Here is a 57,671-nt window from a genome sequence, read left to right as displayed (position 1 = left end):
GAAAGCGGAGGCTGAACGCATCGCCGCTTCCCTCGGCCCGCTTGCGGCGGGACTATTCCACGATGCAACGATGCATACGCCGGTCGATGTGACCGAGCGCGCAATGGCGGCATACAACGCAGCCGGCGCCGATTGCGTCGTCGCGATCGGCGGCGGATCGACGATCGGTCTCGGCAAGGCGATCGCCTATCGCAACGACGCGCCACAAATCGTGGTGGCGACGACCTATGCGGGGTCGGAGGTTACACCGATCCTCGGCCAGACAGAAAACGGGCAGAAGACGACGGTCCGCGGACCCGAAATCCTGCCCGAAGTGGTGATCTACGACCCGGAATTGACATTGGGATTGCCGGTCAACATCAGCGTCAGCAGCGGGCTCAATGCAATGGCGCACGCGGTCGAAGGTCTCTATGCGCAGGATCGCAACCCCATTTCGTCAATGATGGCGGTCGAGGGCCTGCGTGCGCTGAAGCAGGCTTTACCCGAAATCGTCAATTCACCTGGGGACATCGAGCCGCGAAGCGAAGCGCTTTACGGTTCCTGGTTGTGCGGCACGGTGCTCGGAGCCGTTGGCATGGCCCTGCATCACAAGCTTTGCCATACGCTGGGCGGTAGCTTCGATCTGCCGCATGCGGAAACCCATGCGGTCATTCTTCCCCATTCTGCCGCCTACAACGCCGCAGCCGCAGCGGATACGCTAAAGCCCGCTGCCGATCTTTTCGGCGGCTCGCTGGGCAACGGTCTTTATGATTTTGCCGCTTCGATCGGCGCCCCCCTGGCGCTGCGCAATCTGGGTATGAAGGAATCCGATCTGGACCATGCGGCGGAACTCGCCGCCCGGAACCCCTACTGGAACCCGCGCCCGATCGAACGGAAAGCGATCCGGGCTTTGTTGCAAAGCGCCTGGGAGGGCGCGCGGCCGCGTTAATGCCTTAGGAGGATGGCCACGTGCCTGAATATTTCACCGAAGAGAGATCCGTGGAAGCCGTCAACTCGCGGATGGGGCAGGACATTAATCCGCGTCTTACCGAAGTCATGGCGTCGCTTGTCAAGCACCTACATGCCTTTGCCAAGGATATCAGCCTCACCCAGGCGGAATGGGAGCTGGCCATCGGCTTCCTGACCCGTACCGGCCATCTCTGTCATGACGAGCGACAGGAGTTCATCCTGCTCAGCGATACGCTTGGCTTGTCGATGCTGGTGGACGCAATCAACAACCGGCGTCCGCCGGGCGCCACGGAAAATACCGTGTTTGGACCTTTCCATGTCGAAGGCGCGCCCATACGGCAGATGGGTGAAAACATCTCTCTCGACGGCAAGGGCGAGAGCTGCCTCTTCATCGGGCGGGTGCTTGATCTTAATGGCAATCCGATCGAGGGTGCCCGGATCGACGTATGGTCGGATAATTCCGATGGCTTCTACGACGTCCAGCAGCCGGATATCCAGCCGAAGTGGAACAACCGGGGCATCTTCGTGACCGGCGCAGATGGCGCCTATAGCTTCGTCGGCATAAAGCCGGTTTCCTACCCGATCCCGGATGACGGCCCGGTCGGCCAGATGTTGGCGTCCCTCGGCCGCCATCCCTACCGTCCTGCCCATACTCATTACCTGATCACGGCTTCAGGTTATCAGAAGCTCGTCACCCACACATTTGTCGGCGACGATCCCTATCTGGAATCCGATACGGTATTTGGGGTGAAAAACAGCCTTGTCGCGCCTTTCGACCGGGTCGATCGTCGGACAATCTGGCGTTCCGATTTCGATTTCGTGCTGACGCCGGTGGAGAATACACAATGATCGTCGCCCGCTACGCGGTATCCGCCCCCGGCAAGGCTGCCGAACGCTCCCGATTGCTCGATGAGCACAGGGCCTATCTGCATGGCGCGGCGATCCGCATCCTTCTTTCGGGACCTTCCGCACCGCCGGCGGCAGGCAAGGGTTCCACCGCAATCGTGATCGCGCAAGTCGAAACGCTCGCCGAGTTCGAGGCGTTCAGCGCAGGAGATCCCTTCGTGCGCTCCGGTGTTTACGGGAGCGTCGATATATTCGAATGGCGGCCCAGTTCTGGGCTTCTTCTGGAGAATCTCTGATCAGCATTTTGACCTGCTGAGAGTGATGAAGTCTATAGCATGATGCCGAAAACGGTGAGCGGCTTTCGGATCTAACTATTTAATTGAGAACAGGATTCAGACTTTAGGTCATATCGAAGACAGCGGCGTTGTCCTGAACCTCGCGCAGCCCCTTGTACGAGGCATGGCGGAGATTGCCGTCATCCGTCCAGCCGCGAAACTCGATCTCGGCAATTAGCGTCGGTTGCACGAGGACGAGGCGCTTGCCCTTCAGGGGAACGACCGGCCGGCTCGTCTTCAATCGGTCGAGCGTCTTTTTCAGGTATTCAGCATCACTGGCACCGAAACCGGTTCCGACGGAGCCAACATAAATCCAGTCGAGGCCTCGTCTGCCGGCCAACAGCAGCCTGCCGATGCCGCCGCGGGCGGATGCCGACGGCTCATAACCAACGATCATGAAGCTCTCGCTCTGGACGCATTTGATCTTCAGCCAATCGCCCGTGCGGCCACTTCCGTAGGGCCGGTCGCGATGCTTGGCGATGATGCCTTCCAGATGACGATGGCAGGCGTGCTCGAGAAGATCTTCAGCCGGCAGGTCTATTTCTTCGGAAATTCGGATCGCCTGATCATCGCCGTCCGGTATCAGATCTTCAAGCAGGTGCCGGCGCACGTCAAGCTCGGTGCCGGCCAGATCGTGTCCATCGAGATAGAGAAGGTCGAAGGCGACGAGGATCGACTCGGTCGATACTCGCTTGCCGCCCCGCCCGCCGAGCGAGCGCTGCAGGGCGCCAAAATCCGATCGGCCATGATCATCAAGTACGACCGCCTCGCCATCGAGAATGGCGGTCGTCACTCCAAGCTTTTTCGCTGCGGCGGCGATGGTGGGGAAGCGGTGGGTCCAGTCATGGCCGCCGCGGGTGATGACCCGCACGCCCTTCGGCTCAACGTGGATTGCCAATCGATAGCCATCCAGCTTCACCTCATAGAGCCAATCCGGCCCCGCAGGCACAGTCGGCTTCAGCAGCGCAAGGCAGGGCTCGACGCGCGACGGCATTGGATCGAAGGGCAGGCTGGGCTGGTCGGGATCGCGCTTGCGGATCGGACGAGACTGCAGCGTTGAGTGAGATTCGTCGAGCAGGGGCAGTGGGCGGCGCGGACGCTTCATGATTAAGTCTGACGCCTCCCCGGGTTGTTTTCCGCGTCGACCGAGTTGCGCAGAACACTCATGATTCTGATGACATTGCTCGGTGCCGACCCTTGCTTTTCCCTGGTCTTGGGCTTTGCCCTGTACGGCCTTTTCATCTGCTTCTTCTTCGCTTCGATGGCAACAACGCGACTCAACCGAATCATTCGGCCGATTGTTCCGAGTCGAAACGAATCTCAATTCAAGGACGTGTCGATGCCTCCGGCCCGAAATCGCTGCCGGATCTGGATCGGCCGAGCAGTCGTCCCGGTGCGGCCTCAGTGACATCGAACACACTCCGGCCCGGCCCCGGCATCAGCAATCTTCAACGGGCGCTGTACTTCGCGTCAAGATCATCCATGGCCTTGACGTTACCGGCAGAGCGGCCGTTCTCGTCGAAGGTCTGGGCAAGAAAGGCGTCAGCGATCGACTTTGCAAGCTCCGTTCCGATGACGCGGGCTCCCATAGTGATGATTTGCGCATTGTTGGAAAGTGCTGCACGCTCGGCCGAATAGGTGTCATGCGTCAGGGCGGCACGGATGCCGGGAACCTTGTTGGCCGAGATGCAGACGCCGATGCCGGTGCCGCAAACGAGGATTGCCTTGTCGTAGGTGCCGTCGATGACGCCTGAGGCGACGCGGTCCGAGAGGTTGGCGTAGAAAGGATCGGCACCGGCGCTCGTGCGCGAGACTTCGTACACGTCGAAGCGGTCCTTCAGATGGTCGGCCAGAACCTTGGCGAGGCCTTCGCCGGCGCTGTCTCCTGCAATGGCAAGCTTCATTGTCTTTCTCCTCAGAGTTTGGCGGCGCATTTGGCCAGGATGTCGAGGTAGCCTTCGACATTCCAGGCCGAACGGCCGATGAAAAGCCCGTCGATATGCGGGCTCGAAATCAGTTCTTCGCAGTTCTGCGGGTTGACCGACCCACCGTAGAGGCAGGGGATCTTCCGGCCCAGCACAGTTTCGGCAACGGCGATGATTTCAGACTGGCGGGCATCCGCATAATCCGCAGTCGCCGGGATGCCCTTCTCGCCGATCGCCCAGACCGGCTCGTAGGCCAGCAGGATCTCGGCAGCCTTTTGGGCGCCCGAAAGTTTCGAAAGTGCGCCGCGCACCTGGGTCGCGAGGATGTCGGCGGCCTTTCCGCTTTCGCGGTCGGAAAGCGTCTCGCCAATGCAGATCAGCGGGATGAGACCGTGGCGAACGGCCGCTTCGGTCTTCAGACCCACAGTCGCGTCGTTCTCTCCAAAATGTTCGCGCCGCTCGGAATGGCCGAGCTCGACGAGATCGAGATTGCAGTCCTTCAGCATCACCGGCGAGACTTCGCCGGTCCAGGCGCCCTGGTCGGCCCAATGCATGTTCTGAGCGCCGACCTTCACCGAGGTCTTGGCAAGCATCGCCTTGACCTCGCGCACCGCCGTGAAAGACGGAATCACGAAGCGCTGGATACGTGGGTCGCGCGCGGCATCGGCAGCTTCTAGACCGCGGGCGAAATGCTCGGCTTCAGCAAGCGTCTTGTTCATCTTCCAGCTGGTGCCAATCCAGAAGCGCGGCTTTTCGGTCATGTCGGATCCTGCGTTGATGCAATGGTGAGCGTAATGCCCGCCTGTTCGAATTCCTCCAGGACAGCAGCATCCGGTGCGCTGTCGGTGATAATCGCGTCGAAGTCGGCCAGATCCGCCATGACATGCAGGGCGGTGTGGCCGATGCGCTGATGGTTGACCAGAAGGCAGGTCCTGGTCGACGAGGCGATCATCGCCCGCTTGGCACGCACGACGTTATCGTCCATGTGATAGGCGCGCCCGCCGCTGACGGCCGGCGTCGAGATGAAGGCGATGTCGGCCCTCAGTCGCGACAGTGCCTCCTCGGTGACAACGCCGAGATAGGCGTTGAATTTGGCCGAGTAGATGCCGCCGAGCGCGATCAGCGTGATGCCTGTTTCGCCTTTCAGCCGCTCCATGATCGCCGCGTTGTTGGTGATCAAGGTCAGCGGCCGCTTCTGCAGCAGCATTTCGCCGAGCACGGCCGCCATCGAGCCGTCGTTTACCATCACCGTCATTCCCGGCTCGACCAGTTCCAGCGCGGTCTCAGCCATTGCCAGCTTTGCCTCGCTGCCTTGGCGCTCGCGAATGCGGAAGTCGCTTTCGAACTGCGTTCCGGCGTCAATGGTCGCGCCGCCGCGAACCTTGCGCAGGATGCCGGCCTGCTCGAGATCGTCGAGATCACGATGGATCGTCATCTTTGACACGGTGAAGCGATCGGCAAGGTCGTCGAGATCGACGGTCTTGTTTTCGACGAGCAGGTTGACGATCAACTGCTGCCGCTCTTCCCGCCTCATCCCGCTCTCCACCCTCGTTTGATGTGAAGATAACGGAGTATGCGTGATAATCAACATTTATTATGTTATTTTGCGATCAAATATTGTTGTCTTTCCATCGCTACTTCAGCAGTGCCTGCGCGGTTCGCTCGTCGGTGATCAGCCCGAAAAGGCGGCGGCTATTCAGAATTGCCCGGATGGCCGACACTTTCGACTGTCCGCCCGCCAGCGCCACGAGCCGCTCTTTCTTGGTCTTGGGAAAAGACGCGGAGAGCGTGCGCGCCGTCAGCGCGGTGTCGAGGATATGGCCGTCGGCGTCGAAAAAATGTCCGAGGATTTCGCCGACGCCGCCTGCGGCTGCGATGTCGTCGATTTCACCGGGTTCGACCATGCCGGACAAGACGAGCTGCGCCTCGGCATCGACAGTGCCAAGGCCGACGAGCTTCAGATCGGCATTGTTGGCAAGATCGAAGACCTCCTTGACGGCACGCTGCGCCTTCAGCACTTCGCGATCCTCGCCGGTATTGGCGAAAAAGGGAACCGGCATGACATAGGCATGGGCGGCGGTCTTCTCGGCGATGCGATGCATCACATCATAGGGATTGGCGCCGTAGTTTCGTGTCAGCCCGCCAAGCAACGAGACGAAACGCAGGTTCTTCGCGCTGACCCTCGGCATATATTGGACGGCGGCGGAAAGCGTCCGGCCATGACCAAGGCCGATCACCGTATTGTCGCCGCGCTCGATCTCGCGCTTGAGATAGCCGGCGCCGGCATGGCCGAGTGCGCGCAGCGGCAAGCCTTCCTCGCCGAGATCAGGTGCGACCTCGCAATATTGAAGCCCGAACCGTTCCGAAAGCCGCATCTCCAGCTCGACGCATTCGACGATATCCCCGTCGATGGTGACTTTGACGACACCATCGGCGACCGCTCTGGCGATCAGGCGATGGGCCTTTACCGACGGCACGCCGAGGCGGCGCGCAACGTCGGACTGCGTCAGGCCACCGGCATAGTGAAGCCAGGCAGCACGCACGGCAAGCGTATCATCGGCGTCCGTCATCACGGCTCCTTTACGAAGGTCATGCGGCGATTCCGCCGTATCGCAGTGCTGCCTTTTAAAGATCTCCGCCTCAGATGTTCAAGTCGGCGACGCCGGTGTCGATATGCGGCGCCCAGAAGGCGACACTTTCGGCGATCTGCGGGATGACCTGGCGATCGTTCGGCTCGCGTTCCTTGAAGGAGAGTTCCAGGCAGATTTCATTGTCCTTTGCCCCACCGTCGGCCAGCGCCTGGAGAAGAGGCGCCGGCTGTATGCGGCCTTTGGCGTTGAATTCGGCGGTAAAGGGCCGGTGCCCGCCCTTGTCCATCAAGCTCTGTTTGATGTGGATGATCGGCGATACCGGCGGGACGGCGCGTGCCCAGGCATAGGGGTCGTAGTCATCGGGATCGGCGGAGGTGATGTCGCCATGATCGATATCCGCCATCATCCACATCGGGATGGCCATTCCGGCGGATGTCAGCCGCCCCTGCAGCGACAGGCAGGCGGCGATCGTCTCGCCGAACTCGCGGCCGATGCTCATCGGCTCCCAGAACATGTAGGAGAGGCCTGCAGCGCGCGCATGCTCGGCGACATCGGCCCAACATTCGATGGCGATCTTGATCTGTTCCTCGCGTCTGGCCGGATCGTCGAAGTCCTTATAGGTGAAGATCGCAAATTGCGTGCCGACCGAATGGCCGCCGAGATCGGCGGTGATGTCGGCAAAGGTCTTGAACCAGTCGACGTAGTAGCGGCGCACATCGGCATCCGGATGTCCGAAATGGTTGAGGCGCCCATAGGGGCCTGTCATGCCCGAGGTGACCCGTACGCCGGTGCGCTTCAGCGCAGCGCTCATCGTGCGCGTCAGCCGGCGGATCACCGGCGCCTGCCAGCTCGGATTGATGAATTCGTGGGTCAGTTGGAGGTCGCGGATCCGCAAATCATGCGCCACCGTGTCGATGAGGTCGTCTGGGTCCGCGAAGCGGTTGACCAGCGGATTGGTATTGAGCGAAAGGGTCAGCGGCATGGCAGCATCCTTCAGGCGGCGGCAAGGCGGGTTGAAGCAAACCACTCGCCAAAGGCCGCGCGCTCCGCTTCGTTCAGATGGAGGTAGTGTTTGGTGCGGCGATAGAGGATGTCCTCGGCCGTTTCGGCCCATTCCGTGGCGACGAGATAGCGGGCCTCGGCCTCATAGAGCTGTCCGCCGAAATGCCGCCCGAGCCCTTCCATGCCTGTCGCGCCGGCAACCACGTTCCTGGCGCGGGCGCCATAGAGACGGCCGTAGTGATGCACGAGCTTGCGCGGCATCCAGGGATAGATATCGCGCAGGCTGTTGGCGAAGCTCTCGTAGTCGGCATTCGGAATTTCGCCGCCCGGCAGCGGCGCTTTCTCAGTCCAGTCGCCTCCCATGTTCGGGAAGATGTGCTTCAGACGCTGCATGCCGCGTTCGGCGAGCTCGCGGAATGTGGTGATCTTGCCGCCGAAGACGTTGAGCAGCGGGGCGCCGCCTGTCTCGTCGAGATCAAAGACATAGTCGCGGGTAACGGCCGACGGGTTACCCTTGCCATCGTCAAACAGCGGACGCACGCCAGAGAAGCTGTGCAGCACATCGTGGCGACGCAGCTTTTCCTTGAAATAGCGATTGACCGCCTTGAGCAGATACTCGATCTCCGTCTCGTCGGCGCCAACATCCTCGGCCCGGCCTTCGTACGCGATATCGGTCGTCCCGATCAGCGCCTTGTCGCCCTCATAGGGATTGATGAAAATGACGCGTTTGTCGTGGTTCTGCACCAGATAGGCATTGGCGCCCGCCCAGAACTTCGGCACGATGATGTGGCTGCCCTTGACGAGGCGGACATTGCGGCCGGAGTTCGAACCGGCGACGCGATTGATGATGTCCATCACCCAGGGGCCGGCGCAGTTTACCAGACATTTGGCACGGAAGGTTCGCGTCTCTCCCGTGGAGTTGTTTTTCGTGACCACGGTCCAACCGCCATTCTCGCGACGGGCCGACACGGCCGGTGAGCGGGTCAGCACCAGAGCGCCGTTTTCCGCTGCGCTCAACGCATTCAAGGTCACGAGGCGGGCATCGTCGACCCAACAATCGGAATATTCAAAGCCGCGCGTGTATTGATCGAGGATCGGCGTGCCTTCCGGGTCGCGGAGCAGGTTGAGCGTTCGGGTCCCGGGCAGCTTCTTGCGGCCGCCGAGATGATCATAGAGGAAGAGGCCGAGCCGCACGAGCCATGCGGGGCGATCCTCAGGGCTGTGCGGCAGGACGAACCGCATCGGCCAGATGATATGCGGCGCGGCATTGAGCAGCACTTCACGCTCGATCAGTGCTTCACGCACCAGGCGGAATTCGTAATATTCGAGGTAACGCAGACCGCCATGCACCAGCTTGCCTGAGCGCGAAGAGGTTCCCTGTGCCAGATCGTCCTTTTCGCACAGCACGACCTTCAGGCCGCGGCCCGCAGCATCGCGTGCTATCCCCGCGCCGTTGATGCCTCCGCCGATAACGAAGAGATCCAGGAGTTCGGGTTCGGTCATGTCATGCTCCTTCGATGCCCGCTGCATCAGAATTACGCGCCGACCGGCGACGTCGTTGCGGCTTCGGCAAGCTTGTCCCAGGCGGGCGCCATTGCCTGGCGCACATCGGTATAGGCGGAAAAGAGCCGGTCGAACCGGTGGGCCTCGCTGGCGTCCGGTGTCTCCGGATCGCCGAGCAGCGGCGTCACCCAGTCGGCTATGCAATCGTCCATGCTGGAATAGACGCCGACAGCCACCGCCGCCATCATCGCCACGCCGGCCGCCCCCGTCTCCTCGCGGCGCGACTGGCGGATCGGCGCGTTAACGGCGGCCGAGAGTGAACGGCGAAGGGCGACGGAGCGTGTGGCCCCGCCCGTGACCCGCAGCTCTTCGGGCATCGCGCCCATCGCCACGTAGCAGTCGCGGGTGGCAAGCCCCAACCCTTCGACCACGCTGCGCAGCAGGTCGGGGAAGCGGTGACGCGTCGAAAGACCGGTGAAGCCCGCGCGCGCATTGGCGTTGACGAAAGGCCCACGTTCGCCTGCTTCGGAAATATAGGGATGGTAGAGCACCGCCCCCGGTCGGCTTTCTGCAAACCAGCCGTCGATGCGCGCAATGAGGTCTGCATGCGAAGCAGGCTTGCCCGCCTCGGCCATGAGATAGGCGGCGACATCAATGATCCAGTCGATGTTGATCGTGGCGCCCATATTCGTCTGGACCTGAGTGACGATGCCGGGGATGGGCAGGGCGATTACATAGCCGGTGCCCTCACGATTGAGCTGAACGTCGTCAACGGACTTGGCGCGTAGGTGCACGCCGGTCGAGCCGATCGTCGAGCAGGCGGCGTTGCGAGCGCCGCTGCGCACGCCTGCGCCAAGCGCCGTCATCACCATGTCGACATAACCGAGGCAGACCGGCGTTCCGGCAACAAGCCCGCAGGCCTTCGCCGCCTCCGACGTCAGCGGGTGGGTGGTCTCGCTGCCGTCGATGATTTCGGGCAGGAGCCCGCGTCTGTGGTCAAGACCCAGCGCCTCGATCACCACTGCATCATACTGGCGCGTTCTGAAATTGCCGAAGGTGAAACTTGCCTCCGATGGATCGGTTGCCCGCAAGCCTGTGAGGTTGAGATAGAGCCAGTCCTTGCAGTGCAGCGCCGCCTCCGCCTGATCGAGAAGGTCCGGCGTGAAGCGGTCCATATGGGCAAGTTGCGCACCCTGCTGGCAGGTGTTGAGGCCGGTGCCCGTCGCCTCGAAGCGGGCACGGTTCTGCGCTCCGCCGGCCAGCGCCGTAACCGTCGGCGCGGCGCGCGCGTCGAGCCACAGCCAGGCATCGGCGACCGGCATATTGCCGCGGCCGACGAGCCAGGTGCCGTCGCCCTGTCCGGTGACGGCGATGGCTGCCGTACGTGATGCAAGGTCGGGTACCTTTTCTCCGAGACCACGCAACGCGCTGGCGCAATCGAGCCAGGTCTGATCCAGCGACTGCGTTGCCGAGCCATCGTCTCCGGTGGTGTATCTGTTGCGAACGGAGGCCGTGGCGATCTGGCGCCCGGACAGATCGAAGGCGACGGCCTTGATGACCGAGGTGCCGGCATCTATGCCAATTATGATCTTTTCGGTCGATGTCATTGCAGGCCTATCTCGCCACCATCGCAAGCGCCGCGGCGGGCAATACGCGCATCAAATTCATCTGAAGTCCTCCCGATCGGCCAAACTCTCTGGGATGATCCATCCAACTGCCAAATTCAGCGCCCCATGGTCAACGGCAAGTGGGTCAAGCCCAGATCGAGCGCGCAGCCGAAACCTCCCTGATTTCCCTCAAAAATATAACACAAAGATATCATAATACCAGTAAGATTTTTCTAGCGATGTAATTTTTTTCATCTAAAATGGAAGACCAGGGAAGTTATGCCTGTGCCGCCGAACTCTTGGAGTGCGACACCGAAAACGGTAGCGCCCGCAATGCTCAGCATGCACAATGTTGATTTAAAAACAGCTAGATACCGCCATCAAGTGGTCGAATGACATGCGTGAAGACGTCAGCATCTGCTGCCCTTTTTGCTGCAGCGCAGCGTGATAAACAAGATGTGAGGTCGTGCATTTCAGTCGAGTTGCCGCGAAAGTGCCGTTGACAGCTTGTAAAATATATAACATCATTTACGGCATAAATAACATAGTTCTATCACGGAAGTGCGCTTCCTGATGGAGAATTTGCAGGCCCAGGTGGTTGGAGGAGACAGCCGCCGGTCTTGTTGAGGAGGCTTCCAATGCGAATTTTCGTCCAGAGTTGCACTCTTGCAGATAGCCCGCCGGTTTCTGTTCCGGTGCGACGCAATGCTTCAGCGCGCTTGCGATCATCATCTCGCTAGCCCTCCCCATCTTGCCATTCCAAGCCAAAGGCCGTCCGGACATGAGTACCTCGCCCGATCATGCAGCATCAAAGCCGAGCAGCGGCAATCGCACGCTCCTTGTCAGCGCGGCGTTGGCGGTCATCGTCGTTGCAGCGATCGCTTTCGATACGACGGTCGTCAGGATCGGCTCCGAAAACGATGTCCGGCAGCAGGCATTCTCTCCGGAAACCTTCGGTGCCGAGCAGTTTCCGAAGATCAAGGCGAATGTCGAGGAGCGGGCCGTTGCAGCCGCCGATCTCGCCGCCGCCATTGCCGCCGACAAGAAGGCCGCGGCCGAGAAATACGGCACCGCAACGAGCACCGGACCAGTCATTCCCGTCACGCTGACCGGCGTTTTCGGCGCCCGCAAGTCGAACACCAACGACATGAAGATCGATGGGCTGCCTCCCGAGACGGTGGTCCGTGTCCAGACCGGCCCTGCGGTCAACGGCACGGACCTCCGCGATGCAACCGGCACCATCGAATTCGGCCAGTTTACCAACCAGATCCAGTATCAGGATGCCGGCTCGGCCATCAATAACGAGATGAAGAAGGCGGTTTTTGCGGGCCTGGATGCTGACGCCCTGGACGGAAAGCAGGCGACCGTCGTCGGCGTCTTCAAGCTCATCAACCCGAAGAACTGGCTCGTCACGCCAGTGAAGGTCGAGCTCAAATGAGCCAGCCGCAACGCAGCAACGGGGCGAAAGGCGAGGTCGTCCTCGCAGCCCGCAACATCGCAAAATCCTACGGCAGCGTTCACGCCCTGAAGGGAGTGAACTTCGACATCCATCGCGGCCAGGTCACAACCCTGTTCGGGGAGAATGGCGCGGGCAAGTCGACCTTGATGAAGATCCTTTCGGGTGTGGCGCAGCCAAGCTCCGGCGAGATCATTCTCGACGGCTCACCGATCAGCTTTAGCTCGTCGACCCATGCGCGCGAGTGCGGGATCTCCATCATCCATCAGGAGCTCAGCCTGGCCCCCAATCTCAGTGTCCGCGACAATATTTTCATGGGCCGGGAGATCATCAAGGGCGGTGTCGTCGACTTCGCTGAAGAGGCGCGTCAGACCCGGGCGCTCATGGAAGAGCTCGAGGAAGACATCGATCCGCTGACGCGCGTCGAGGATCTTCGCCTCGGCCAGCAGCAGATCGTCGAGATTGCACGGGCGCTGTCCGTCAATTCGCGCATTCTGATCATGGACGAGCCGACCTCGGCGCTGAGCGCGACGGAGGTGGAAGTGCTCTTCAAGGTCATCCACGACCTGACGAGCCGCGGCGTGTCGATCGTCTACATCTCGCATCATCTGGAAGAGGCGCTGCAGATCACCAATCACGCCGTCGTTCTGCGCGACGGAAACATGACAGCCTATGCCGAGCGCAAGGATATCGATCTCGAATGGATCGTCCGCAACATGGTCGGCGAGAATTTCGACCTTGGCAGCCCGCCGCAAGATCACCAGTTCGGAAACGTCTCGCTTTCCATCGAAAACCTCAGTGTCCCCGGTCCCTCCGGCGCTGCCTATAATGCAGTTGATCGTCTGTCTCTCAAGGTGCGTGCCGGCGAGATTGTCTGCATCTACGGGCTGATGGGCGCCGGGCGCACGGAACTGCTCGAGTGTATTGCCGGACGTCTGCGCGCAAGTGGCGGACAGGTTCTGCTCGAAGGACAGGACGTCAGCGGGCTCAGCATCGCCAGGCGCATTGCCAGCGGTCTCGTGCTCGTGCCCGAAGATCGCCAGCGCGACGGCCTCGTCCAGACGATGACGGTCGGCTCCAATCTGTCGCTTGCGAGTATCCGCGCCTTCACCAAAGGGCTTTTCACCTCCGGCCATCGGGAGCGCGATCTCGTCAATGACGCGATCCGGCGGGTGCATGTAAAAACCGATGGCGGTGCGGCCTCGATCGGCTCGCTCTCCGGCGGCAACCAGCAGAAGGTCGTCATCGGCAAGATGCTGGCAACCCAGCCGAAGGTCATCCTGCTCGATGAGCCAAGCCGCGGCATCGACATCGGCGCCAAGGCGGAAGTCTTCAAATTGCTCGCGGAGCGCGCCAAACAGGGATTGGCGGTCATCTATTCGACGTCCGAAGTCAATGAATGCCTGAGTATCGCACACCGCATCATCGTCATGCACCGCGGCAGGATATCGGCCGAGTTCGGCTCGGATGTCACCAAGGAAAAGATCATGGCCGCCTCCGGCGAAGCCGTTATCGCGCACTAGCCTGGATTATGGAGCACTGATTATGTCAGTCACGAACGTCACCGAAAAGAAATCAGTTTCCAGCGGGCCGAAGCGCAATACCAATATCGTGCGTCTCATCCTGGAGGGCCGGGCCTTCTTCGCGCTGATCGTCATCATCGCGGTCTTCTCGTTCCTGTCGCCCTATTACTTCACGCTGAACAACTTCCTGATCATGGCCTCGCACGTCGCTATCTTCGGCATTCTGGCGATCGGCATGCTGCTCGTTATCCTCAATGGCGGTATCGATCTGTCGGTCGGCTCGACACTGGGGCTTGCAGGTTGCATCGCCGGTTTCCTGATGCACGGCGTCACGCTCACCTACTTCGGCGTCATCCTCTATCCGCCGGTCTGGGCCGTCGTCGTCATCACATGTGCCCTCGGCGCGCTGGTCGGTGCGGTCAACGGCGTGCTGATCGCCTATCTCAAGGTGCCGGCCTTCGTCGCCTCGCTCGGCGTGCTCTACGTCGCCCGCGGTATCGCGCTCTTGATGACCAACGGCCTGACCTACAACAATCTCGGTGGCCGTCCGGAACTCGGCAATACCGGTTTCGACTGGCTCGGCTTCAACCGCCTCGCAGGCATTCCGATCGGGGTCATCGTGCTTGCGGTTCTCGCCATCATTTGCGGCATCGTGCTGAGCCGCACCGCCTTCGGCCGCTGGCTCTACGCCTCAGGCGGTAACGAGCGTGCAGCCGACCTCTCCGGCGTTCCGGTCAAGCGCGTGAAGATCATCGTCTATGTGCTTTCGGGTGTCTGTGCCGCAATCGCCGGCCTGGTCCTCTCCTCGCAGCTGACCTCGGCCGGTCCGACGGCAGGCACAACCTACGAGCTGACGGCGATCGCAGCCGTGGTCATCGGCGGCGCGGCGCTGACCGGCGGCCGCGGTACGGTTCGGGGCACCATGCTCGGCGCTTTCGTCATCGGCTTCCTTTCGGACGGCCTCGTGATCATCGGCGTCTCGGCCTACTGGCAGACAGTGTTTACCGGCGCTGTGATCGTTCTCGCAGTCCTCATGAACAGCATCCAATACGGCCGCCGGGTCAAATCGTCCTGACGGCTGAGACCGAAACTTATCCACGACGGCAAGCTGGATACCAGGAAAGCCGATTGGGGAAAGCAACGCCGGATCCCCGGCAATAACTGAACTCACGAATGGGAGAGAGACTATGTTTAAGAAAGGCATGCGCATACTTCTGGCCGCCGCGGCCGTAGCACCGCTTCTGGCAAGCTCGGCTTGGGCAGCGGGCATGATGACGATCATCGTCAACGATCCGTCGAATCCCTATTGGCTGACGGAAGGCAACGTCGCCAAGGCAACCGCCGAAAAGCTGGGCTACACGGCCTCGGTCAACGCCCACAAGGGTGACACCAATACCGAAAGCAACCTGATCGATACGGCGATCACCAACAAGTCGGTGGCGATCATCCTCGACCCGGCAAATGCCGACGGTTCCGTCGGAGCGGTCAAGAAGGCCGTTGCTGCCGGCATCCCGGTCATCCTCGTCAACGCCGAAATTAACCAGGAAGGCCTGGCGAAGGCGCAGCTTGTTTCCAACAACGCACAGGGTGCCGCCCTCGGCGCGCAGCAATGGGTCGAAGCGATCGGCGACAAGGGCAACTATGCCGAACTCTTCGGCGCGCCCTCCGACAACAACGCGGCAACGCGTTCGAATGGCTACGAGACTGTCCTTTCGCAGTATCCGGATCTGAAGAAGGTCGCCAAGGAAGTTGCCAACTGGGACCGCACCCAGGGCCACAACAAGATGCAGTCCATGCTGCAGGCCAACCCGGATATCGTCGGCGTCATCTCGGGCAATGACGAAATGGCGCTCGGTGCGATCGCCGCACTCAAGGAAGCCGGCAAGCTCGCCAATGTGAAGGTCGGCGGCTTCGACGGTTCGCCGGATGCCGTTGCTGCCATCAAGGCAGGCGAACTCCAATACACCGTCCTCCAACCGGTTGCCGTCTTCTCCGAAGAAGCCGTCAAGCAGGCCGACAACCTGATCAAGACGGGTAACACCGGTGCCAAGAGCGAAAAGCAGCTCTTCGATTGCCTGTTGATCACCAAGGACAACATCGACAAGTACACTGGCCCGTTCGTTCTGGCGCAGTAAACGGAAGAGGGCGCTCGCAAGAGCGCCCTCATTTTCATGCTGGAAGCGATGGCCGGCGGTCCAACCGACGGTTGCGTTTCACCTTTTTGCCTTGGCGCGGCAATCACTGTACGAAGCTGGGATCCATAATTCAGCGACAGGGGTGACCCGTGACACAGAAGACCAGCCGGGACGACGATCTGTTGGACCAGCTCACCAGCGACAGCCGGCAGACGCGCCAGATCGCGCGCCGCCGCATGATTGCAGAGGCCGTGATGGGTGAAGGCTCGATGCGGATTGAAGACCTGACCGACCGCTTTGGGATCAGCCTGATGACGGCTCACCGCGATGTCGATGAACTCGTCAGCCGCGGCCTCTTCAGGAAGACGCGTGGTATCGTCACGGCGGCGGCGACCAATCTGATCGAATCCAGCGACGTCTATCGCTCGAACCGTCAGTCGGCCGAAAAGAAGCTGATCGCCGAGGCGGCAATGCAATTCGTCGAACCGGGGCAGGCGATCTTTTTCGATGACTCGACCACGGTTCTTCAGATGGCGGCCCATCTGCCTTCGAAGGTGCCGGTCACCGCAATTACCAATTCCCTGACCCTGATGAATGCGCTGACGGGCCTGCACGACGTGACGCTGCTGGCACTCGGCGGCCAATATTACAATTGGTGCAATGCCTTCATGGGCCGCATGACCATCAACGAGATCAAGGCTCTCAGGGCAGACGTGGCGTTCATCTCGATGTCGGCGATCAGCGATGGCACGGTGCTGCACCAGTCCCCTGAAACAGTCGATACCAAGCGCGCCATGTTCGATTGTTCCGTAAAACGCATCCTGCTTGCCGATCATACCAAGTTCGAACGGCGTGCGCTCCACAGTTTCGCAGCACTGGATGAGTTCGACGTCGTTATCGTCGACGACAAGACCCAGCCGGTGCACATCGACCGCATGCGGTCCAGAGATATCAACGTGGTCATCGCCAAGGGCGCCGGAGGGCGCTCCTGACGGCGCGGGCCGGTTGCTCATCGTGAGGTAAATTTAAATGCCGACACTGCTCGGGATCGACAGTGGTTTGACAGTTACCAAGGCGGTCATCTTCGATATCGACGGCACGCCGCTTGCAGCCGCCCGGCGCCGCGTCACGCAGTTCATTCCGAAGGCCCGCCATATCGAGCGCGACATGGATGAATTGTGGAACGCGACGGCCGATGCCATCCGCGAAGCGATTTCCCTTAGCGGGCGACCGGCAAGCGATATAGAGGGCATTGCAGCAACCGCGCATGGAGACGGCATCTACCTGCTCGATCACGCCCAAAAGCCGCTTGGCCGGGCCATTCTCTCGCTGGACAGCCGGGCAGGGGCGATCGTCGACCGGTGGACGCAGAGCGATGTCGCCGACCTGGCGATCGAACTGACGGGGCAGATCCCGCATGTCTCCGCGCCATCGGCATTGCTTGCCTGGATCCGCGAAATGGAGCCTGAGCGCTACAAGCGCATCGGCCATTTTATCAGCTGCAAGGACTGGCTGCGGCTCTGCCTGACTGGGATCATCGGTACGGACCGCACGGAAGCCAGCACCTCCTTCACCAATGTCAAAACGCAGAACTACAGTGAGGATGCCCTGCGGCTATTTGGCTTGCAGGATCTCGTCCACGCGCTGCCGCCAGCCTCGCGCTCCGATCAGATCGTCGGACGCGTGACTCGTGGAGCCGCGCAGCTGACGGGCCTTGCCGAAGGAACGCCTGTCGTTGCCGGTCTGCACGACGTCACGGCCTCGGCGCTCGGGGCAGGGGGTTATGCCAAGGGCGTTGTCGCGGTCATTGCCGGGACCTATTCGATCAACGAGACGCTTTCGTCGGAACCGCGTGTCGACCGGCGCTGGTTCTGCCGCAACGGGATTGCACCCGGCATCTGGAACAGCATGTCGATCTCTCCGGCATCGACGGCGAACTACGACTGGTTTCTCGACACGCTCTGCGCTGCCGAACGGAACAATGGCGAGCCGCAAGGCAACTCGATCCACGCCCTGCTGGCGCCCGAGATCGACGCCGCCTTCGATCGCCCCTCGACGGCGCTCTTCCATCCCTATCTGTTCGGCTCGCCTTATGGCGCAGCGGCCAGCGCCGGCTTCTTCGGGCTCGGTGGATGGCACGACCGCGGCGACATGCTGCGCGCCGTGCTTGAGGGCATCGCTTTCAATCATCGCATCCACGTCGACGCGCTTCGAGACGGCTTTGCCTTCGATCAGGCCCGGCTCGCCGGTGGCGTCTCGCGCAATCCTGCCGTGGTGCAGATGTTTGCCGATGTGCTTGGAATGCCGGTCACGGTAACCGAGACGGATGAGGCGGCCGCCTGGGGTGCTGCGCTTTGTGCCGGGTCGGGCGCCGGTGTCTTCGCCGATCCGCAGAGCGATCCGCGCGACACGGCCGCTATCGCGAAGACTTGCCGGCCGGATGCGGCGCGCAGCGCGGATTATGAAAAGCGTTACCAGGTATTCCGCGACATTGCCGACGCGATGATCCCCCTTTGGCCGAAGATTGCCGCGCTTGCGCCGGAGCAATCGGCAAACTGAAAAAACAAATGCCTGCTGCGGCGGGCGATTTAGGACGATGAGCATGACCCCCGATTTGCAGAACCGCTTCTCGAACCTCGGCGAGAGTGATATCGACGTTTTGATCATCGGGGCGGGGATCAACGGCGCCGGCCTGTTCCGCGACCTCTCGCTACAGGGTGTCAATTGCCTGATCGTCGACAAGGCCGACTTTGGCTCCGGCACGAGCGCCGCACCATCGCGGCTCATTCACGGCGGCCTGAAATATCTGGAAACGGGCGAGTTCGGACTGGTTGCGCAGTCGACGCTTGAGCGCAACCTCCTGCTCAAGAATGCGCCGCATTGCGTCGAACCGCTGCCGACCTTCATTCCGGTCTTTTCCTGGACGCGCGGCATCTGGGCAGCGATCCGGACGCTCTTCGGGTCGAAGACGGCGCCACGCAGCCGTGGCGCGGTTCTCATCAAGATCGGGCTTCGGCTCTACGACTTCTTCGGTTCGCGCGACCAGGTCATGCCGCGCCACCGGCTGATCCTGAAGAAACAGGCGCGCAAGGAAATGCCGCACATTACCCCCGCCATCGTCGCCGGCGGCATCTATTACGACGCCAAGATCAGCAGGCCGGAGCGGCTCGTCTATGAGCTCGTGCGTGATGGTCTCGATGCGAATGCGAGGAGCCTCGCGGCAAATTTCGCGACACTGGCTGCCGCTTCAGAAGGGCGTTTGACCTTCCGGCAGCCCGATGGTGGCGAGTTCAGCGTCGCTCCCAAGCTGGTCGTCAATGCCGCAGGTCCCTGGATCGATCACGTCAACACTTTGCTCGGCGCTCCATCCCGGCTGATCGGCGGCACGAAGGGCTCCCATATCCTGCTTGACCATCCCGAATTGGTGCGAAGCCTCAACGGCCACATGATCTATTTCGAGGCCGACGACGGCCGCATCTGCCTGGTCTACGACTATCTAGGGTTGGCACTGGTCGGGTCGACCGACATTCCTGCAGGTGATCCGGACAATGTCTCCTGCGAGGAGCCGGAAACGGAGTATTTCCTCGAAAGCATCCGCTCGCTGCTGCCGACGCTTCGCTTCGATCGCGATCAGATCGTTTACAGCTATAGCGGCATCCGCCCGCTGCCGGCATCGGATGCGACCGCACCTGGGCTGATCAGCCGCGACCACTCCGCGCCGGTAAAGGAACCAGAGAACGGCAGACCTTTTCCGGTCATTTCGCTGGTCGGAGGCAAGTGGACGACGTTCCGCGGCTTTGCGGAAGAGGTCGCCGACACCGTTCTCTCCCGGCTGGAACGCGGCCGCAGCCAGTCGACACGCTATCTGGCGATCGGCGGTGGCAAAGCCTTTCCGGCTGATGCTGAGCAGCGTAACGCCTGGATCGGCGATGCCGCGGCGCGTAGCGGCGTTGCTGCCGAGCGTGCCGACGAACTGCTTGGCCGCTACGGCACGACGGCTGTGGCCCTGCTCTCTTCCCCTTCAAGCCATTCCGACGAACAGCGCCTGACGGGTGCGCCGCATTACAGTCTCCGCGAGATCGACTGGATCGCCCGGAACGAGCTCGTCGTCCACCTGTCGGACATCGTGATGCGTCGTACGACGCTTGCGATCGAGGGCCGGTTGACGCTGGAAGGCCTGCAGGAAATCGCCGGCGTTGCCGGTGCAGCGCTCGGCTGGAATGGCGAACGGACGGCAAGCGAAATCCAGGAGGTTGTCAGCCAGCTGAGCCGTTTCCACGGCCAAACTCTGAAGGGCAAGCCTGCCGCCGAGCCGGAAAAGGCACCGCGCCCGGCATCGGGCTAACCCAGTTTCAGGAGAAAGCCGGATCGAGGGAACCGGACTTGTAACGCTTCGCCATTTCCGAAACGGGAAGGGGCTTGATGCGACCGGCCATACCGGCGGTGCCGAACTGTTCGAAGCGCTCCTTGCAAAGCTTGGTCAGCGCCGTCATTGCCGGCTTCAGATATTTGCGCGGGTCGAACTCGCTTGGGTCCTCCTGCAGCACGCGGCGGATCTGACCGGTCATCGCCATTCTGCCGTCGGTGTCGATATTGACCTTACGCACGCCGTTCTTGATGCCGCGCTGGATTTCCTCGACCGGCACTCCCCATGTCGGCTTCATCTGACCGCCATATTTGTTGATGATCTCCTGCAGCTCGATCGGGACCGAGGACGAGCCATGCATGACAAGATGCGTGTTCGGGAGCTTACGGTGAATTTCTTCGATGACGTTCATCGCCAGCACCGAACCGTCCGGCTTGCGGGTGAACTTGTAGGCGCCATGCGATGTGCCCATCGCGATGGCAAGCGCATCGACCTTGGTTTCGCGCACGAATTTTACGGCTTCGTCCGGATCGGTCAGCAGTTGGTCATGCGAAAGCTTGCCCTCGGCGCCGTGGCCATCCTCGGCCTCGCCCATGCCGGTCTCCAGAGAACCGAGAACGCCGAGTTCGCCTTCAACCGAGATGCCACCGAAATGCGCCATATCGGTCACTATCCTGGTGACGCCGACATTATAGGCCCAGTCGGCGGGCGTCTTGGCGTCCGCCTTCAGCGAACCATCCATCATCACCGAGGTGAAGCCCGCCTGGATCGCCGTCATGCAGTTGGACGGATCGTTGCCGTGATCGAGATGCACGCAGACCGGAATATGAGGATAGATTTCGACGACGGCATCCATCATGTGCTTCAGCATGACGTCATGGGCATAGGCGCGGGCTCCGCGCGACGCCTGCATGATAACCGGCGCCTGACACGCGTCGGCGGCCTCCATGATGGCGAGCGCCTGCTCCATGTTGTTGATGTTGAAAGCGGGAACGCCGTAGCCTTCCTCCGCAGCATGGTCGAGCAGTTGCCTCAGCGTAATGCGTGCCATCCAAGATTCCCCCATATTGATGGTCGATCGAAACGCCGCCATCTCTTCGAAACTAGAGCCCGGGCGTGAGCCGTTCAAGCATCTTATTTTAATAGGCAAAATGGCATAGGAGAAGGAATGTAACAAGCGGCAATAACAATATCACAGACAGCGTGATATGTTCTCAAGAGCCATTATGCATCCACGAGCCGAATGAATTCAGTGCATGTGCTGAAGAGATGAAGCGTCATCCCCCTTGTGGTGATGGCGAGAACTCTTCAGCCAAACACCCTGTGCGGCCGCTGAATCCAGAATATCTCCAAACCGGGTCAGATGAGACCGTATTGTTCCGCCTTGTTGCGCAGGAACGGCAGGCCCTTGTCCATGACCTCTTCCATATCGCGTGCAACGGGGCGCCAGACTGCCAGGCCATAGGCGACCTCGGGCGGCATATTGATGAAGCTCTCCATCGCAAGTCCGCCCTTGAAGCCGATTGCGGCGAGCGCGGCGTAGATCACATCCCACGGAATGTTGCCATAGCCCGGCGTGCCGCGATCGCTTTCGGAAAGATGGATGTACTTCAGGTGATCGCGGGCGATCAGGATGCCGTTTGCCGCACCCTTCTCCTCGATATTCATGTGGTAGGTATCGAGATGGACGAAGACATTGTCCGCACCGACACGTTCCACCATGTCGACGGCCTGCTGCGCCGAGTTGATCAGGTGGTTCTCATAGCGGTTCACGGCCTCGACGCCGAGCTGGATGCCGTATTTCCTGGCATGTTTTGCCGCTGCGTCGAGCACCTTGGCAATGTTGTCGTATTCGCCCTTAGTCGGCGGCACGCCGGTGCGCTCGCCGATGCCGCCGAAGATGACGCCGGACAGGGCCTCGGCGTTCATTTCTGCGGTCTTTTCGATCGCAACCTTCAGGTGCTCGATTGCCGCATCCGGGCGGGTCGAGGCCCAGGCATGTTCCGGCAGGCCAAGCGAGCAGACGGCGCGCAGCTTGTTCTTTTCAAGCAGGTCGCGGGTATGTTTGGCATCGACGGCAGGCGCGTTGAGCAGCGCGATCTCGATGAAATCCATCTTGTAGTGCACGGCTCCGGCAATCGCCTTCTCGGCGCCTGCGCGATCCCAGTTCATGGTCCACATGCTGGTGTGAACGCCGAAACCTTCCATAGTCGTATCTCCTATTTCACGATTCTGAAGAACTTGGCCGAGAGCCACCGCAGCACCATCACGACGATGAGCAGGATGCCCCAGACGGCAGTGGTGAGGTGCTGGTTGGCGCCGAGCAGATTGAGCCCCGAAGAGAGAAGCTGCAGCACGATGAGCGCCACGAAAACGGGCAGGACGCGGCCGAAGCCGCCGAAAGGATTGATGCCGCCGAGGAAGCAGGCGAGCACGGTGATCAGCAGATAGGATTCGCCATGGCCGATACGCACCGAATTGAAGCGCGCGAGCATAATGATGCCGGCAACCGCAGCCATCACGCCGGAAAGCATGTAGACCAGCACCAGGACCTTGCGGGTGTTGATGCCGGAATAGCGGGCAGACTCGATATTGGAGCCGATCATGTAGGTGGAAAAGCCGAGCTTGGAGCGCGAAAGCAGAACGTGGCTGGCGATCACGCAGGCGATCAGGATCAACAAAGGTACCGGGATGCCGAGGATGCTGCCGTGGCCGATCGGAGCGATGAAGGTGGGGAAGCCCGAGATATCGCCGCCGCGTGTCAGGAACTCGCCGAGGCCGCGCAGGAAGATCATCATCGATAGCGAAACGAGGATCGGATGGGCGCGGGTAAAGGCGATGACCAGGCCCATGATCAGGCCGCTCGCCGCGCCGACGGCAAGCGCCAGAGCCGAGCCGAGAAGAAAGGCGCCCGGGCCGGCATCGATGCCGCCATTGGCCTGCAGCGTCCAGGCGAGCGTCAGGCCGGCGATGTTGGCGGTGAAGGTGATCGCAAGGTTGAGGCCGCCGGTGAGGATCGGCATCAGCATGGCAAGCGTCAGAACGCCGAGCTCGGGAAGCTGAAAGGCAACCGATCCGAAGGTCGCGACCGTCAGGAAATGCGGCGAGGCGAAACCGAAGACGATAAGCACTGCCGCTAGCGCGGCGAGGGGACCGGCCATGTCGGCCCCGAAGATGGCGTTGAAGCGGGCGGCGAGCGCGTTCATCAGCTCTCTCCCCTGTCTGCAGGCCTGTCACCGGTCGATTTCCGGGTCGCAAACACCGGCACCAGATTGCCGATGCGGGCGCTCGACAAGGTGATCGCTACGAGGATGATCGCGCCGACGATCATCTTGAAGGCGAAGGGCGAGACACCCATCAGGTTGAGGCCGTTCTGAGTGATCGAGACGAGCAGCACGCCCAGCACGCAACCGAGCACCGAGCCCTTGCCGCCGCCCAGCCGCGCCCCCCCGAGCACCACGGCAGCCAGGACATCGAGCTCACGGCCATAAAGTGCGTTCGGCACGACTTCCTGCGCATAATGCGCCTGCATGAGCCCGGCGATGCCTGCCATCAATCCAAGCCAGCCGAAGGCGATGAACTGCATGGCGCCGATATTGATGCCGAAGCGGCGCGCGCCTTCTGGATTGTCGCCGAAGGCATAGAGCTGCCGGCCGGTCGTCGTGCGGGTAATGAAGAACCAGGTGGCGAGCGTGCAAACGGCCATGACCACAACAGGCAAGGTGATCTCAGCCCAGCTCCCATCGGCCATTTCGCGCTCGTAGATGATGACGCGGCTCGTCAGCCAGTCGGGCAGATTGTAGATCGACACGCCCTTGGTGCAGAACATCAGCAGGCCGAAATAGACGTTGAAGGTCGCGATCGTCGCGACGATCGAGATGATCCGGAAGCGGTGGATCAGGAAGGCGTTGATCATGCCGAGCACGATGCCGATGCCGGCCGCAATCAGGATGCCGGATACCCATCCGCCGCCGCCGATCCTCTCAAGCGCAAGTGCAGTGACATATTGTACGATCGAGGCGGCGACGGCGAAGGAGATGTCGATCCCGCCTGATATCAGCACCACGAGCAGGCCGACGGCAAAGATGATGTTGACCGCACTGATATTGAGCAGGTCGAACCCATTGCCGAGCGTGAAGAAGCGGTCGGTCGCAAAAGCGAGAACAATACTCATCGCGATGATGACGGCAAACAGCACGAATTCCGTCGTATAGGCCAGGAACAGCTTACGCATAGACCGCCGCCTCCAGGTCCTTCAGTGTGGTCGCGCGGGGATCGTGCCAGCCGGCGATCCGGCCCTTTTCCATATGGACGATCCGATCGGCGTTGAAATAGACCTCCGGCACCTCGTCCGAGATGAGGATGATCGCCAGCCCCGCCTCGGCGAGGCGAGCAACGATTTCGAAGATGCCGGCGCGCGCGCCGACATCGACGCCGACCGTGGGCGCATCGAGGATCAACACCTTAGGATCGGTGGCGAGCCATTTGGCGATCGCGACGCGCTGCTGGTTGCCGCCCGATAGTGTCGAGATCGCATCGTCCTGCTTGCCAATCCTGATGCCGAGATCGGCGATCCAGCGCGCGACCAGCGAGCGCTTCTTTTCCGGCGAAATGAGCCGGCCACTCAGGATACGGTTAAGCGAGGCCATGACCAGATTGTCGGCGATGGATTGCGGCTGGTTGAGACCGAGCGAAAGCCGGTCTTCGGAGAGATAGGCGATGCCTGATGTGATCGCCTCGCGGTTGGAGGCAAAGCGCACCGGCTTTCCTTCCAACACGATCATTCCGGAGGCGGGCCGGCGCATGCCGAACAGCGTCAGCGCAAGTTCGGTGCGCCCGGAGCCGAGCAGGCCGGTGATCCCGAGCGTCTCCCCACGGCGCAGATCGAAGGAGATGTCTTCGAACTCGCCCGTCCGGGAAAGCTTGCTGACAGAAAGCAGGACCGGGTTCTGCGATACGTCGCGGGCGAGTACATTCTGGTCGAAGGTGCGCCCGGTCATCAGCTCGGTGATCTTAGACTGGGTCATGCCCTCCACCGGATAGACCCCGACCAGCGCGCCATCGCGCAGCACCGTGATGCGCGAGGAGATTTCCAGCACTTCCGCAAGACGATGGCTGACGAAGACCACGGCAACGCCCGAGGCCGACAGCGTGCGCACGATCGCCAGCAGATGATCGGTTTCCGACTGGGTGAGCGAGGCGGTCGGCTCATCCATGAAAACGATCCGGGCCTCTCCGACCAGCGCGCGGGCAATGGCGACGATCTGGCGCTGGGAGATGGCGAAGTCCTTTAGGGGTCTGTCGACCTCGAGGGTGACGCCGAGCCGGGCGAGTGCTTCCTCGGCTATTCCGCGGATCGCGGCATAGTTGACGAAGCGCGGTCGCGAACCGGAAAGGGTCTGGAAAGCGATGTTTTCCGCCACGCTCATTTCCGGAAAGAGCGCGAGGTCCTGCCAGATGATCTGGATGCCGCGGGACTGGGCCATGGCAGGCGTCATGAGGGATATCGTCTCACCATCGAAGACGATCTCGGCGCCGTCTGCAGGCCGATAGACGCCGGAGATCACCTTGATCAACGTGCTCTTGCCGGATCCATTCTCGCCGGCGAGGCAATGCACTTCGCCGGGCAAGACTTCGAAGGAGACGTTTTTGAGCGCCTTCACACCGCCGAATGTCATGTTGATGCCGCGAAGCGAAAGAAGCGGCTGGGCCTTCACACCATCATCCGTTGCCGTGCTCATGCCGGTTGCCTGTCCAGTCGAATGCCATGAAAGATCAATGGTCCGGCCATGGCCGGATACCGCTCTCTTTCCCGAACGCCGGGCCGGTCGACGTGGACCGGCCCGACACCCGGGGAGGGGGCCTCTTCAGAGGCCCATTGCGGCCAGGTCGTCGACCGTATCCTTGTTGATCGGCAGCAGCTGATCGACGATGATGTCGTTACCAACAGGCTTGATCACGCCGAGACCCGGAATGTCATCACCTTCCTTGACGCTTTCGCCCTTGATCAGGCGATCGGCGAGCGTGACAAAGACTTCACCGGCCTGCTTCGGGTTCCACATGAAGCCGCCCGATATCGCATCGGACTTGATCAGCTTCTGGCCCTGGCCTGGCGAGAACGGGCCGAGCACGAAAATCTTGCCCGTCTTGCGGCGTTCCTCGATAGCGCGCCCAGCGCCGATCGGACCCTGGCTGCCGAAGGCGAGGAAGCCCGTCAGATCCGGATGGGCAGCGATGAGGTCGAGCGCCGTCGAGCGGCTCTTGTCGACATCTTCTGCGACGCCATAGCGCTCGCCGACGAGTTTCATGTCCGGGTAATTCGCCTTGATATAAGCGATTGCGGCATCCGCCCAGGCATTGTGCAGCGGAACGGTCAGCGAGCCGACGAAGACGGCATATTCGCCCTTGCCGCCCATCTTTTCGGCGAGCAGCTTGCCATGCGCCTCACCAAAACCGGTCGCCGATGCAAGTTCGAAATTCCAGTCGGCGCCCTTTTGCGAGGGCGATTCATGCGTGATGACCTTGATGCCCGCGGCCTGCGCCTTGGTGAGCACGGGCTCGAGCACCTTGGCATCGTTCGGCACCACGCCGATGACCTTGACGCCCTGGGCAATCAGATCCTCGATGGCGCGCACCTGCAGCGCCGGGTCGGCGCTTGTCGGGCCGATCATGAAGGCATCGACGCCTAATTTCTTGCCCTGTTCCTTGATGCCGGCTTCCATCGCATTGAACCAGGGAATGCCGCCGATCTTGACGACAACGCCGACCTTCGGCGCGTCCTGCGCAAACGCGACCACCGCCCCGGCAAGCGACAGCGATGCGGCAAATGCCGCTACGATAAGGCTCCTCATCCTCACTCCTCCTCAAAGGTCGCTCATACGAACGACGACCACCGGCCGGTTTGCGGCAGGTTGTTCCTGGTTGCTTCTTGGCGAGGGAATACCCTTGCCTCCCATCCCGCCTCCTCCGGCGAACCATCTTTGCACAATCGATCTTTCTTTTTTGCACAATCGATGGTGCAATGACTATCGATCAAGGTAGGGCTTTCGTCAAGAGGGGTTTGTTTCTAAGGGAAGCGACAAAGGAAAGGCGAGATATGACCGACATCGGCAAGAAGAAGGCGACGATCTACGATCTTTCGATGCTATCGGGTGCGTCGCCTTCCACCGTGAGCGCCGTGCTGAACGGAAGCTGGCGGAAGCGGCGTATCAAGGAGGCGACGGCGCAGCTCATTCAGAAGCTGGCGAATGAGCATGGCTATACGGCAAACCTGCAGGCCCGTGGCCTGCGTTCGTCCCGCTCCGGTCTCGTCGGTCTTCTGCTGCCGGTGCACGACAACCGCTATTTCTCCTCCATGGCGCAGTCTTTCGAGGCGCAGGTCAGAAGCCGCGGCCAGTGCCCTCTCGTCGTCAGCGCCTGTCGCGATCCGGAGGAGGAGCGCAAGGTCGTCGAGACGCTGATCTCCTACTCGATCGACGAGCTTTTCATCGCCGGCGCAACCGATCCGGATGGCGTGCACAAGGTTTGCGAAAAGGCAGGGCTTAAGCACGTCAACATCGATCTGCCGGGCACGCTGGCGCCGTCGATCATCAGCGACAATCATGAAGGTGCGCGCATGCTGACGCAGGCGATCATCGAGCGCGCGCAGGAGGATGGACCGCTTTCACCCGACGATCTGTATCTGTTCGGCGGCCGCAACGACCATGCCAGCCATGAGCGAATTCGCGGTTTCCGCGACGTAAAGCGCGCAGTGCTGGGCGCGGATCCAGACATCTGCATCCAGCCGACCGGCTATTCCCCCGCCATGACTGCCCGCGCCTTCGAAGCCTTCTATGAAGGCCACGGAAAGCTGCCGCGCGCATTCTTCGTCAATTCCTCGATCAACCTCGAAGGCCTGATGCGCTTCCTCGCCCTGCACCCGCATGAGACCTTCGCCGACATCATCGTCGGCTGCTACGACTACGATCCCTTCGGCTCCTTCCTCCCGTTCCCCGTCTTCATGATCCGGCAGGACAGCGAAACGATGATCACCAAAGGGTTTGCGATCCTCGATGCGGACCGCCGCCCGCCAATCACGCATCTGGTGCGGCCGACACTCGTGCCACCGCGCACGGCGCTGACCGGCCCGCTCGATGCGCTGAAAGATATCGAGTAATGCGTCCCGCCTCGTTGGAAATGCTGGGCTGACGGAGCAACAGACTCTTTGATGCCGATCGCGTTGGCATCGACAACTGCCTTATCGGATCTAGCTTTCTGTGATGCGGCGATCTTCATCGGAGCCGACGGAGAGCTGCTTCCAGTCCAGATCCTCCTGCAGCTCGAGATATTGCGTCGCGCCGATCTGATCTGTGTCGCGCAATTCCTCTAGGCGCTGGCGCTGGGCAAGAACGGCGGCGATCGTCAGGTGCCGGCGGCGATCGAGCGGCGAGGTCTCGTTTGCATCGGTTGATGCGGTCCAATGATCCTTGCAGATCGTCCGGATCGCCTCTGCCTCGGTGCCACCTTCCTTCTCAAGCCGCTGAAAGGCAGCTTCGGCGAGCGATCTTCGGGCCGCCTTGAGTTCGTCGCGGACTTCTGCCTGCCGACCGAGTTTCAGGAAATGGATCATCGGTGCCAAGGTCGCCCCTTGAATGACCAGGGTCGCGAGCACCACCGTGAAGGCCGTGAGCACGACCAGGTCTCGCTCGGGAAAGTCGGCGGGGAGTGCGAAGGCCGTCGCCAGCGTAACGAGGCCGCGCATACCGGCCCAACCGACCAGCAAGGTTTCCCCGGATGTGAAAGGCGCCAGTTCATGGCCGTTTCGGTGGCGAGACGCGACGACGGCGTGAAGCAGGAATGCCATCGCCATGCGCGCCAGGATGACGCCGACCACCACGATGGCGGCAAATCCCATCGCCCGCTGAAGCTCGTCAACCGACATCGCCTCGAGGATGCGACGAGCCTGCAGCCCCATCAGCAGGAAAGCCACCACGTTCAACAGGAAGACGACCGTTGTCCAGACTGCGAAGGAATGCACCCGCATCCGTGGCGAATCCTCGACCGAAGAAAGGGTAGCGATGGTCATTGCGCTCGCCACGGTGGCAAGGACAGCCGACAAGTGAAGATGCTCGGCGATCAACCAGGTTGAAAAAGCGTAGACGAATTGAAACAGGGTCCCGCCGACCGTATTTTCGGTTATCGGTCGGAGCCGTGAGACGACAAAGCCGAAGGCAATGCCGAACAGGATTCCTCCGGGTGCGGCAAACCCTACCTGAAGCGCCGTCCCGGCATCCAGCCCACCCCGCGCCTGGACAGTGAGCGCGGCGCCGAAAAGCAGCAGCGCGGTCGCGTCGTTGAACAGGCTTTCTCCCTTGAGCAGGGCATCCACACGGCGGGCAACGGGCAAATTGGAAAGGACTGCCGTGGCGGCTGCGGCATCGGGCGGCGCAACGATTGCGCCCAGCGTGACCGCGACCGCAATCGGAAGCCCGACAGTCAGCATGCTGATCGACACGACCACGCCTGTCGTAACGAGAACGGCGACGACGGCATAGAAGAACAGCGGCAGCAGCATGCGCCGCGCCGACCCGACCGGGAAATCATAGGCCGAGTCGACAAGAACGGGGGCGATGAACAAGGCGAGCGCTGTCGGTGGATCGATCGGGATCGCGGGCGCGCCGGGCAGCATCGCCACGGCGACGCCGGCGGCAGCCAGAATGCCAGGGTAGGGCAGGCGCGTGCGACGCGTCACCTGCAGCAACAGGATGGCAACCGCCAGCAATGCGACAAGTGTTTCGAAGAAAGTCATTTCAGCATACTAGCAGGCTTTCGGGCACATTGAAGCGGGTGCAGCCCCGATGTAAAGCTTGTGTCGTATCAAGCTGCTGACGCAGCGGCGGAGGGCGACGATGGACTACGAGGTTGCGATTGTCGGCGCTGGCGCGGCCGGTATTGCAGCAGCAAAAGGGCTGGCCGATGCCGGCCGCTCGGTCGTCATCCTGGAGGCCAGCGATCGCGTGGGCGGACGAGCCTGGACAATCGAGCTGGCCGGAATGCCGCTGGATATGGGTTGCGGCTGGCTGCATTCTGCCGAGCGCAATCCTCTCGTCGCCATTGGCCGTGCGGCCGGGTTCAATATCGAGCGCGGGCCGACGGCGTGGCAAGGCCAGTGGCGCGATCTCGGCTTCACACAGGATGAGCGCGCGGCGGCGGCGGCGGCTTGGAACGCACTTAAGAAGCGGATGCGGGCCAGCCCCCCCGCGAGCGACAGGGCGTCAGACGCGCTGGAGCCCGGCGGCAAATGGAACGCCTACTGCCAGTCCTTAAGCGGATATCTGAACGGCGCACCGCTCGATCGATTGTCGATCACTGACTTTCTTGCCTACGACAATGCGGCGACCGACGCCAATTGGCGGGTGCACGAAGGCTATGGAAGTCTGATCAGCGCGGCCGTTCCGAATGTGGCCTTGCGCCTTTCGACGCCCGTTCGACGCGTGGCAATGACCGCAAACGGCATCCGAGTGGAGACCGACCGCGGTCCTGTTACATCAGGTGCCGCAATCATCACGGCATCGACCACCGTTCTGGCCCACGGAGCCATTGTCTTCGATCCGGGGGCCGACGATCACCTCCATGCCGCAAGTCAGCTGCCGCTTGGCCTCGCAGACAAGCTGTTTTTGGAACTCCATGGCAATCATGGTCTCGAGCCGGAAACCCATCTGCTCGGCAACCCGCAAAATGCCGAGACCGGCAGCTATTATATCCGGCCGCTCGGCCGGCCAATCATCGAAGGCTTCTTTGGCGGAAACGGCGCTGTCGTCATCGAACGCGCGGGTTTGGTGGACGCATTCGCCTTCGCACTCGACCAGCTGTCATCGCTGCTCGGCAGCAACATTCGCCGCCACTTGCGGCCCCTGGCAGCCTCTTCCTGGTGTCGCACCGATTGGATAGGCGGCTCCTATAGCCATGCTCTGCCCGGCCATGCAGAGGCACGCGCAGTCCTGGCGCGACCGGTCGGCGACCGGCTGTTTTTCGCCGGCGAGGCGACACACCAGTCCGACTTTTCGACCGCGCATGGCGCATGGGAAAGCGGGTTGCGGGCCGCCGACCAGGCTGCAGCTGTTCTACCACCCTCATGATATAGAAGGGTGCATCTCGTGACCCTCAACGCGCCGATACCACTGGCCGACCATCACCAGCTGGCAGAATTTCATGATTGCCCGGTTCGGATGTTTATGTGGAACTATAGATCGTTATGCTGACAGTGTCGGCATTTCGTCGTGCTATCTAAGGTTCAGTTTAGCCGAAACTGCCAGGGCCATTGCCCGCCGACTGACCCCAAGTTTGGAAAACACGTTCTTGAGGTGGAATTTCACCGTCGGCTCGGAAAGCCCGAGCGCGCGGGCGATTTCCTTGTTGCTCTTGCCTTCGTGTAGGCAGAGCAGGACCTGTTGCTCGCGTTGACTGAGAAGACTTTTGCCGCCGGCAAGAGGACCCTTGATCCGGCGGCCGTTATCGGCCGGTTTGCCGAAGACGCTTCTTTCACCCTGGCCAATTATGCGACCGATGAAGTCGACGGCATCGGCACTGAAGACCTTCAGGCCGAAACGACGCACGATCGCCCGCACGACCGTGGAGAATTCGAGCCCCTCGTCCTCGAAAATCTGGGTTACCTCGTGCGAGCGAGCACGCGCGATCGCAAACTGGAAATATTCGAGCGCCTGGGCATGCCGGCCGTCGTTCCAGGCGGCAACCGTTGCCAGTATTTCCGCCGCCAGCAGGTGATAACCGCTGCCGTTCGCGCGGCTTCGCGCCATCACGATCTCCAGATTGGCGAGCCCTTCGCCCGGTCGTCCCTGGGCTTTGAGAAGGCGCGCTTGCGCGACAAGGAAATCGCTTTCCTCGCGCCATGTCCAGAAGTGCCCGAGTTCGGGATCGCGCAACGACGAAGCCAGCCGCTCGGCTAGAAGCACCGCCGATTCAATCAGGCCGGTCTTCGAGAAGATATCGACGCGCATGATGTCGGCCGCAATCTTCAGGCGCGGAAGGGCGCGTTCGACGGCGACCTCTTCCGCCTTGTCGATCGCTGCCACTGCCGTATCGAGACCGCTCAACCGCAGCCGGCTGCGGGCCAGCAGCGAAAACATCCGGGAATAGATATCGACCCAACCTTCGCCCTGAGCCACGGCATTGACCACCTCGCCAAGGCTCTTCTCGACCAGAGCGATCTCACCCTGGAGATAGAGAACATCTGCCGTCGCCACGCGGCAGATCGCTTCGAGATTGACGTCGGTCCACTGCGCGCTTTGGATCAGGTCCTGCGCCTCCCGGCAGAAAGTCAGCGCCGCCGAGAAGTTGCCGGCGAGCGTATTGACCAGCCCCAGATGGATGAGCATGAAGATCTGGGCATAGGCCGTCTTTTCCTCGCGATAATAGGCCAATGCCTTCAAGGCACTCAGCCGGGCAAGGTCGAGATTGCCGCGCCTGGTATAGGCGATGCACAGATGGTTGTAGATCCAGCCGAGCTCCCAGGTCGATTGCGGCGAGAAACCTGACGCCATTCGTTCGAGATGCAGAATCTGCGCATCGTCGAGATGAAGATCTTCATAGATATCGACCAGCCCGTCGATGTGATCGAGCGTCGATGCCTCGATCGTCAGGAACTCGTCGCCATGCAAGGCCCGACCCTGCTTGATCGCTTCCATCCGCTCGCGAGCCGCCTTGATGTGCCCCTTCTTCGCGAGGACGAGCACGTAGCACAATGACAGGCTCGGAGATTCGTGGATGACGCCGGCGGGCAGGTCGTCGATCAGATGTTCGAGCACTGTGTGGCCGGCGCGGATGAAGAGATTGACGCCGCCGGCCTGCCGGATCGTCTGTGCTGCGAGCGAAAAGTTGCCGGCGCGCGCCGCATGCGAAACGGCCCTTTCCAGGAATCCGCGCTCGGCAAACCAGATCGCCGCAATGGAGTGCAACGTTGCCTCGTCGGTCTGGGGATCACCGGCAAGCTCGGTCGTCAGGCACTTCCGCACGATCGGATTAAGCCTATACCAGGCCGCACCGGTCTGGCTCTTTTCGATCAGCGGGCTCATATCCTCGAGCAGCCGAAGGTCATCTGCCTGCAGATCGGTGCCGGAGAGATGGCTTGCCAGCTCCAACGGGAATTCCTCCAGGATCGAGGTGACGCGCAGCGCTCGGCGAAGCGCCGGCGACAGCGGACGCAGGATGGCTTCGTCGATATGGCGGAAAAGGTCGGGATGCTCTCCTGCCAGCAGCCTGTTGCGCTGGTCTATACCGCCGCACTCCATCACGCCGAGCGCGATCTGCGTCAAGGCCGGCCATCCGCGGGTGGCGCGTACGAAATTTGCGACATCGCCAGTGTTGATGTTGCGTGGAAACAGGCTGCGGATCTCGTTGCGGCTGAAGGCGAGGTCGACGGCGTTGATCTCTGTTACGAGCCCGCGCACCCTGAGCCGGGCGAGCGGCAGCTGCAGCTTCTGCTGCGACGCGCAGACGATCCTCAGATTGTCGGGGGCACCTAAGAAAAATCCGTCGAGGAAAGCCTGCACGTCAGGTGAGGAAGCAATATCGAGCTCGTCGATAAACAGGATTGCGCCGCTTTCCCGGTCGGCGACGATGTCGAACAGTTCCCCCAAAGAAGCGGGAGGCCGTGGGGTGTGGATGCCGAGCGCCAGGAAAAGATCGGCCAGCAGTTCGGCAGGCCGGCAATGCGAGGGGTCCAACGTGATCCAGCCGCAATGACCGACGCCGCCATCGAACAGCGACTGAAAATAATCGGAGCCGGACGTGACTGCCTCATATCCTGCCTTGAGCAGCGCAGTCTTGCCGAAGCCAGACGGTGCATGGACGACGACGATTTGGCGCGCCAGACCGTCACGGATCTTCGAAAGGGGAAAGGGACGGTCGATGGCCGTGAACAGCATGCGCGGCGGGCGAAAACGGGAAGCTAGCGTCTTCGGTTCACGCCCGCCGGGGCGGGTTGCAGTTTTGCCTTCGGAACGACTGTGATGCATCCAAAAACGCCTCGCTCATTCGACCATCCTGACTTGCGAGCTTCAAGAAGCATATCCCGTGCCAGCCTAGATCTAACCCGCCTCGAGCGGTGCGTAATTCTGCGTCAGGCCGAAGGCGGCGGGGCCGAAGACGTCCAATGCCTCTGGTGTGCGCATGATCGGCGGCACCTTGACGCCAAGCACGTTGACCCGCTGACCATAACGCAGGCGTTCGGTGGTTATCGGTTCGGCAGTATCGGCTTCGAGGATGCAGATGAGATCCGGCACGATCGCCAGCACCCTGCCATCTTCCTCGGCCACCAGATTCTCGTTCTGGATCTGGATGCGCACCGGCCTGCGGCTTGTGTCGAAAGGTTCGATCGTCACGACGCCGACCGACCAGCCGTTCTGCTCGCGCCGCGAGACGTCGACCACCTTTCCCGAGGCCAGAAGGCGCGCGGTCTCGTAATGCGTTCCGGAGAAGAATTCGATCAGATCGGCGAGCGGATCGCGATGCGCGGCAAGCGCCAGCCGGATGGTACGCCCGATGCCGATGGCAAGCGACATCGTTCCGGGAACGGATACGCGACGGGTCGTGCGGCCATCCATACCGTAATTGACGATATAGGACTGGCCACCCATGCGGATCGTTACGCCGCGAGCGAGCCATTCGGCCTTGGCCGCACTTTCGGTCTCGATGATCACGACGTTGCCCTGCTCGTCGGCGACGGTCACAGGTGCGGCGGGCACGCCGTAGACGTTGAAGGTCTCCATTTCGAGTTGGGGAAAGGCGCGGCCCATGCCGTCCGCGTCGATAACTGGCAGCCGGCATTCCGCCGCCAGCATGATCGGCACCATCGAGTTGATGCCGCCGGCCTCGAAGGGGATAATCGCCCCCATCGCCTTGCCGACGCGTTTCTCGTAAGCTCTGAGCGCAAGCCCGATCTCTTCGCCGCTCGGCATCTTCTCGATCAGGATCGTCGGCGCCCCCATCGCGCCGCAGGCGGCGACCTCAATGCCGTCAGGCAGGTCGTCGAGCGCCAGAAGATCGACCGGGCCGTGACGTTCGATCGCCGCCTTTGCCATGAGTTTGCCGATATAGGGATCGCCGCCGCCGCCGGTGCCGAGAAGGGCTGCGCCGACCGCCAGATCGTCGATATCCTCGTTGGTGATGGTTGCCATGTGTTCAGCCGATCTGTTCGATGGAAATGAAGGGTTCCTTCAGCCCGAAGCAGGCAGGGCCAAAGACATCGAGCGCTTCCGGTGTCCGCATGATTTCGGGAACGGAAACCGCCAGCACGGTGACGCGCTGTCCGTAGCGAAGGTTTTCGCTGGTGATGGGTTCTGCCGTTTCCGTGTTCATGATGCAGATGAGATCGGGCACGATCGCCTTCACCTTGCCGTCGACGCGGGCGATCAGGTTCTCGTTCTGGATCTCGATCTCCATCGTCGAGCCGAAGGGCGGCAGCCCGCCGATCGTAACGCGGCCGATCGAAAATCCGGCCTTGGTCTCGCGCATGACATCGATGATCTTCCCGCCGAAGATGATGCGCCCATAGCGATAGAGCGTCGAAGGCAGAAAGCCGAGCAGCGCCTCGATCGGATTCTCGTGCGAGCTTTTGGCGTTGCGCAGGACTTCGCCGATGCGGATGGCGAGGCTCAGCGTGTTCGGAATGGCGGTGCGTTTGACGTCGGCGCCCGACATTGCATATTCCGCGATATAGGCGCAGCCGCCCATGCGGATGGCGACAGCGCGTGAAAGCCATTCCATCTGACGGTTATCGACCGCTTCGATGATGGCACAATCGCCATATTCGTCGCTGACGGCCATCGGGCTGCCGGACACGCCATAGACGCCGAAGGTTTCCATTTCGAGAAAGGGAAAGGCGCGGCCCATGCCATCACCATCGACGATCGGCAGGCCGAGGCGGGCGCCGACGACGAGCGGGATCGTCGAGTTGATGCCGCCGATCTCGATCGGCATGGTCGCCTGCGCCTTGCGGCCGAGATGGCGTTCGAGCCGCTGCAGCGAAAACATCGCCTCTTCGCCACTCGGGATTTTCTCGACCAGCACGGTCGGCGCGCCCATCATGGCAGTTGGAATGACCAGCATGTCGTCGGCCAGTTCGCTCGGGTCGATGATGTTCACCTCGAGCCCCTCATCGAGGCATTGCTGCACCATCAGCCGGCCAACATAGGGATCACCGCCGCCGCCGGTCCCGAGAAATGCCGCGCCGACGGCGAGGTCGCAGAGTTGTTGACTGTTGAGTTTCATAGGGTCCTCATCCGATCACGAGATCGCCGATGGCTTTGACGCGGATGCGCGTCGCACTGCCGGGCAGATAGGCGAGCGGCACTTCCTCGATATCCATGATCTTGACCGTTCCGGCCTCCGCGCCCGCCTTGACGGCACGCTCCTCGGCCTCCTTCTTGGCGCCGCCGAGCACGATGTCGCGGGAGGTACCTTCGAGCGAGAAGATGCGGTCGACCTCGCCGCCGACCTGCGCGATCGCCGCGCCGATCGCATTGGCAACGGAGGCATTTTCGGGGCGGATGACGCGCGACGCGGAGGGCAGGTCACGCGAGATCAGGATCGAACCACCGCCGACCAGTATGACGGGCAGGGGCTCGGCGCTCGTCTTCATCCGGTCGACGGCCTCGTCGGCCATGCGGTGGATGGTATCGAGCGCCCTCTCGATCGTCTTTGCCGGGATGTGGGCGACACGTGAACGGTCGCCGATATCCTCGAGGCCGGCTGCGACGATGATGTCTGTCGTGGTCAGGGTGTCGCCGCCGAAGATCAGGGCGCGGGAGGTGATTTCGTAACCGACCGAATCCGGTCCGATCCGGGCACCATCGTCGCGCACGATCGAGCCGCCGCCGAGACCGATGGCAAGCACGTCGGGCATGCGGAAATTGGTTCTGACCCCGCCGATATCGACGGCGACGGCGGATTCGCGCGGGAAGCCCTGCATCAGCATGCCGACATCCGACGTGGTCCCGCCGATATCGACGACCATGGCCTCCTTCTCGCCGGCAAGCATCGCCGCGCCGCGCATGGAATTGGTCGGGCCGGAAGCGAATGTCAGCACCGGATAGCGCTCGACATAGTCCGGCACCATCAGTGTCCCGTCGTTCTGGCTGATATAAAAGGGTGCGTTGATCGCCAGTTCCTTCAGAGCGTTACGGAAGGAGTTGACGACCTTGCGCGACAGGTCGGCGAGCGACGCATTCATCACCGAGGCGTTTTCGCGTTCGAGGAAACCGACCCGGCCGACTTCGTGGCTGAGCGATATCGACAGGCCGGGGATCTCGTTGCCGAGAATCTCGGCCGCCCGCAGTTCCATGTCGGGTGTGACAGGCGAAAACACGGAGGTGATCGAGGCTGCCTTGAGGCCGCGATTGCGGATTTCACCGGCGATGCGCAGGATCTCAGGCTCATCGAGCGGCGCGATCTTGCGGCCGTCGAATTCATTGCCGCCACGCACCATGAAGGTGTGGCGGCCGAGCGTGTCGGCCAAATCCTTCGGCCAGTCGGTCATCGGCGGCAGCGCCTTGGTCGCCGGCAGGCCGAGCCTGATAGCGGCGACTTCAAGCAGCCGCTTGCGCTCAACGACGGCATTGGTGAAATGCGTCGTGCCGATCATCACCGCCTGGATTTCCGACACCGAGACGCCGGTCATCGACAGCACCTGCTTCAGCACGGCGACAATGCCGGAACCGACATCGCTAGTCGTCGGGCTCTTGCACGCGCCGAGCACCAGCGGGCCGTCCATCAGGGCAGCATCGGTATTCGTGCCGCCCACATCTATTCCAATACGCATCATGACCTCCGTGAGAATATGCTTGGCCGTGGCGCCGGAGAGGATGGCTCCGGTGCTGGCAATGATCTTTGTTTCCGTGTTGCTTCAGGCGACGAGCGCCTCGGATCGGTCGGGATCCCAGCCGACCGTGACGGCGGCGCCGGGGGAAAATCGTTCGGTGCGAGACTGGTTCTGGCGCTCGGCGACGATCTCCTGCGAGCCGACTGCCAGCCGGTAGCGCACCAGCGCACCCTGGTAGGTTTCGCTGAGAACGGTTGCGGGAAGGCTGACGCCGGATGAGCTGTCCGGACCGATGATGACGTTCTCGGGGCGAACCACCAGCTTTGCCGCCTGTCCGGCGGCAAGTCCCTCGGGACCGCGCGTCGGCAACACGCTTCCCTCCAGTAGCACCGTCATGCCTTGCCCGTCATTGGCGCCGACGGTGACATCGATCACGTTCGAATGGCCGATGAACGTGGTGACGAACAGCGTCTTCGGTCGCTCGTAGATTTCCTCGGGCGTCCCGACCTGGACGATGTGCGCCTTCTGCATGACGCCGATGCGGTCGGACATCGTCAAGGCCTCGTCCTGGTCGTGGGTCACATAGACGGTGGTGATGCCGAGCTTCTTTTGCAGATCCTTGATCCAGTATTTCATTTCCTCCCTGAGGCTTTTGTCGAGCGCCGAGAGCGGCTCGTCGAGAAGGAGGATGCGGGGCTCCGTCACCAGCACGCGGGCAAGGGCGACACGCTGCTGCTCGCCGCCCGACAGCTGGCGCTGGAAACGCTCCTCATATCCCGAAAGCCCGACCTGGCGCAGCGCGGCGGTGACGCGCTTGCGGATCTCCTCCTTCGGCAATTTCCGGAGCTTCAGGCCGAAGGCGATGTTGTCGGCGACGTTCATGTGGGGGAAGATCGCGTAGTTCTGGAACACGATGCCGATGTCGCGCTTCTCCGGCGGCAATCTCGTCACGTCGTCGCGGCCGATGAGAATCTCGCCGCCGCTCGGCGGCACGAAGCCGGCGATCATCCGGAGCGTCGTCGATTTTCCGCATCCTGATGGACCGAGAAGGGAAAAGAACTCTCCTTCGGCGATATGCAGGTCGATGCCGGCGACCGCGACGCTGTCGCCATAGGATTTGGCGAGCTTTTTCAGATGAATATCGGACATGCGGCGAAGTCTCTCCTGTTATGAAGATGAATAGCGGGCGGCGTGGAAGCCGCCCGTTGCCGTGGCATCAGCTGGCGAAGATGCCGTTGACCGTTTCGACGATGTCGTCTTCGTTTTCGAGATAGGAATTCCAGTCCGGCACCCAGAAGCCCTTGATGGCGTCGGCGCTGTTGACGACGCCGGCCTTGGCGAGATTGTCGGGCAGGACCGCGTTGCTGACTGTCGGACGCAGGTAGAATTCCTTGCCCATATTGCCGATGAAGGTCGGATCGAGGGCGCGGTCGAGAAGCGCAAAAGCGAGCTTCTTCTGCACCGGCTCGGCATAACGGCTGATCGTATAGGTCTGCGTCAGGATCGGCTGCTGTTCAGTCCAGTACCAGAAGGCGAAGGGCGCGCCCTTGTCGCGGGCCTGCATCGGCTCGGCATCGTCGAGCACGGCGACCACCACTTCGCCGCGGTCCATCAGCGTCTGCATGTTGCCGGTGAAATCGGAGATCTTGGCGGGCATCAGCGCCTTCATCGCCTCGTAGCCGGCATCGAGATCATACTGATCCTTGCCGAAGATGCCGCAGGCGACGAGGAAGAAATCCATCTGCAGCGTGTTTGACGTGATGTAGGTGCCGCGTTTGCCGGCGAATTCCGGCTTCCAGAGATCCTTGAACGACGAGGGCGGCGGCGAAACCAGATCGGTGCGGTAGGCATAACCATATTGGTTGAAGGCCCAGGTGACGCCGACGCCATTGGCGGTGGCGAAGGGCCACAGGTTCTTGGCGTTCGGCACGTTCGGCAGCAGTTCGTCGAGCTTCAGGAAGAAATCGCCGGCCTTTGCCGTCTTGAACATCTCCGGCAAGTTCCAGTTGGTAATGTCGAGCGGCGGCTTCTCGGCGCCGCCTGCGACGAATTTCGGGAACCAAGGCCAGGTCGAGTCGTATTCGATCTTGCAGTTGAACTCCTTCTGGAAGTCGGTCAGCAGGTATTTATTGACCAGTTCGCCCCAGGGACCGCCCCATTCGCCGACGCGCAGCACCGCGCCGCCGGCATCAAAGACCTTGCCGTCGAAGGCGACATCCTGCGACCAGGCGTGATTGATGTTGAACAGGGGCAGCGTGGTGGCAGCGACGCCCATCTTCAGGATCGTGCGGCGGGTATGCCCTGTCGTTTTCTCAGTCATGAAGTTCCCCTTTTTTGCTCTATCGTTGATGTGAAGGCGTGGCGGTATTCATCCCCCGAAGGTGCGTTTCAGGTTGACGAGTCTGGAGGTCAGCACGGTGGAGACAATGACGAGCGCGATAGCGAAGATGCCCGCGGCGGCAGCCGTCGGCTCGAACTGGTAGCGCATCGAGACATACATCGCGATCGGAAGCGTCTGCAGGTTCGGCGTCGACAGGAACAGCGTGACTTCGAACTGGCCGAACGAAACGATGAAGGCGAAGATCGTGCCCGCCGAAATTGCCGGCCCGATGATCTTCAGCGTCACCAACCGGAACGCGGTGAAAGGCGAGGCGCCAAGGCTGCGGGCGGCCTCTTCCAGCGAGCGGTCGAAGCCGACCAGTGCCGCCGTCACCGTCGCTATGACGAAGGGGCAGGTGACGATCACGTGGCCGATAATCAGCCCCGGCATGGTGCGGGCAAGGCCGATGCCCGTGGTCACGTAGAAGACATAGAGGGCAAGTCCCAGCACCACACCGGGCAACACGATCGGCAGCATGAAGAAGCCGCGCAAGATGCTGGAAACGCGGCTCTGTGAGCGTGTCAGATAGATCGCTGCCATGGTGCCGATCACGGTCGAGATCAGCGTCGACACCAGTGCGATCATGAAGCTGACGCCGTAGGCCGAGAGGAAGACCGGCGAAGTCAGGAACGCCTGTATCCAGCGCAGCGACAGGCCCTCCGGCGGAAAGGTCAGGTAGTCGCCCGAGTTGAGGCCGGCAAGCACCACGATAAAGACAGGCACCAGGAGGATCGCCAGCGACAGCAGCGAGATGACCTTGAAGGCAAAGGGGATGGCGGATTCTTCACGCATCAGGTGCGCCCTCCCGAGGTTCTGACCGCCGCCTGGTGGTAGACTGCAACGGCTGCGATGCTCGTCACGAAGAGCACTACGGCGATGGCGGCGCCAAACTGCCAGCGCCCGACCTCGGCGATCTGCTGATAGATATGGATGGGCAGCACCATCACCTTCCAGCCACCCATCAAAGCGGGAACGACGTAGGAGCTGATCGAAAGCGCAAAGACCAGAAGTGTGCCGGCCAGGATTCCGGGCATGGAGAGCGGCAGCACGATGGTGACGAAGGCGTGCCAGCGCGAGGCGCCGAGGCTGCGGGCTGCCTCTTCGAGCGAGGGATGGATCGCCTTGATGATGCCGATCAGCGACAGCACCATGAACGGTAGGGTGATCTGCACCAACCCGACGATGACGCCGAAGACATTATACATCAGCGGCAGCGGCGCTGTTATCGCCCCGACCCTGAGGAGAAATCCGTTGATGAGGCCGTTATCGCCGAGCAGCACCATCAGTCCGTACATGCGGATGACCATGTCGAGCTGCATGGAGGAGAGCACGAGGATCATCAACAGCGTGGCGCGGCGCGGCTTCACCGTCTTTGCGATAACGTAGGCGAGGGGATAGCCGAAGAACAGGCAAGCGGCACCGACGATGGCGGAAATCCAGATCGAGCGCAGGATCGATTCATAATAGCTCGCCCGTGTGAAGATACGGACGAAATTGTCGAAGGTGATCTGGCTGTTGAGGGCGATGACGCCGGCGACGGACTTGTTGAAGGCCAGCCCGAACAGTGATGCGGTCGGGATCACGAAGAAGACAAGGAAGACGAGGAACGCCGGGATGACCAGCCACCACAGGCGGAAATCCTGGAGGGCGGTGGTCGATCCTTTCCGCTTTTCCGTTTGTGTCATGGTGTCCGTTTGCGCAATCGCCATCTCTGTCCTCTCAATGGAACGTCCAGCGTTCTCTCATTCAGCCGCAAGCGGCATGGGCAGATGAATATAGTCGTAGCCGAGCAACTGTTTTTTGGGCGGCTGTGGGAAGGTCAGCTTGCTGTGGGCAAGGTTCGAACGCACCAGCGCGGCAGCAACGGAAACAGCGGCCGGAATGGGATCGATGACAGGCACATCGATCCCGTGCGCCAGAAGTCCCTCGCGCAAAGCGAAGGCGCAGCCCATCAGGCCGGTGCAGCCGAAGACGAGCGCCTCGGCGCCATCTTCCTCAACCGCCCGGATGCCTTCCTTGATCAGCATCGTCTTGGTCCGGTCGAGATCTTCCTCCAATTCCAGAACGGGAATATCGACGCTACGCACCGAGGCGAGCTTGGTCGAAAGGCCGGCGACTGCCGCGGTGTTTTCGAAAGATGCGCGCAGCCGGCGCATGACGGTGAGGACGGAAAATCGATGGCCGAGCATTGCCGCAAGGTGCATGCCGGTCTCGCAGGGTCCGAGCACCGGGATTGTCACGGCTTCCCGCGACGGCCTGAGCCCCGGATCGCCCATGCAGTCGATGATGACGGCATGGACACCTTCATTCTGTGCCTTGATCGCTTCGGCGATCGTTCCGGGCACCGAGAGGGCAGCCTCGAACTCGCTCTCGATCGATCCCGGTCCGGCCGTAATCTGCGAGTGGCTGACCTTGATGCCGGGATACTCCAATGCCCGGAGATCGGCGACTTTGCGAAATCCCTTGGTGACGATCGGTGACACCACGCGAATTTCTACGACGCTATCCTGCACGGCCGGCCTCCTTGATGCACAATTCGCTCTGGGCAATTCATGGGCTTACGGTGCCGCAGTCCGCCCCGGCTTGGAAGTTCTGAAATGAGTAGGTGCGGATGTGATTCGGATGGGTCATCGACCGGTACGGATGGTGGAGAACCTATTCGAACGGATAGGGTGCTATAGAAAAAGCGATTTTAAAACAGATACTTCTCGACAGACCAATTCCAGAAGCATTGCATTCCAGCGTGAAAACCTGCCGCCATCAGGGGGTTTGACGAGGCCGAGCAGACGGATAACCCTGCATCGACGACGGCAGGTTCAAGACCGCCTGCTCATCACCGGGGAATCGTGCCATGCCTTCGGCCAAAGCCGCGCCTTCCGCATCATCCTTCCAGAACCGCGCCAGAACGGCGTGGCGCCTGTTTTCGAATTTCGCCTATGACTATCGCCGTTTCCGCCGCGCCTCCTTCATCGATGGCGCACAGTCGCGCGAAAACCGGCGGGCGCATATCCACCTCCTGGCGCATATGTTGGAATACGGAATGTCCCTGTCCAATCCGCGCAACGGCTTCGGCATGGACAAGGTGCGGCTGCTGGCGGCAGAGACGCGCCGCTATATCGAGCAGGATGGCCGCGATGCTTCGGCCGATATCGGCCTTTCCGTGCTCTCGGCCTATGTCGCCTTCAATGCGGAGCAGGGCGATGTCAGCGAGGCACAGGCACTGCTGGACGATCTGCTCGTCGTTGCCGGCGCCGGGCACAATATCCGGCCCGGCGGCAGCGAGGCGGTCGGTGCAGCCGAGATCGTCAGGCATGCGCGGATGGATTTTGTCTCCTTCATGGAGGCACGCCACAGCGTGCGCCAGTATGACAGCAACAGGACAGTCGCGTTCGAGAAGATCGAAAGAGCCATCCGTGCAGCCCAGCAATCGCCTTCGAGCTGCAACCGACAGACATGCCGTGTCTACGCCTTCACCGAGAAGCCGTCGATCGCCCGCGTTCTTTCCCATCACGACGGCAATCGCGGCTTCGGCGAGCAGCTCGGCGGTGTATTCGTCGTGACAGTCGACCTGTCGCACTGGAATACGGTCGGCGAACGAAACCAGGGATGGGTGGACGGCGGCATGTTCGCCATGACGCTGGCGCTTGGCCTCCACGCGGAGGGACTGGGCGCCTGCATGCTGAACTGGAGTGCGGCGCGCGAGCAGGATATCAAGATGCGGACCTGCGTCGGCATCCCCGACAACGAAATCATCATCACGCTGATCGGTTTTGGTGAGATGCGCGAGGATTTTCGCGTGCCGGTCTCGGCCCGAAAGCCGATCGACATGGTCCTGACGCACGAACCACCGCTCCGGTAAGCCTCAATCGTAGAGCGATCGGCAGCGCTCGACACCCTCGGCAAGATCGCCTTGAGGCCCGGCGTCAGAACGAGGAGCCTGATGAAGATGGATGCGATCGCTCCAAGAGAAGCGGTTAGCCGGCAGCTTTATCATTGGCAGGCTGTGTGGTAGGAGCGGGTCGTGACATCACTGATCGATTTCGATTGCCGAAGCTGCGGAGCCTGCTGCTCCTTTTCGTCGAATTAGCCCAGATTTTCCACCGAGACAGATGCTGCTCTCGATTTGCTGCCGGCGCACTTCGTAGCCGCGAACCAGCAGGGAATGCGTTGCGACGGTGCGCGTTGCTCCGCACTGGTCGGTCGCGTCGGGTCAGAGACATCCTGTCAAGTGTATGATCTTCGGCCTGACGGCTGCCGCGCCTGCGTCCCAGGGGATGGCGATTGCTTGACCGCGCGCGCGTTCTTCGGGATCGGTCAGCCAAGTTTGCCGGCCGGTCACATCGCTGCGCATTTGCCAATCAATTGAGATGAGTGCGCGGTCCCCGCGCCAATGTTGGCTATGACCACGATTGCGCGCTAGGCGCTGCACATTAAAACCGACTGTGGCGGTCCACCCGCGACAACACCCCAACCTTCGGCGCAGCGGCGCACGCAAGTCACGCGACGGCTTGATCCCGCTTGACTGCGGAATCTCCCACCGCCCTGATTTTATTGATGATCGATCACACTTCGGGCATTGGGAGGGCGATCTCCTGATCTTCCGGCGTGAACTCGGAGAGACCAACGTCACCTCGCTCGTCGAGCGCAAGAGCCGCTATACCGTGATGATCAAGAACCGCATGCCGGCATAGCCCTTCAGTGGTGCGGGGCATGAAAATTAAAATTGGCCGCCTTTCGACTTTAAATTGGACGGAATGTGAATTAAGAATGGTCGTATGAAACCCGATCCTGTGTCAAAATCCTACATCGAAAGAAAAGCCCGGCCCATTGTCGAAACCGCGCTGGCCGACACACGCGTCGTTCTCATATCGGGCCCGCGTCAAGCGGGGAAGACGACGCTCGCACGCCAGTTTGCCGATGGCAATCGTCCGTACATAACGCTGGACGACGCTGGTACGCTGAACGCCGCGAAGTCCGATCCGACCGGCTTCATTCGTGGTATCGACCGCGCTGTCATAGACGAAGTCCAACGTGCCCCTGATCTGATGCTCGCCATCAAGGAGAGTGTGGATCGTGACGAAAAGCCCGGCCGGTTCTTGCTGACTGGATCTGCCAACCTTGCAACGGTGCCAGCTATTGCCGATTCCCTGGCGGGACGAATGGCGGTCGTTTCGCTGCTGCCATTCGCACAATCCGAAATCCTCTCGACGCCTGGGCGGTTGCTTGATGGCTTATTTGCTGGCGATGAGCCGACGATCAGTGAAGGGGCCGTGTTTGGTGATGATTTAACGAATGTCGTCTTGAAGGGTGGCTATCCGGAAGTTCTACGCCGATCGACACCGGCGCGCCGGACGGCGTGGCTTGAGGACTACGTGTCTCTCATTCTCGATCGTGACGTGCGCGATATCGCCAACATCGACCAACTTGACCGGCTGCCGCGATTGCTTGACGTTCTTGCTGAACATACTGGGCAATTGGTGAACCACAGCAGCTTCGGATCGGCGCTCGGATTGTCGAGCGTGACGGCCCAGAAATATGTGGCAATCCTTGAGCGGCTCTTTCTGGTGCGGACTATCGCGCCGTGGTCGAACAACCGCCTCAGCCGGCTCGTGAAAACCCCAAAGCTTCACTTTATCGATACCGGCCTCCTTGCAAGCCTACGGCAAGACGATCTGGAAACTCTGCGACGCGACAGAACCAGGTTTGGAGCACTTCTGGAAAGCTTCGTGGTTTCCGAGCTTCTGAAACTTGCGTCCTGGTCGGAGCGGCGCCTAACCTTCTCGCACTACCGGACCAAGGATCAGGACGAGGTGGACGTGGTGATCGAGGACCGTCGCGGGCGGATCGTCGGAATTGAAGTGAAAGCATCAGCCACGGTCAAATCGGACGACTTCAAAGGATTGAGGCAATTACAGGACGCCGTTGGGGAGCGCTTTATCCGTGGCCTGGTGCTTCACGATCATGATCGCGTGACCCCGTTCGGAGAGAAGTTGCACGCAGCCCCCCTCTCAATTCTCTGGTCAATGTAAAAACCATGGAAGTCGCTGAGCACCATGCCGCGCGTGCGCGCGACCAGATCGGCTCCGTATCCTCACGTTAGGCACCTTGTTACCAAGCGACGTCGTAGATGCTCGCGGCATCCAACTGCGACACCTTGCGCGGATTGTTGACCAGCAAGCGGGTCTGTTCCATCGCACTTTCAACTAGCAGAGGAAGCCCGTCTTTGGGAATTCCAACATCGCGTAGGCGTACGGGCAGGTTCAGGCGTACAGGCAGCAATGCCAGTCCTTCGATAAAACCGGAAAGTCGCTCGGCCTGACCGGCAGGCTCGAGATGAGGAAAGAGGCACGGCGCCAGTTCAGCATAGGCATCGCCACACACCGTCGCATTGAAGCGCAGCACGTGCGGCAGGACCAGGCTGTTGGAAAGGCCGTGCGGAAGGTGATAGCGGCCACCGATCGGGTAGGCGAGAGCATGGACGGCGGCGACCGGCGAATTGGCAAAGGCCTGGCCGGCCAGCATCGCGCCGAGCAGCATCGCCTGCCGGGCGGCCAGATCGGTTCCTCTCATCACTGCTATCTCTAAATTCGCCCCGAGAAGCCGAAGGGCCTCCTTGGCAAGGGCACGGGAAACCGGATTGTTGTTTGCACTCGCGGAGGTGAAAGCCTCGATGGCGTGCACCATGGCGTCAATCCCCGTTGCAGCCGTCACGGCTGGAGGAAGGCCGAGGGTCAACTCCGCGTCGAGAAGCGCCGCATCCGGCAGTAGGACCGGCGATACGACGCCTTTTTTCTCGTATGCGCCCGTGGTGACGATGGAAATCGGTGTGACTTCGGAGCCGGTGCCTGCCGTTGTGGGCACAAGCACCAGCGGCAAGCGCTGCCCGCGGACTTTGCCCACTCCATAGATATCATCGAGTGCATCGCCGCTTTTACAGAGCAGAGCCACAAGTTTTGCGACATCGAGCGACGAGCCGCCGCCGATGCCAAGTACACCCGTGGCGCCGAAACCGATCGCCTGCGCCACCGCCGCATGAATGATGGCGTCCGGCGGATCGGCGACAACGCCGCTGAAGATCGATATATCAGCGCCGCCGTCGGCAAGGCTTGCCAGTGCCGGCTGAACGAGCCCTGCTTTGACGACCCCTTCGTCCGAAATCACCATGACGCGCGGTCCAAGCCGGGTTGTCGTCAGCTCCGAAAGCCTCGCGACACAACCCGGTCCCGCGATGATCTGCGGGACGGTCGCGAATGTGAATGTGGACATCTTGCCGGTCTCTCACTGGTGCCATTTGACGAGCGGCTGATAGTGATGCGGCTGGCGCATGACGACAAGATCTTTTCGCCGGACGATGTTCGTCGGATACGGCGTTTCCAGATTGGTGGTGTCGACGGTTGCCGCGGCAATCCCGTCCTCATCCAGGATTGCCGATTCCTGGCGCGGAAAGGCAAAGGAATCCGGCCCGAACACCGCACTCTTGCCCAGGTATCCCCGCGCCGCATCCAGGACATTGGCGAAGGCGAAATAGACGTTGTTCTCGCCGCCGCGCACGCGCAACGCATGCCAGTGGTAGGGATCGGCGCCCTTGGGGATCGGATAGTTATGCGGAATTTTCGTGCCGTTGTGGCTGCCGGTGAAAGTGCCAGCTATGGCTGATGGGCAAGCGACCAGGTCGCATCCCAACAGCGCGAGCGAACGGATGGCTTCCGGATAGAGCGCGTCGTGGCCGATTGCCAGACCGACGCGGCCGATCGCCAGATCGTAGACTTTCCATTCGTCGCCGGCCGTCGCCCAGCTGTCGGAAATGCCGAGATGCGTTTTGCGGTAGCTTCCCACAAGCCCCTCGGGGCCAGCGAGAACCGCACTGTTATAAACCTTGTCTCCATCCGCCTCGGCAAATCCGGCGACAAGATAGAAACCGAGCTTCATCGCCAGACGAACAAAGGCCGATACCGTCGGGCCCGAGAGCGGCTCCGCCCGGCTTTGCGGGGCCTCCAGTCCGGTCAGCGATAGTTCCGGGAAAACCAGAATGTCCGGCGCCGTCGTCGCCTTCGCCTGGGCTGCCAGATCGGCGATGCGGGCGAGATTGTCGGCGACGACGGAGGAGGGGGCGAACTGGGCGACGGCGGCACGCGATGCGCGTCCGCGCGGGATCGGCTGGTAGCCATAGAGACGGAAGTAGTCGCCCGGGTTCCAGGTGAAGCTGTTGGTCATCATGTTCATGTAGAGTTCGGGCCGGCGGGACTCAAACACCGGTTCGCACAGGACCTCGCGGCGGCGGGCAAGAGCGAGATCGATAGTGCCAAAGGCGATCCCGTCGCCCGTATCGATGGATGCGGCGACCGTGCCGTCGGGATCGATCACGCAGCTTCCGCCGGAAAACTGCACGGTTCTCTCTAGTCCCCAACGGTTGCTTTCGATGACATAGCAGGCGTTTTCGAAGGCGCGATTGATCCAGTAAGGTGCCGGCGTGCGCTCCTGCAGCCAGTTGGAGATATGGCAGATGATGTCGGCACCGGCGAGAGCCTCCAGACGCGCCGTCTCGAAGAAGTGCAGATCCATGCAGACCAGCATCGAGATCCGGCCGATCTCCGTTTCGAATACCTCGTGGACGATGTCACCGTTGGCAGCCCATTTCGGTTCCGCGATATAGGGATGCGATTTGCGATGCCGGCCAACGACGCCCTTAGGGCCGATCAACACGGCGGTATTGTAGTAGAGTTCGCTCGCCGGGTCGACTTCCGGCATGCCGACGACGATATAGCAGCGGTGTTTGCTGGCAATGGCCTGGAATACATCCGTGGTCGGTCCGGGGATAGTCTCGACGAAAGGTTTCACTTCCGCCCTGTCGAACCAGCAATAGCCGGTTGTGCCCATTTCGGGAGTGACGATCAGGCGCGCACCTGCCTCCGCTGCCTCCTCGCAAAGGGCTGCCAGCCGGCTGATATTGCGCGCCTTTTCGAACATGGTGGGTTCGAATTGGATGGTGGCGGCGGTGTAGTTTTGTGTCGATGTCATTGTCGTTCCCATTGTCTTTATGGAGGGTAGCCGGCTGTTTCAGACAGCCATATGCCGATGAACAAGCGCGTCGGAGAGAGCATCGATGGCGCCGGCAGCGACCACGCGCCCCTTCTCAAGCATCGCGAACCGGTGAGACGCGTGCCGCGCAAATGCGACGTTTTGCTCGACGAGGATGATCGTCATACCGATTTCGCGATTGAGCCGGATGATGATCTTTTCAATCTCCTCGACGATAGAGGGCTGGATGCCTTCATTAGGTTCATCGAGAAGCAGCACTTTCGGATCGGCGGCCAGCGCGCGGGCGATGGCGAGTTGCTGCTGCTGGCCGCCCGAAAGCACGCCGCCAGGCCGATCGAGATTGGCCATCAGGTATGGAAAAAGCTCTGGCACCAGCGCTGGAATCTCGCGTTTGCCATCGGTACGGGCAAAGGCGCCCATCAGAATGTTTTCGCGGATGGTAAAATCGGGAATGATCTCCCTGCCCTGGGGGACGTAGGCGATGCCGGCCCTTGCCCTTTCATGGGTTGGGGATCCAGCCATGTCCTTTCCCTGCAGACGCATCTCGCCCGTCATGCGGTCGGTCAATGCCATCAGCGTTTTCAACAGCGTCGTCTTGCCGGTGCCGTTGCGGCCGAGGATGCTCGTCACCTTGCCGGCCGGAACATCGAGGGTGACACCGTGCAGGATATGGCTGCGGCCGTAATAGCCGTGCACGTCTTTCAACGACAGCATCAGGAAATTCCTTTCGAACCGAGATAGGCTTCACGGACTTTCGGATTGCGTTCGATATCTTCGACGCTTCCCTCCGCCAGAACCTCTCCGAGATGGAGAACGGTGATGCGTTCGGCGATCTCGCGGACAAACCCCATGTCGTGTTCGACGACGAGGATCGTATGGCGACCTTTGAGATTATTGATGATCTCGGCGGTCTTGCGGGTTTCGGCCTGGGTCATCCCGGCTGTCGGCTCGTCAAGCAGAACCACCTTGGGATCCTGGACGATGAGCATGCCGAGCTCCAGCCACTGCGTCTGGCCATGGCTGAGATAGGCGGCCATCACATCGTGTTCGGCATCGAGGCCGATGAGGGCAATGACGTCGTCGACGCGGTTCGCCTCTGCGCGCGAAAAGCCGAACCGAAGATTGGCGAGCACCGAAGGATTGCGGCAATTGGCGACCTCCAGATTCTGTCGCACCGTAAGGTCCCGAAAGACGCTGGGGATCTGGAATTTCCGGCCTATGCCGGCGCGTGCGATGCGGTGTTCGGGCCAGTTGGTGATGTCGGTGTCGTAGACGAAGACCCTGCCCTGCGTGCTGCGCGTCTTGCCGCTCACCAGATCCATCAAGGTCGTCTTACCGGCGCCGTTTGCGCCAAGCAGCACACGCAGCTCGCCGTCGAAGACGGTGATGCTGACATTGTTGACGGCGCGGAAACCGCCGAAATCGACACCGAGACCGTCGATGGTCAATGCAATGGCGCTCATGTCACAATGCCTCGCTTTGCCGCGGCAAGGCCGGAAGGGCCTCAGCTGGTTTACGCCGGCGGACGAACCACCGCAGCACGTCATGCGCGACGCCGCCAAGGCCGCGCGGCATGAATAGAACGACCAGCACGAAGATCAGACCGATGATCGCTTTCCACGCCTCGACCAGCGCCTCGGTCTCGCTGACCTCCGCCTCGATCATGTTGATCAGAATTGCACCGATGCAGGCGCCAAGCAGGGACGAGCGGCCGCCGACGGCAGCCCAGACGACCATCGTCACGGAGAAGGACAGATCCATGAAGGTCGGAGAGGCGAACTCCGCGACGACGACGTAGAGCATGCCGGCAACGCCGGCGATCCCTGCCGAAATGACAAAGAAGAACACCTGGTAGAGCGAGACGTCGAAGCCAAGATACCGGGCGCGCACCTGGTCATCGCGGATCGCCTGCAGGATCATGCCCGCTCGGGTTTCCACAATAAGACGCGCACCGATGAGTGTCAGCGACAGGCATACAGCGCACAGATAATAGGTCGACCGGCTGTAGGGATCGAATTCGACGCCGCCGATCGTGAGCCAGCCGAGATCGGTCAGGCCGTTGAAGCCGTTCGTCACCGGCTGCGCATCGACCATGACGAGGCGGACGAGCAGAACGAGCGCCAGCGTGATGATCGAGACGAAGACGCCGGAAATGCGCTTGCGGAAAACCAGCATGCCGAGTGCGCCGGCAATCACCACCGGAAGCGCGATGCCGAGCACAAGACCCACCGACTGGCTTTGAAAGGGAAGCCAGAGGAAGGAGCCCTTGTTGATGCAGCAAAGCTCCGTCGGGGCGCCGGGCTCGGCATTCCAGAGCATGAAATCCGGAACCGGCTTGTCGGAACCCTGTTGGAGACTGGTCAGGCTCGACAGCTTCAACGACATGGCCAGCATGTAGGCGCCCAGGCCGAAAAACAGTCCCTGGCCGAGATTGAGAACGCCCGCATATCCCCATGTAAGCGCGATGGCGACGCCCAGCATGCCGTAGACCAGGTATTTCGAAATGCGATTCAGCCAGAATTCGTCGCCGAAAACGGGGGCTGTGAAGATCACCGCGATGAAAAGCACATAAGCCGCGATCTGGAATTTCCGTTCAATGCTCATATCAGCGTCCCTTGAACGAGAACAGCCCGCTGGGCTTGACGAGAATGACGAGGATGACGACGCCGAACACGACGGCACGCGCCAGGATGTCGTTCGTACCGATTGCCACCAGGGCATTGATCTCGCCGAGCAGGCCTGAGGAGAGGATGGTGCCGAAAAGGCTGCCGACCCCGCCGGTCACGACGACCATGAAGCCGTCGACGACCATCGTCGTGCCCATGTCGGGAAAGACGGTCTTGAAGCCGGACATCATGACGCCGGCGACGCCGGCAAGGCCCGACCCGAACGCGAAGGTCATGGCGTTGACGCGTTTCACGTCGATGCCGCAGGCGGCGGCCATTTTCGGGTTCCGGATGATGGCGCGGACCTGCATGCCGGCCGCCGTCCGGTAGAGGATGAACCATGTCGCCAGTGTCAGCGCGGCGGCAACGGCGATGATGAAGGCGCGGTAGGCGTTGATATCAGCGCCGGCGAGCCTGAACGTGCCCTGCAGGTAGACAGGCACGGCGACGTTCTGCAGGCCGGCCCCCAGGCCTTCGACGTGCATGTCGAAAAAGGACAGGCCGAACTCGAGCCGCACGGCCTGCTGCAAAAGGATGGCTATTCCCCAGGTGGCGAGAAGCGTGTCCAGCAGACGGCCGTAGAGCCGTCGGACGACCACCCGCTCGATCAGCAGGCCGAGCAGCGCCGTCACGACGAAGGCCAGAGGGATCGCGAAGAGAAGGCTTGCTTTTAGCCAGATGCCGGAAAGGACGGCGACATAGGCGCCGATCATGACCATCTCGCCATGGGCCATGTTGATGACGCCCATGGCGCCGTATGTGATGGCAAGGCCAAGCGCGACCAAAAGAAGGATCGAGGCGAGACTGAGGCCGATAAAGAGAATGTCGAGCATAACGCCACCGTTCGTGAGAAGGGCGGGCCGAACTCTCCTGCGCCTTGCCCATCCGGATGGCAGCTTGCGGAAGAAGAGGGGAGGCCGGCCTTACCGAGAGATGATCCCGCCATCCATGGATGGCGGGACGTCGCGGGGAAGGGGTCAGCCCTTGAGCTTTGCGGCGTCGAGACCGTTGCTGGTGCAGAATAGATTGCTCTCCGTCTCGCCATAGGCCGAATAGGGCAGGGGCTTGATCGGCGCCGGGTAGGCGTTCACCACCTTGCTCTGGCCGTCCGCCTGCCATTGCCCGATGCGCGGCGTCAGCCAGCAATGCAGGTTATCGGGATCGGTGGTCACCTTGCCGCCGGGTGCTTCGTAGGTTTGGCCGCGAATGCCGGCCCTGATCGCCTCCGCAGAAAGATCTCCGGATTTTTCGACGGCCTGCTTCCACAGGAAGACCTGGAAATAGGCGGCTTCGAGTGAATGGTAAGTAACGGCTTTTGGATCGTTGACGAACGTCCTGAAGCGGTCGATGAAGCTCTTGTTTGCCGGTGTGTCGATCGACATGAAATAGGGGAAGGAGGTATAGCTTCCGGCCGCATATTCGGCGCCCATCGCCGCGATTTCGATTTCGGAGGTGACCGTCGCGCAGATCGGCAGAACCTCCTGCGAGAGCCCCTGGTTCTTGAACTCACGATAGAAGGCGATGATGGAGTCGCCGACCACGTTGGACAGGACCACGTCGGCGCCCGATTCCTTGATCTTGCTGACCATGACGGCCCATTCCGAATGGCCAAGCTCCAGATATTCGTCCGCCACCCATTCGGCGCCTGCTGCCTCGATCAGCTTCTTGGAAACCTTGGCCATCTCGCGCGGATAGACATAGTTCGAGCCGACGATGAAGAATTTCTTCTTGCCCAGTTTCTCGACGATCCAGGGGATGTAGTTGGAGAGCTGCTGGTTCGGTACGGCACCGGAATAGACGACGTTGCGCGAGCACTCGAAGCCTTCGTAATGTGTCTGGTAGAACAACATCGCGCCACGTCGCTCGAAGATCGGCAGCACGGCCTTGCGGCTGGCCGAGGTATGGCAGCCGAACACGGTGGAGATCTTGTCCTTGAGGATCAGTTTCGAAGCTTTCTCGCTGAAGGTCTTCGGATCGGATGCCCCGTCTTCGACGACCACCTCGACCGGGCGGCCGAGAACGCCGCCGGCCGCGTTGATTTCGGCAACGGCCATCATGACGCCGTTTGCCAGAAGCTTTTCGGCAACCGAAAGCCCGCCCGTTTGCGAATAGAGCGCGCCGACCTTGATAGGATCGGCTGCGAAGGCGCGGCCGCCCAGAGCCGGCAGGGCGAGCGCGGCAGAAGCGGTGACTGCGGTTTTCAGAAATTCACGTCTGTTGAACACCATCTTGGTTCCCCTTTTTTTTGATTGGCGCGCACGTCGGCACGGCCCGCCGAACGGCGAGGCATTCATGCCGGAAATGGGTAGAGAACTGACGTCACTGTCAGCAGACAACAAAAAACCCGCGAGGCTTGTCACAGCCTGCGGGCACCCTTGCCATCACCGCATCACGGCTGCGCCGTGTGCAACAGCGGCACATGGCTTCGTCAAGCGAAGGGATGTACCGGAGGCGTTTCGTTCGAAACACATGAAAAACTAATCATGTTTCTGGGCGGGGCGCAAGAGCTGTTCGGCGCTGATAATCGAATTGGCGATTTCATCGATGGGCACGCGCCGGGCCATCGCCTGCTCGCGTATTTCGCGGTAGGCCTCGGTCTCGCTGGTGCCGCGGTTGGCCATCAGAATCGCTTTTGCCCGTGCCAGTTTCTGGTCACCCAGAACCTTGCGCTTGTACTTGCGTGCCTCCTTGACGAGCTTCTGGCGTTCGAGCCACAGGTTGCGGGCGATGGCCAGATTGGTCAGGAGGCCGAAGGGTTTGATCGGTCTTTCGACGATGGCAAGCGCGCCGCTTTCCAGCACGATCTGCAACGTCGAGGGGTTTTCGTAACCGACAATGGCAAGCATGGCCGGTGCCGGGTTGGGAAAGGATTTCAGCAGGCGCTCGATTTCCGGTCTCGCTTCGTCTTCCATGGCAAGGAAGACGACATCCGTGCCATGCGGCAATTCGGCTGGTACCGGCCAGAGACAATTGACCATGCAACCGATACGGCGCAGATGATCCACGAGAAAATCTCCCTCGGATGTCCGGGGGTGGATGACCACAACTTTGAGATCCCGCAGATCCCTGAGAAGGGCGAATGACATCTCGCTCCCTCTCAAACCTGGACGCTATGCGGGGAAGACTGCGTGAAGTCCGGGCGATATTCGCGCATGAACGGATCGGGCGCGACCCGGAGCGACGGATCGTAGACGATGTCGTAGCTGCCCTGCGCATTCACCCTTGCCACTCTCGGCCACAGATGCGTGTGGTTCGTCATCCGGTCGATCTTAACTGCCCCCTGCGGTGCATCGTACTCGACTTCAGAAAGAGCAGGGAGAAGCTCCTCGAGCCTGTCGCTGCCGGCGTGCTGCAAAGCCGCCGCATAGAGATAAACCTGGAAGTAGGCGGCTTCGGCTGGCGCTGTGGGCGGCATCTGCAGGCCGTAGCGCCTTTCGTAAGCGGAGACAAAGGCGCGGGCGCGCGGCGTATCCAGAGACGCAAAGAAGGGGGCAGCGGTAATGTGCCCTGCGGCCACCTCCGGCCGCATGCGGATCACGTCGGCCTCGCTGGTCGACTGGCTCGAGATCGGCATCGTCGCCGCATCGAATCCGGCCTCCTTGAATGCTGTGTAGAAGGGGATGATACCGTCACCGACAATGGTCGAATAGATGACATCCGGCTTTGCCGCGTGAATATGCCGGATGATTTTGGCGACGTCTTCGGTTTTGAGGCTCAGGGGAACATACATCTCGTCCAGCACCTGTCCGCCGACCTGAAGAAAGAGGTCGCTGATCGTCCTGTTGGACTCATAAGGATAGACGTAGTTCGAGCCCACGAGGAAAACCCGCTTTCCATAATGCCTGGTCAGGAAGTCGACGAGCTGAACGGAGTTTTGGTTGGGAGCTGCCCCCGTATAGATGCAGTGCCGGGAATATTCGAACCCCTCGTACAGCGTCGGATAAAACAGCAACGCGTCACGGGCCTCGATGACGGGAAGGACGGCTTTGCGGGTGCTCGACATATGGCAACCGAATACGACCCGGACCCGGTCTTCGTCGCAAAGCCTGACTGCAAGTTCCTTGTAGAGATTGGGCGTCGATTGCGGATCATAGGCGACGGGTTCGATCGCCCGGCCGAGCACGCCGCCGGCCGCGTTGATCTCGTCGATCGCCAGCAACGTTGCCGCCTTTTGGGTTTTTTCCACCGCTCCGGTCACGCCCGTTTCGGAAAACAGCACGCCGACCCGCCAGTTGTCTGATTGCATCATTGCCCACCCAAAAATAAAAAAGCTCCCGCCCGTTTCCGGTCGAGAGCTACCCTGCTCATGGAATATCAGCGGCCCATTTGAGCCTGCCCATCCATGATGTCAGTTTGTCAGTCCGGTGACAATAGAGCGGGGGTCCAAAAAGTTTACGCAGTTTTCGGAAACGGCAATGTCTGGCTATCGACTGAAACTGGATGCTAACACGCGCGTGGGGCGGATCGGAGCGCATGAAAAGACTGAGCTGTGAGAGCGTCATTGGCGCGCTCGGCAGCACCCGGACGCATCGTCGACGTGTCGAGCGGCTGACAGCCATGGGTTTCAAACGCGACGACGTCGGTCGTATCAAGGCGCCCATCGGGATGTTCGGCCCGACGCGGGATGCAAGCTCGCTCGCCTGTCGGTTCTGGCTGATGTCGCTGCGGCAAGACTGGTGGCCTATGCGTAAGGCGTCAGTCGCGATCGTCATTCTCGCTGCCGGCAAGGCAAGCCGGATGGGTGAAGGCGGGAAACACAAGCTGCTGGCCGAGTTCGACGGCGTACCGCTCGTGCGGCGGTCAGCATTGACCGCGCTCGGTGCGAATGCAGCATCTGTAACTGTTGTAGTCGGCCATCGCAGGAGCGAAATTGAAGCCGCGCTGTCGGCGCGCCCGACATCATTGCTACGTCCGATCTGCCCGTGCTCGATGTCGATGTCAGCGATGCAGCTTGCCTCGACGTCGATACGCCGGACGATATCGTGGCCGCCGGCGGCGGGATGAAGAACTAACTCGCCGGGTGGCGGCGAAATAGTTGGTGGTTCCATAAACTACGTTATGCCACAAAGTTGGTGTAGCCGGGCAGATTCCATTTTCAAATGCAACGAGGAGAATAACGGCCATAGTTTCAGGAGGATGGAATGGCCCGCTCTTTTGTGCAGTTGAGTATGGACGAACGTCGCGTCATCGCACGGATGCATGAGAAGAAGATCAGCCAGGCGGAGATTGCTCGCAGCCTTCGGCGTGACCGCTCAACAATCTGTCGTGAGCTGCGCCGGAATTTCTGGCATGACCGGGAGTTTCCAGCAGCTGAGGGTTACTGGCATGTGACGGCGCACGATATGGCTTGCGCGCGTCGTCGAAGTTATCGCAAGTTACGGCGCGATCCTTTGCTGTGCTCGGCCGTCATCGAGCAACTGAAGGAAGGCTGGTCGCCCGAACAGATTGCCGGGCGCCTGAGAATTTCTGAGGGGCCTGCAAGGCTGTGCCACGAAACGATCTACCAGTATGTGTACTCTTCCGAAGGTCATGAC

50 protein-coding genes and 3 pseudogenes (1 of these 53 running past the window's edge) are annotated in these 57,671 nt (G+C 61.2%); 19 read left to right on the top strand and 34 right to left on the bottom strand.

Translation table 11 applies throughout. The annotated features are described in order from the left end of the window. The 3 genes in view from A6U98_RS14065 to A6U98_RS14055 are tightly spaced (at most 20 nt apart) and all read left to right on the top strand, a layout consistent with a single transcriptional unit that may run on beyond the window. Window positions 1-928: the 3' portion of a maleylacetate reductase gene (locus A6U98_RS14065; RefSeq protein ID WP_064650694.1), read on the top strand. The gene continues 131 nt to the left of window position 1, outside the view; only the last 928 of its 1,059 coding nucleotides appear in the window; its start codon lies beyond the left edge, outside the window; it ends in the stop codon at window positions 926-928. A gap of 20 nt (window positions 929-948) precedes the next feature. Then, entirely contained in the window at window positions 949-1,797 is an 849-nt protein-coding gene (locus tag A6U98_RS14060) for a dioxygenase (protein WP_064650692.1), read from the top strand. Beyond that, entirely contained in the window at window positions 1,794-2,090 is a 297-nt protein-coding gene (locus A6U98_RS14055; protein ID WP_064650690.1) for a YciI family protein, read from the top strand. Before A6U98_RS14060 ends, A6U98_RS14055 begins: the two co-directional genes overlap by 4 nt. Window positions 2,091-2,193: 103 nt before the next feature. On the opposite strand, the gene ligD is transcribed toward A6U98_RS14055, so the two are convergent. From ligD to A6U98_RS14005, 9 genes are all read right to left on the bottom strand, one after another. Beyond that, window positions 2,194-3,234, bottom strand: a complete 1,041-nt coding sequence (gene ligD, locus A6U98_RS14050) for a non-homologous end-joining DNA ligase (protein WP_064650688.1) — start codon at window positions 3,232-3,234, stop codon at window positions 2,194-2,196. Window positions 3,235-3,577: 343 nt separating this feature from the next. Further along, a complete protein-coding gene (locus A6U98_RS14040) occupies window positions 3,578-4,033 on the bottom strand; it encodes an RpiB/LacA/LacB family sugar-phosphate isomerase (protein WP_003562478.1) in 456 nt (151 codons plus the stop codon). Between the two features lie 11 nt (window positions 4,034-4,044). Further along, window positions 4,045-4,815 (bottom strand): triose-phosphate isomerase, encoded by a 771-nt coding sequence (locus tag A6U98_RS14035; protein ID WP_064650684.1) that lies wholly within the window; start codon window positions 4,813-4,815, stop codon window positions 4,045-4,047. After that, window positions 4,812-5,588, bottom strand: a complete 777-nt coding sequence (locus A6U98_RS14030) for a DeoR/GlpR family DNA-binding transcription regulator (RefSeq protein ID WP_064650682.1) — start codon at window positions 5,586-5,588, stop codon at window positions 4,812-4,814. Before A6U98_RS14030 ends, A6U98_RS14035 begins: the two co-directional genes overlap by 4 nt. A 100-nt stretch (window positions 5,589-5,688) precedes the next feature. Beyond that, window positions 5,689-6,624, bottom strand: a complete 936-nt coding sequence (locus A6U98_RS14025) for a sugar-binding transcriptional regulator (protein WP_064650680.1) — start codon at window positions 6,622-6,624, stop codon at window positions 5,689-5,691. 70 nt (window positions 6,625-6,694) lie between these two features. Beyond that, a complete protein-coding gene (locus A6U98_RS14020; protein ID WP_064650678.1) occupies window positions 6,695-7,627 on the bottom strand; it encodes a TIM barrel protein in 933 nt (310 codons plus the stop codon). An 11-nt stretch (window positions 7,628-7,638) separates the two neighbouring features. Then, the gene (locus tag A6U98_RS14015) at window positions 7,639-9,150 is read right to left on the bottom strand and encodes a glycerol-3-phosphate dehydrogenase (RefSeq protein WP_064650676.1); all 1,512 of its coding nucleotides are present in this window, start codon (window positions 9,148-9,150) and stop codon (window positions 7,639-7,641) included. Window positions 9,151-9,182: 32 nt separating this feature from the next. Further along, complete coding sequence (locus A6U98_RS14010; protein ID WP_064650674.1) at window positions 9,183-10,757, bottom strand: FGGY-family carbohydrate kinase; 1,575 nt, start codon at window positions 10,755-10,757, stop codon at window positions 9,183-9,185. Between the two features lie 528 nt (window positions 10,758-11,285). Then, the gene (locus A6U98_RS14005) at window positions 11,286-11,489 is read right to left on the bottom strand and encodes a hypothetical protein (RefSeq protein WP_245304530.1); all 204 of its coding nucleotides are present in this window, start codon (window positions 11,487-11,489) and stop codon (window positions 11,286-11,288) included. Between the two features lie 49 nt (window positions 11,490-11,538). Here A6U98_RS14005 and A6U98_RS14000 point away from each other — a divergent pair, with 49 nt between their 5' ends. From A6U98_RS14000 to A6U98_RS13970, 7 genes are all read left to right on the top strand, one after another. Continuing rightward, a complete protein-coding gene (locus A6U98_RS14000; protein WP_064650792.1) occupies window positions 11,539-12,195 on the top strand; it encodes a DUF2291 domain-containing protein in 657 nt (218 codons plus the stop codon). Further along, complete coding sequence (locus A6U98_RS13995) at window positions 12,192-13,736, top strand: sugar ABC transporter ATP-binding protein (RefSeq protein ID WP_064650670.1); 1,545 nt, start codon at window positions 12,192-12,194, stop codon at window positions 13,734-13,736. The genes A6U98_RS14000 and A6U98_RS13995 overlap by 4 nt, the downstream gene beginning before the upstream one ends. 22 nt (window positions 13,737-13,758) lie before the next feature. Further along, window positions 13,759-14,811, top strand: coding sequence for an ABC transporter permease (locus tag A6U98_RS13990; protein ID WP_003562489.1), 1,053 nt, complete (start codon window positions 13,759-13,761; stop codon window positions 14,809-14,811). 112 nt (window positions 14,812-14,923) lie between these two features. Next, complete coding sequence (locus A6U98_RS13985; protein ID WP_003550839.1) at window positions 14,924-15,871, top strand: D-ribose ABC transporter substrate-binding protein; 948 nt, start codon at window positions 14,924-14,926, stop codon at window positions 15,869-15,871. A 149-nt stretch (window positions 15,872-16,020) separates the two neighbouring features. Continuing rightward, on the top strand, window positions 16,021-16,863 hold the full coding sequence (locus tag A6U98_RS13980) for a DeoR/GlpR family DNA-binding transcription regulator (protein WP_003562490.1): 843 nt from the start codon (window positions 16,021-16,023) through the stop codon (window positions 16,861-16,863). Between the two features lie 37 nt (window positions 16,864-16,900). Next, window positions 16,901-18,430, top strand: coding sequence for an FGGY-family carbohydrate kinase (locus A6U98_RS13975; protein WP_064650668.1), 1,530 nt, complete (start codon window positions 16,901-16,903; stop codon window positions 18,428-18,430). A 37-nt stretch (window positions 18,431-18,467) separates the two neighbouring features. Then, on the top strand, window positions 18,468-20,216 hold the full coding sequence (locus A6U98_RS13970; RefSeq protein ID WP_064650666.1) for a glycerol-3-phosphate dehydrogenase/oxidase: 1,749 nt from the start codon (window positions 18,468-18,470) through the stop codon (window positions 20,214-20,216). A gap of 7 nt (window positions 20,217-20,223) precedes the next feature. Here A6U98_RS13970 and fba read toward each other — a convergent pair whose 3' ends face one another. From fba to A6U98_RS13940, 6 genes are all read right to left on the bottom strand, one after another. After that, a complete protein-coding gene (gene fba / locus A6U98_RS13965) occupies window positions 20,224-21,288 on the bottom strand; it encodes a class II fructose-bisphosphate aldolase (RefSeq protein ID WP_064650665.1) in 1,065 nt (354 codons plus the stop codon). 308 nt (window positions 21,289-21,596) lie between these two features. After that, a complete protein-coding gene (locus tag A6U98_RS13960) occupies window positions 21,597-22,445 on the bottom strand; it encodes a sugar phosphate isomerase/epimerase (RefSeq protein ID WP_064650663.1) in 849 nt (282 codons plus the stop codon). An 11-nt stretch (window positions 22,446-22,456) separates the two neighbouring features. Next, entirely contained in the window at window positions 22,457-23,443 is a 987-nt protein-coding gene (locus A6U98_RS13955) for an ABC transporter permease (protein WP_064650661.1), read from the bottom strand. Then, window positions 23,443-24,471 (bottom strand): ABC transporter permease, encoded by a 1,029-nt coding sequence (locus A6U98_RS13950; protein WP_064650659.1) that lies wholly within the window; start codon window positions 24,469-24,471, stop codon window positions 23,443-23,445. Before A6U98_RS13950 ends, A6U98_RS13955 begins: the two co-directional genes overlap by 1 nt. After that, the gene (locus A6U98_RS13945) at window positions 24,464-25,978 is read right to left on the bottom strand and encodes a sugar ABC transporter ATP-binding protein (RefSeq protein WP_064650657.1); all 1,515 of its coding nucleotides are present in this window, start codon (window positions 25,976-25,978) and stop codon (window positions 24,464-24,466) included. Before A6U98_RS13945 ends, A6U98_RS13950 begins: the two co-directional genes overlap by 8 nt. A 126-nt stretch (window positions 25,979-26,104) precedes the next feature. Then, window positions 26,105-27,088, bottom strand: coding sequence for an autoinducer 2 ABC transporter substrate-binding protein (locus A6U98_RS13940; RefSeq protein ID WP_003550853.1), 984 nt, complete (start codon window positions 27,086-27,088; stop codon window positions 26,105-26,107). 245 nt (window positions 27,089-27,333) lie between these two features. Between A6U98_RS13940 and A6U98_RS13935 the strand changes: the two genes are divergently transcribed. Continuing rightward, window positions 27,334-28,392: a LacI family DNA-binding transcriptional regulator gene (locus A6U98_RS13935; protein ID WP_064650655.1), complete on the top strand. Its 1,059-nt coding sequence runs from the start codon at window positions 27,334-27,336 to the stop codon at window positions 28,390-28,392. Between the two features lie 90 nt (window positions 28,393-28,482). On the opposite strand, the gene A6U98_RS13930 is transcribed toward A6U98_RS13935, so the two are convergent. Further along, window positions 28,483-30,024 (bottom strand): cation:proton antiporter, encoded by a 1,542-nt coding sequence (locus tag A6U98_RS13930; protein WP_064650653.1) that lies wholly within the window; start codon window positions 30,022-30,024, stop codon window positions 28,483-28,485. Between the two features lie 100 nt (window positions 30,025-30,124). On the opposite strand from A6U98_RS13930, the gene A6U98_RS13925 reads away from it, so the two are divergent. Then, window positions 30,125-31,354, top strand: coding sequence for an NAD(P)/FAD-dependent oxidoreductase (locus A6U98_RS13925; protein ID WP_064650651.1), 1,230 nt, complete (start codon window positions 30,125-30,127; stop codon window positions 31,352-31,354). Between the two features lie 144 nt (window positions 31,355-31,498). On the opposite strand, the gene A6U98_RS13920 is transcribed toward A6U98_RS13925, so the two are convergent. From A6U98_RS13920 to A6U98_RS13880, 9 genes are all read right to left on the bottom strand, one after another. Further along, window positions 31,499-34,249, bottom strand: a complete 2,751-nt coding sequence (locus A6U98_RS13920) for a LuxR C-terminal-related transcriptional regulator (RefSeq protein ID WP_064650649.1) — start codon at window positions 34,247-34,249, stop codon at window positions 31,499-31,501. Between the two features lie 72 nt (window positions 34,250-34,321). Continuing rightward, entirely contained in the window at window positions 34,322-35,410 is a 1,089-nt protein-coding gene (locus tag A6U98_RS13915; protein ID WP_064650647.1) for a DUF917 domain-containing protein, read from the bottom strand. Between the two features lie 4 nt (window positions 35,411-35,414). Continuing rightward, complete coding sequence (locus A6U98_RS13910; protein ID WP_064650645.1) at window positions 35,415-36,503, bottom strand: DUF917 domain-containing protein; 1,089 nt, start codon at window positions 36,501-36,503, stop codon at window positions 35,415-35,417. Between the two features lie 7 nt (window positions 36,504-36,510). Further along, window positions 36,511-38,052, bottom strand: a complete 1,542-nt coding sequence (locus tag A6U98_RS13905; protein ID WP_064650643.1) for a hydantoinase/oxoprolinase family protein — start codon at window positions 38,050-38,052, stop codon at window positions 36,511-36,513. Window positions 38,053-38,136: 84 nt separating this feature from the next. Further along, on the bottom strand, window positions 38,137-39,201 hold the full coding sequence (locus tag A6U98_RS13900; RefSeq protein WP_003562506.1) for an ABC transporter ATP-binding protein: 1,065 nt from the start codon (window positions 39,199-39,201) through the stop codon (window positions 38,137-38,139). A gap of 67 nt (window positions 39,202-39,268) precedes the next feature. After that, window positions 39,269-40,372 carry an ABC transporter substrate-binding protein gene (locus tag A6U98_RS13895; RefSeq protein ID WP_018245696.1) on the bottom strand — a complete coding sequence of 368 codons (1,104 nt, stop codon included), beginning with the start codon at window positions 40,370-40,372 and terminating at the stop codon, window positions 39,269-39,271. 48 nt (window positions 40,373-40,420) lie between these two features. Further along, on the bottom strand, window positions 40,421-41,224 hold the full coding sequence (locus A6U98_RS13890; RefSeq protein WP_064650641.1) for an ABC transporter permease: 804 nt from the start codon (window positions 41,222-41,224) through the stop codon (window positions 40,421-40,423). After that, entirely contained in the window at window positions 41,224-42,141 is a 918-nt protein-coding gene (locus tag A6U98_RS13885; RefSeq protein WP_064650639.1) for an ABC transporter permease, read from the bottom strand. Before A6U98_RS13885 ends, A6U98_RS13890 begins: the two co-directional genes overlap by 1 nt. Window positions 42,142-42,174: 33 nt before the next feature. Then, window positions 42,175-42,945, bottom strand: a complete 771-nt coding sequence (locus A6U98_RS13880) for an aspartate/glutamate racemase family protein (protein WP_064650637.1) — start codon at window positions 42,943-42,945, stop codon at window positions 42,175-42,177. Between the two features lie 338 nt (window positions 42,946-43,283). Here A6U98_RS13880 and A6U98_RS13875 point away from each other — a divergent pair, with 338 nt between their 5' ends. The 4 genes and pseudogenes from A6U98_RS13875 (at window position 43,284) to A6U98_RS13865 (ending at window position 46,461) form a co-directional block, all read left to right on the top strand. Then, entirely contained in the window at window positions 43,284-44,291 is a 1,008-nt protein-coding gene (locus A6U98_RS13875; RefSeq protein ID WP_064650635.1) for a nitroreductase family protein, read from the top strand. Window positions 44,292-44,453: 162 nt separating this feature from the next. Then, window positions 44,454-44,798: pseudogene (locus A6U98_RS37655) on the top strand (YkgJ family cysteine cluster protein). A gap of 121 nt (window positions 44,799-44,919) precedes the next feature. After that, window positions 44,920-45,108, top strand: a pseudogene (locus tag A6U98_RS13870) (IS30 family transposase); the annotation flags it as partial. Between the two features lie 99 nt (window positions 45,109-45,207). Then, window positions 45,208-46,461 (top strand): ATP-binding protein, encoded by a 1,254-nt coding sequence (locus A6U98_RS13865; protein ID WP_064650631.1) that lies wholly within the window; start codon window positions 45,208-45,210, stop codon window positions 46,459-46,461. Window positions 46,462-46,540: 79 nt separating this feature from the next. On the opposite strand, the gene A6U98_RS13860 is transcribed toward A6U98_RS13865, so the two are convergent. The 9 genes from A6U98_RS13860 to A6U98_RS13820 all read right to left on the bottom strand — a co-directional run bounded on the left by A6U98_RS13860 (window position 46,541) and on the right by A6U98_RS13820 (window position 56,386). Continuing rightward, on the bottom strand, window positions 46,541-47,698 hold the full coding sequence (locus A6U98_RS13860; RefSeq protein ID WP_064650629.1) for an iron-containing alcohol dehydrogenase: 1,158 nt from the start codon (window positions 47,696-47,698) through the stop codon (window positions 46,541-46,543). A gap of 12 nt (window positions 47,699-47,710) precedes the next feature. Further along, entirely contained in the window at window positions 47,711-49,462 is a 1,752-nt protein-coding gene (locus tag A6U98_RS13855; RefSeq protein ID WP_082933911.1) for a nitrilase-related carbon-nitrogen hydrolase, read from the bottom strand. 27 nt (window positions 49,463-49,489) lie between these two features. Next, a complete protein-coding gene (gene urtE / locus A6U98_RS13850; RefSeq protein ID WP_064650625.1) occupies window positions 49,490-50,185 on the bottom strand; it encodes an urea ABC transporter ATP-binding subunit UrtE in 696 nt (231 codons plus the stop codon). Next, the gene (urtD, locus tag A6U98_RS13845; RefSeq protein WP_018245270.1) at window positions 50,185-50,934 is read right to left on the bottom strand and encodes an urea ABC transporter ATP-binding protein UrtD; all 750 of its coding nucleotides are present in this window, start codon (window positions 50,932-50,934) and stop codon (window positions 50,185-50,187) included. The genes urtE and urtD overlap by 1 nt, the downstream gene beginning before the upstream one ends. 1 nt (window position 50,935) lies before the next feature. Then, window positions 50,936-52,075, bottom strand: a complete 1,140-nt coding sequence (gene urtC, locus A6U98_RS13840) for an urea ABC transporter permease subunit UrtC (RefSeq protein ID WP_064650623.1) — start codon at window positions 52,073-52,075, stop codon at window positions 50,936-50,938. 1 nt (window position 52,076) lies between these two features. Beyond that, complete coding sequence (gene urtB, locus A6U98_RS13835) at window positions 52,077-52,970, bottom strand: urea ABC transporter permease subunit UrtB (RefSeq protein WP_064650621.1); 894 nt, start codon at window positions 52,968-52,970, stop codon at window positions 52,077-52,079. 144 nt (window positions 52,971-53,114) lie between these two features. Further along, on the bottom strand, window positions 53,115-54,365 hold the full coding sequence (locus A6U98_RS13830) for a transporter substrate-binding domain-containing protein (RefSeq protein WP_064650618.1): 1,251 nt from the start codon (window positions 54,363-54,365) through the stop codon (window positions 53,115-53,117). Between the two features lie 249 nt (window positions 54,366-54,614). Further along, window positions 54,615-55,223 carry an ANTAR domain-containing protein gene (locus A6U98_RS13825; RefSeq protein WP_064650616.1) on the bottom strand — a complete coding sequence of 203 codons (609 nt, stop codon included), beginning with the start codon at window positions 55,221-55,223 and terminating at the stop codon, window positions 54,615-54,617. 11 nt (window positions 55,224-55,234) lie between these two features. Further along, on the bottom strand, window positions 55,235-56,386 hold the full coding sequence (locus A6U98_RS13820; RefSeq protein ID WP_064650614.1) for a transporter substrate-binding domain-containing protein: 1,152 nt from the start codon (window positions 56,384-56,386) through the stop codon (window positions 55,235-55,237). A gap of 251 nt (window positions 56,387-56,637) precedes the next feature. On the opposite strand from A6U98_RS13820, the pseudogene A6U98_RS35870 reads away from it, so the two are divergent. The 3 genes and pseudogenes from A6U98_RS35870 to A6U98_RS13810 form a co-directional block, all read left to right on the top strand. Further along, window positions 56,638-56,828, top strand: a pseudogene (locus tag A6U98_RS35870) (XdhC family protein); the annotation flags it as partial. Further along, window positions 56,794-57,141 carry an NTP transferase domain-containing protein gene (locus A6U98_RS13815; RefSeq protein ID WP_348627435.1) on the top strand — a complete coding sequence of 116 codons (348 nt, stop codon included), beginning with the start codon at window positions 56,794-56,796 and terminating at the stop codon, window positions 57,139-57,141. The pseudogene A6U98_RS35870 and the gene A6U98_RS13815, both read left to right, overlap by 35 nt. A gap of 137 nt (window positions 57,142-57,278) precedes the next feature. Next, window positions 57,279-57,671, top strand: a 393-nt coding sequence (locus A6U98_RS13810; RefSeq protein WP_156667849.1) for a helix-turn-helix domain-containing protein, incomplete at its 3' end; no start/stop codon positions are given.

This window comes from Rhizobium sp. WYCCWR10014, from assembly GCF_001657485.1.
Classification (GTDB): domain Bacteria; phylum Pseudomonadota; class Alphaproteobacteria; order Rhizobiales; family Rhizobiaceae; genus Rhizobium.
This window is presented reverse-complemented; position numbering and strand designations above follow the sequence as displayed.

Coding starts and splice junctions, on each gene's coding strand:
- urtD (WP_018245270.1), bottom strand. CDS start 50,934: ATGAGCGCCATTGCATTGACCATCGACGGTCTCGGTGTCGATTTCGGC.
- A6U98_RS13930 (WP_064650653.1), bottom strand. CDS start 30,024: ATGACTTTCTTCGAAACACTTGTCGCATTGCTGGCGGTTGCCATCCTG.
- A6U98_RS14040 (WP_003562478.1), bottom strand. CDS start 4,033: ATGAAGCTTGCCATTGCAGGAGACAGCGCCGGCGAAGGCCTCGCCAAG.
- ligD (WP_064650688.1), bottom strand. CDS start 3,234: ATGAAGCGTCCGCGCCGCCCACTGCCCCTGCTCGACGAATCTCACTCA.
- A6U98_RS14005 (WP_245304530.1), bottom strand. CDS start 11,489: ATGATGATCGCAAGCGCGCTGAAGCATTGCGTCGCACCGGAACAGAAA.
- A6U98_RS13855 (WP_082933911.1), bottom strand. CDS start 49,462: ATGGGAACGACAATGACATCGACACAAAACTACACCGCCGCCACCATC.
- A6U98_RS13925 (WP_064650651.1), top strand. CDS start 30,125: ATGGACTACGAGGTTGCGATTGTCGGCGCTGGCGCGGCCGGTATTGCA.
- urtB (WP_064650621.1), bottom strand. CDS start 52,970: ATGCTCGACATTCTCTTTATCGGCCTCAGTCTCGCCTCGATCCTTCTT.
- urtE (WP_064650625.1), bottom strand. CDS start 50,185: ATGCTGTCGTTGAAAGACGTGCACGGCTATTACGGCCGCAGCCATATC.
- A6U98_RS13975 (WP_064650668.1), top strand. CDS start 16,901: ATGCCGACACTGCTCGGGATCGACAGTGGTTTGACAGTTACCAAGGCG.
- A6U98_RS13865 (WP_064650631.1), top strand. CDS start 45,208: ATGAAACCCGATCCTGTGTCAAAATCCTACATCGAAAGAAAAGCCCGG.
- A6U98_RS13990 (WP_003562489.1), top strand. CDS start 13,759: ATGTCAGTCACGAACGTCACCGAAAAGAAATCAGTTTCCAGCGGGCCG.
- A6U98_RS13905 (WP_064650643.1), bottom strand. CDS start 38,052: ATGCGTATTGGAATAGATGTGGGCGGCACGAATACCGATGCTGCCCTG.
- A6U98_RS13935 (WP_064650655.1), top strand. CDS start 27,334: ATGACCGACATCGGCAAGAAGAAGGCGACGATCTACGATCTTTCGATG.
- A6U98_RS14015 (WP_064650676.1), bottom strand. CDS start 9,150: ATGACCGAACCCGAACTCCTGGATCTCTTCGTTATCGGCGGAGGCATC.
- A6U98_RS13940 (WP_003550853.1), bottom strand. CDS start 27,088: ATGAGGAGCCTTATCGTAGCGGCATTTGCCGCATCGCTGTCGCTTGCC.
- A6U98_RS13895 (WP_018245696.1), bottom strand. CDS start 40,372: ATGACTGAGAAAACGACAGGGCATACCCGCCGCACGATCCTGAAGATG.
- A6U98_RS14000 (WP_064650792.1), top strand. CDS start 11,539: ATGAGTACCTCGCCCGATCATGCAGCATCAAAGCCGAGCAGCGGCAAT.
- A6U98_RS14020 (WP_064650678.1), bottom strand. CDS start 7,627: ATGCCGCTGACCCTTTCGCTCAATACCAATCCGCTGGTCAACCGCTTC.
- A6U98_RS13900 (WP_003562506.1), bottom strand. CDS start 39,201: ATGTCCGATATTCATCTGAAAAAGCTCGCCAAATCCTATGGCGACAGC.
- A6U98_RS13915 (WP_064650647.1), bottom strand. CDS start 35,410: ATGGCAACCATCACCAACGAGGATATCGACGATCTGGCGGTCGGCGCA.
- A6U98_RS13830 (WP_064650618.1), bottom strand. CDS start 54,365: ATGGTGTTCAACAGACGTGAATTTCTGAAAACCGCAGTCACCGCTTCT.
- A6U98_RS13885 (WP_064650639.1), bottom strand. CDS start 42,141: ATGGCGATTGCGCAAACGGACACCATGACACAAACGGAAAAGCGGAAA.
- A6U98_RS13820 (WP_064650614.1), bottom strand. CDS start 56,386: ATGATGCAATCAGACAACTGGCGGGTCGGCGTGCTGTTTTCCGAAACG.
- A6U98_RS14010 (WP_064650674.1), bottom strand. CDS start 10,757: ATGACATCGACCGAAAAGATCATAATTGGCATAGATGCCGGCACCTCG.
- A6U98_RS13970 (WP_064650666.1), top strand. CDS start 18,468: ATGAGCATGACCCCCGATTTGCAGAACCGCTTCTCGAACCTCGGCGAG.
- A6U98_RS13960 (WP_064650663.1), bottom strand. CDS start 22,445: ATGGAAGGTTTCGGCGTTCACACCAGCATGTGGACCATGAACTGGGAT.
- A6U98_RS13890 (WP_064650641.1), bottom strand. CDS start 41,224: ATGCGTGAAGAATCCGCCATCCCCTTTGCCTTCAAGGTCATCTCGCTG.
- A6U98_RS13985 (WP_003550839.1), top strand. CDS start 14,924: ATGTTTAAGAAAGGCATGCGCATACTTCTGGCCGCCGCGGCCGTAGCA.
- A6U98_RS13910 (WP_064650645.1), bottom strand. CDS start 36,503: ATGAAACTCAACAGTCAACAACTCTGCGACCTCGCCGTCGGCGCGGCA.
- A6U98_RS14055 (WP_064650690.1), top strand. CDS start 1,794: ATGATCGTCGCCCGCTACGCGGTATCCGCCCCCGGCAAGGCTGCCGAA.
- A6U98_RS13995 (WP_064650670.1), top strand. CDS start 12,192: ATGAGCCAGCCGCAACGCAGCAACGGGGCGAAAGGCGAGGTCGTCCTC.
- A6U98_RS13920 (WP_064650649.1), bottom strand. CDS start 34,249: ATGCATCACAGTCGTTCCGAAGGCAAAACTGCAACCCGCCCCGGCGGG.
- A6U98_RS14035 (WP_064650684.1), bottom strand. CDS start 4,815: ATGACCGAAAAGCCGCGCTTCTGGATTGGCACCAGCTGGAAGATGAAC.
- A6U98_RS14030 (WP_064650682.1), bottom strand. CDS start 5,588: ATGAGGCGGGAAGAGCGGCAGCAGTTGATCGTCAACCTGCTCGTCGAA.
- A6U98_RS13950 (WP_064650659.1), bottom strand. CDS start 24,471: ATGCGTAAGCTGTTCCTGGCCTATACGACGGAATTCGTGCTGTTTGCC.
- A6U98_RS13955 (WP_064650661.1), bottom strand. CDS start 23,443: ATGAACGCGCTCGCCGCCCGCTTCAACGCCATCTTCGGGGCCGACATG.
- A6U98_RS13860 (WP_064650629.1), bottom strand. CDS start 47,698: ATGTCCACATTCACATTCGCGACCGTCCCGCAGATCATCGCGGGACCG.
- A6U98_RS13825 (WP_064650616.1), bottom strand. CDS start 55,223: ATGTCATTCGCCCTTCTCAGGGATCTGCGGGATCTCAAAGTTGTGGTC.
- A6U98_RS13945 (WP_064650657.1), bottom strand. CDS start 25,978: ATGAGCACGGCAACGGATGATGGTGTGAAGGCCCAGCCGCTTCTTTCG.
- A6U98_RS14025 (WP_064650680.1), bottom strand. CDS start 6,624: ATGACGGACGCCGATGATACGCTTGCCGTGCGTGCTGCCTGGCTTCAC.
- A6U98_RS13875 (WP_064650635.1), top strand. CDS start 43,284: ATGCCTTCGGCCAAAGCCGCGCCTTCCGCATCATCCTTCCAGAACCGC.
- A6U98_RS13815 (WP_348627435.1), top strand. CDS start 56,794: ATGTCGCTGCGGCAAGACTGGTGGCCTATGCGTAAGGCGTCAGTCGCG.
- urtC (WP_064650623.1), bottom strand. CDS start 52,075: ATGAGCATTGAACGGAAATTCCAGATCGCGGCTTATGTGCTTTTCATC.
- fba (WP_064650665.1), bottom strand. CDS start 21,288: ATGGCACGCATTACGCTGAGGCAACTGCTCGACCATGCTGCGGAGGAA.